At 59.8% G+C, this 57,671-nt stretch carries 56 protein-coding genes and 1 tRNA gene (2 of these 57 only partly in view); 17 read left to right on the forward strand and 40 right to left on the reverse strand.

Features of this window, described 5'->3' with window-relative positions; all coding sequences use genetic code 11:
- Both FY152_19450 and FY152_19455 read left to right on the forward strand, forming a co-directional pair.
- Positions 1-328 carry the 3' end of a PLP-dependent aminotransferase family protein gene (locus tag FY152_19450; protein ID UXS35118.1) on the forward strand. The gene continues 1,052 nt to the left of window position 1, outside the view, so the window shows 328 of its 1,380 coding nt (coding positions 1,053-1,380); its start codon lies beyond the left edge, outside the window; it ends in the stop codon at positions 326-328.
- Between the two features lie 24 nt (positions 329-352).
- Positions 353-961: an amino acid transporter gene (locus FY152_19455; GenBank protein ID UXS34313.1), complete on the forward strand. Its 609-nt coding sequence runs from the start codon at positions 353-355 to the stop codon at positions 959-961.
- Positions 962-975: 14 nt separating this feature from the next.
- On the opposite strand, the gene FY152_19460 is transcribed toward FY152_19455, so the two are convergent.
- The 4 genes from FY152_19460 to FY152_19475 all read right to left on the reverse strand — a co-directional run bounded on the left by FY152_19460 (position 976) and on the right by FY152_19475 (position 4,502).
- Positions 976-1,758, reverse strand: coding sequence for an NAD(P)-binding domain-containing protein (locus FY152_19460; GenBank protein ID UXS34314.1), 783 nt, complete (start codon positions 1,756-1,758; stop codon positions 976-978).
- Positions 1,759-1,872: 114 nt separating this feature from the next.
- A complete protein-coding gene (locus tag FY152_19465) occupies positions 1,873-2,619 on the reverse strand; it encodes a F0F1 ATP synthase subunit A (protein UXS34315.1) in 747 nt (248 codons plus the stop codon).
- Between the two features lie 479 nt (positions 2,620-3,098).
- Positions 3,099-4,259, reverse strand: a complete 1,161-nt coding sequence (locus tag FY152_19470) for a calcium:proton antiporter (GenBank protein UXS34316.1) — start codon at positions 4,257-4,259, stop codon at positions 3,099-3,101.
- Positions 4,260-4,328: 69 nt separating this feature from the next.
- A complete protein-coding gene (locus FY152_19475) occupies positions 4,329-4,502 on the reverse strand; it encodes a hypothetical protein (protein UXS34317.1) in 174 nt (57 codons plus the stop codon).
- Positions 4,503-4,575: 73 nt separating this feature from the next.
- Here FY152_19475 and FY152_19480 point away from each other — a divergent pair, with 73 nt between their 5' ends.
- On the forward strand, positions 4,576-4,857 hold the full coding sequence (locus FY152_19480) for a K+/H+ antiporter subunit F (GenBank protein ID UXS35119.1): 282 nt from the start codon (positions 4,576-4,578) through the stop codon (positions 4,855-4,857).
- A gap of 103 nt (positions 4,858-4,960) precedes the next feature.
- Here FY152_19480 and FY152_19485 read toward each other — a convergent pair whose 3' ends face one another.
- The gene (locus FY152_19485; GenBank protein ID UXS34318.1) at positions 4,961-6,499 is read right to left on the reverse strand and encodes an FAD-dependent oxidoreductase; all 1,539 of its coding nucleotides are present in this window, start codon (positions 6,497-6,499) and stop codon (positions 4,961-4,963) included.
- 239 nt (positions 6,500-6,738) lie between these two features.
- Positions 6,739-7,593, reverse strand: a complete 855-nt coding sequence (locus tag FY152_19490) for a LysR family transcriptional regulator (protein UXS34319.1) — start codon at positions 7,591-7,593, stop codon at positions 6,739-6,741.
- A gap of 167 nt (positions 7,594-7,760) precedes the next feature.
- On the opposite strand from FY152_19490, the gene FY152_19495 reads away from it, so the two are divergent.
- Complete coding sequence (locus tag FY152_19495; protein UXS34320.1) at positions 7,761-9,281, forward strand: MFS transporter; 1,521 nt, start codon at positions 7,761-7,763, stop codon at positions 9,279-9,281.
- Positions 9,282-9,308: 27 nt separating this feature from the next.
- Here FY152_19495 and FY152_19500 read toward each other — a convergent pair whose 3' ends face one another.
- The 21 genes from FY152_19500 to FY152_19600 form a co-directional block, all read right to left on the reverse strand.
- A complete protein-coding gene (locus FY152_19500; protein ID UXS34321.1) occupies positions 9,309-10,490 on the reverse strand; it encodes an acyl-CoA/acyl-ACP dehydrogenase in 1,182 nt (393 codons plus the stop codon).
- A 114-nt stretch (positions 10,491-10,604) separates the two neighbouring features.
- Positions 10,605-11,708 carry an LLM class flavin-dependent oxidoreductase gene (locus FY152_19505; GenBank protein UXS34322.1) on the reverse strand — a complete coding sequence of 368 codons (1,104 nt, stop codon included), beginning with the start codon at positions 11,706-11,708 and terminating at the stop codon, positions 10,605-10,607.
- Positions 11,709-11,884: 176 nt separating this feature from the next.
- Positions 11,885-12,970 carry an LLM class flavin-dependent oxidoreductase gene (locus tag FY152_19510; protein ID UXS34323.1) on the reverse strand — a complete coding sequence of 362 codons (1,086 nt, stop codon included), beginning with the start codon at positions 12,968-12,970 and terminating at the stop codon, positions 11,885-11,887.
- Positions 12,967-14,700 (reverse strand): ABC transporter ATP-binding protein, encoded by a 1,734-nt coding sequence (locus FY152_19515; GenBank protein ID UXS34324.1) that lies wholly within the window; start codon positions 14,698-14,700, stop codon positions 12,967-12,969. Before FY152_19515 ends, FY152_19510 begins: the two co-directional genes overlap by 4 nt.
- Complete coding sequence (locus FY152_19520; protein UXS34325.1) at positions 14,679-15,527, reverse strand: ABC transporter permease; 849 nt, start codon at positions 15,525-15,527, stop codon at positions 14,679-14,681. The genes FY152_19515 and FY152_19520 overlap by 22 nt, the downstream gene beginning before the upstream one ends.
- Positions 15,524-16,528, reverse strand: coding sequence for an ABC transporter permease (locus tag FY152_19525; GenBank protein UXS34326.1), 1,005 nt, complete (start codon positions 16,526-16,528; stop codon positions 15,524-15,526). The genes FY152_19520 and FY152_19525 overlap by 4 nt, the downstream gene beginning before the upstream one ends.
- A gap of 36 nt (positions 16,529-16,564) precedes the next feature.
- A complete protein-coding gene (locus tag FY152_19530; protein UXS34327.1) occupies positions 16,565-18,214 on the reverse strand; it encodes an ABC transporter substrate-binding protein in 1,650 nt (549 codons plus the stop codon).
- Between the two features lie 481 nt (positions 18,215-18,695).
- Positions 18,696-21,005, reverse strand: coding sequence for a molybdopterin-dependent oxidoreductase (locus FY152_19535; protein ID UXS34328.1), 2,310 nt, complete (start codon positions 21,003-21,005; stop codon positions 18,696-18,698).
- Between the two features lie 18 nt (positions 21,006-21,023).
- Positions 21,024-22,415, reverse strand: coding sequence for an FAD-binding protein (locus tag FY152_19540; GenBank protein ID UXS34329.1), 1,392 nt, complete (start codon positions 22,413-22,415; stop codon positions 21,024-21,026).
- Between the two features lie 119 nt (positions 22,416-22,534).
- Positions 22,535-23,137 carry a 2-hydroxychromene-2-carboxylate isomerase gene (locus FY152_19545; GenBank protein UXS34330.1) on the reverse strand — a complete coding sequence of 201 codons (603 nt, stop codon included), beginning with the start codon at positions 23,135-23,137 and terminating at the stop codon, positions 22,535-22,537.
- A gap of 11 nt (positions 23,138-23,148) precedes the next feature.
- On the reverse strand, positions 23,149-23,712 hold the full coding sequence (locus tag FY152_19550) for a TetR/AcrR family transcriptional regulator (GenBank protein ID UXS34331.1): 564 nt from the start codon (positions 23,710-23,712) through the stop codon (positions 23,149-23,151).
- Between the two features lie 49 nt (positions 23,713-23,761).
- Positions 23,762-24,790, reverse strand: coding sequence for a ketopantoate reductase family protein (locus FY152_19555; protein ID UXS34332.1), 1,029 nt, complete (start codon positions 24,788-24,790; stop codon positions 23,762-23,764).
- 392 nt (positions 24,791-25,182) lie between these two features.
- A complete protein-coding gene (locus tag FY152_19560; protein UXS34333.1) occupies positions 25,183-25,467 on the reverse strand; it encodes a hypothetical protein in 285 nt (94 codons plus the stop codon).
- 24 nt (positions 25,468-25,491) lie between these two features.
- Positions 25,492-25,968 (reverse strand): copper oxidase, encoded by a 477-nt coding sequence (locus FY152_19565; GenBank protein UXS34334.1) that lies wholly within the window; start codon positions 25,966-25,968, stop codon positions 25,492-25,494.
- A gap of 40 nt (positions 25,969-26,008) precedes the next feature.
- Positions 26,009-27,358, reverse strand: coding sequence for a copper oxidase (locus tag FY152_19570; GenBank protein UXS34335.1), 1,350 nt, complete (start codon positions 27,356-27,358; stop codon positions 26,009-26,011).
- A 14-nt stretch (positions 27,359-27,372) separates the two neighbouring features.
- Complete coding sequence (locus tag FY152_19575; protein UXS34336.1) at positions 27,373-28,833, reverse strand: TolC family protein; 1,461 nt, start codon at positions 28,831-28,833, stop codon at positions 27,373-27,375.
- Positions 28,830-29,060, reverse strand: a complete 231-nt coding sequence (locus FY152_19580; protein UXS34337.1) for a hypothetical protein — start codon at positions 29,058-29,060, stop codon at positions 28,830-28,832. Before FY152_19580 ends, FY152_19575 begins: the two co-directional genes overlap by 4 nt.
- Positions 29,061-29,147: 87 nt before the next feature.
- On the reverse strand, positions 29,148-29,558 hold the full coding sequence (locus FY152_19585; protein UXS34338.1) for a hypothetical protein: 411 nt from the start codon (positions 29,556-29,558) through the stop codon (positions 29,148-29,150).
- A gap of 89 nt (positions 29,559-29,647) precedes the next feature.
- On the reverse strand, positions 29,648-30,577 hold the full coding sequence (locus FY152_19590; GenBank protein ID UXS34339.1) for a hypothetical protein: 930 nt from the start codon (positions 30,575-30,577) through the stop codon (positions 29,648-29,650).
- A 96-nt stretch (positions 30,578-30,673) separates the two neighbouring features.
- A complete protein-coding gene (locus FY152_19595) occupies positions 30,674-31,573 on the reverse strand; it encodes an AraC family transcriptional regulator (GenBank protein UXS34340.1) in 900 nt (299 codons plus the stop codon).
- Between the two features lie 105 nt (positions 31,574-31,678).
- Positions 31,679-32,125 (reverse strand): acetyltransferase, encoded by a 447-nt coding sequence (locus FY152_19600; GenBank protein ID UXS34341.1) that lies wholly within the window; start codon positions 32,123-32,125, stop codon positions 31,679-31,681.
- Positions 32,126-32,361: 236 nt separating this feature from the next.
- Between FY152_19600 and bioB the strand changes: the two genes are divergently transcribed.
- From bioB to FY152_19630, 6 genes are all read left to right on the forward strand, one after another.
- Complete coding sequence (gene bioB, locus FY152_19605; protein UXS34342.1) at positions 32,362-33,381, forward strand: biotin synthase BioB; 1,020 nt, start codon at positions 32,362-32,364, stop codon at positions 33,379-33,381.
- Positions 33,378-34,520 (forward strand): 8-amino-7-oxononanoate synthase, encoded by a 1,143-nt coding sequence (locus FY152_19610; protein ID UXS34343.1) that lies wholly within the window; start codon positions 33,378-33,380, stop codon positions 34,518-34,520. Before bioB ends, FY152_19610 begins: the two co-directional genes overlap by 4 nt.
- Entirely contained in the window at positions 34,517-35,155 is a 639-nt protein-coding gene (bioD, locus tag FY152_19615; GenBank protein UXS34344.1) for an ATP-dependent dethiobiotin synthetase BioD, read from the forward strand. Before FY152_19610 ends, bioD begins: the two co-directional genes overlap by 4 nt.
- Positions 35,152-36,447, forward strand: a complete 1,296-nt coding sequence (locus tag FY152_19620; GenBank protein ID UXS34345.1) for an adenosylmethionine--8-amino-7-oxononanoate transaminase — start codon at positions 35,152-35,154, stop codon at positions 36,445-36,447. The genes bioD and FY152_19620 overlap by 4 nt, the downstream gene beginning before the upstream one ends.
- Positions 36,448-36,489: 42 nt before the next feature.
- On the forward strand, positions 36,490-37,476 hold the full coding sequence (locus tag FY152_19625) for a beta-ketoacyl-ACP synthase III (GenBank protein UXS34346.1): 987 nt from the start codon (positions 36,490-36,492) through the stop codon (positions 37,474-37,476).
- A gap of 105 nt (positions 37,477-37,581) precedes the next feature.
- Entirely contained in the window at positions 37,582-37,776 is a 195-nt protein-coding gene (locus FY152_19630; protein UXS34347.1) for a hypothetical protein, read from the forward strand.
- Positions 37,777-37,894: 118 nt separating this feature from the next.
- On the opposite strand, the gene FY152_19635 is transcribed toward FY152_19630, so the two are convergent.
- Both FY152_19635 and FY152_19640 read right to left on the reverse strand, forming a co-directional pair.
- Positions 37,895-37,968: transfer RNA gene (locus tag FY152_19635), tRNA-Gln, on the reverse strand.
- A 123-nt stretch (positions 37,969-38,091) separates the two neighbouring features.
- Positions 38,092-38,529, reverse strand: a complete 438-nt coding sequence (locus FY152_19640; GenBank protein ID UXS34348.1) for an Lrp/AsnC family transcriptional regulator — start codon at positions 38,527-38,529, stop codon at positions 38,092-38,094.
- Positions 38,530-38,657: 128 nt separating this feature from the next.
- On the opposite strand from FY152_19640, the gene rocF reads away from it, so the two are divergent.
- Positions 38,658-39,578 (forward strand): arginase, encoded by a 921-nt coding sequence (gene rocF, locus FY152_19645; GenBank protein UXS34349.1) that lies wholly within the window; start codon positions 38,658-38,660, stop codon positions 39,576-39,578.
- Positions 39,579-39,589: 11 nt separating this feature from the next.
- Positions 39,590-40,645: an ornithine cyclodeaminase gene (locus FY152_19650; protein UXS34350.1), complete on the forward strand. Its 1,056-nt coding sequence runs from the start codon at positions 39,590-39,592 to the stop codon at positions 40,643-40,645.
- Between the two features lie 25 nt (positions 40,646-40,670).
- On the opposite strand, the gene FY152_19655 is transcribed toward FY152_19650, so the two are convergent.
- Both FY152_19655 and iolG read right to left on the reverse strand, forming a co-directional pair.
- Positions 40,671-41,555 (reverse strand): DMT family transporter, encoded by an 885-nt coding sequence (locus tag FY152_19655; GenBank protein ID UXS34351.1) that lies wholly within the window; start codon positions 41,553-41,555, stop codon positions 40,671-40,673.
- A gap of 392 nt (positions 41,556-41,947) precedes the next feature.
- Positions 41,948-42,940, reverse strand: coding sequence for an inositol 2-dehydrogenase (iolG, locus tag FY152_19660; protein ID UXS34352.1), 993 nt, complete (start codon positions 42,938-42,940; stop codon positions 41,948-41,950).
- Between iolG and FY152_19665 the strand changes: the two genes are divergently transcribed.
- The gene (locus FY152_19665; protein ID UXS34353.1) at positions 42,890-43,069 is read left to right on the forward strand and encodes a hypothetical protein; all 180 of its coding nucleotides are present in this window, start codon (positions 42,890-42,892) and stop codon (positions 43,067-43,069) included. The two genes, iolG and FY152_19665, sit on opposite strands and share 51 nt — an antisense overlap.
- 105 nt (positions 43,070-43,174) lie before the next feature.
- Here FY152_19665 and FY152_19670 read toward each other — a convergent pair whose 3' ends face one another.
- The 4 genes from FY152_19670 to FY152_19685 form a co-directional block, all read right to left on the reverse strand.
- Entirely contained in the window at positions 43,175-44,425 is a 1,251-nt protein-coding gene (locus tag FY152_19670) for an adenylate/guanylate cyclase domain-containing protein (protein UXS34354.1), read from the reverse strand.
- A gap of 221 nt (positions 44,426-44,646) precedes the next feature.
- Positions 44,647-44,877 (reverse strand): helix-turn-helix transcriptional regulator, encoded by a 231-nt coding sequence (locus FY152_19675; GenBank protein ID UXS34355.1) that lies wholly within the window; start codon positions 44,875-44,877, stop codon positions 44,647-44,649.
- A gap of 255 nt (positions 44,878-45,132) precedes the next feature.
- Positions 45,133-46,248 carry a DUF1612 and helix-turn-helix domain-containing protein gene (locus FY152_19680; protein UXS34356.1) on the reverse strand — a complete coding sequence of 372 codons (1,116 nt, stop codon included), beginning with the start codon at positions 46,246-46,248 and terminating at the stop codon, positions 45,133-45,135.
- On the reverse strand, positions 46,245-46,472 hold the full coding sequence (locus FY152_19685; protein UXS34357.1) for a hypothetical protein: 228 nt from the start codon (positions 46,470-46,472) through the stop codon (positions 46,245-46,247). Before FY152_19685 ends, FY152_19680 begins: the two co-directional genes overlap by 4 nt.
- A gap of 68 nt (positions 46,473-46,540) precedes the next feature.
- Here FY152_19685 and FY152_19690 point away from each other — a divergent pair, with 68 nt between their 5' ends.
- Positions 46,541-47,845 (forward strand): MFS transporter, encoded by a 1,305-nt coding sequence (locus tag FY152_19690; protein ID UXS35120.1) that lies wholly within the window; start codon positions 46,541-46,543, stop codon positions 47,843-47,845.
- A gap of 63 nt (positions 47,846-47,908) precedes the next feature.
- Here the strand turns inward: FY152_19690 and FY152_19695 are convergent, their stop codons facing one another.
- The 5 genes from FY152_19695 to FY152_19715 all read right to left on the reverse strand — a co-directional run bounded on the left by FY152_19695 (position 47,909) and on the right by FY152_19715 (position 53,282).
- Positions 47,909-49,246, reverse strand: a complete 1,338-nt coding sequence (locus FY152_19695; GenBank protein ID UXS34358.1) for a HAMP domain-containing histidine kinase — start codon at positions 49,244-49,246, stop codon at positions 47,909-47,911.
- A gap of 22 nt (positions 49,247-49,268) precedes the next feature.
- A complete protein-coding gene (locus FY152_19700) occupies positions 49,269-49,922 on the reverse strand; it encodes a response regulator transcription factor (GenBank protein ID UXS34359.1) in 654 nt (217 codons plus the stop codon).
- 65 nt (positions 49,923-49,987) lie between these two features.
- On the reverse strand, positions 49,988-51,655 hold the full coding sequence (locus FY152_19705; GenBank protein ID UXS35121.1) for a phosphoethanolamine transferase: 1,668 nt from the start codon (positions 51,653-51,655) through the stop codon (positions 49,988-49,990).
- A 191-nt stretch (positions 51,656-51,846) separates the two neighbouring features.
- Positions 51,847-52,110, reverse strand: a complete 264-nt coding sequence (locus FY152_19710) for a hypothetical protein (GenBank protein ID UXS34360.1) — start codon at positions 52,108-52,110, stop codon at positions 51,847-51,849.
- 260 nt (positions 52,111-52,370) lie between these two features.
- Positions 52,371-53,282: a LysR family transcriptional regulator gene (locus tag FY152_19715; protein ID UXS34361.1), complete on the reverse strand. Its 912-nt coding sequence runs from the start codon at positions 53,280-53,282 to the stop codon at positions 52,371-52,373.
- A 190-nt stretch (positions 53,283-53,472) separates the two neighbouring features.
- Between FY152_19715 and FY152_19720 the strand changes: the two genes are divergently transcribed.
- The 3 genes in view from FY152_19720 to fhuB are tightly spaced (at most 28 nt apart) and all read left to right on the forward strand, a layout consistent with a single transcriptional unit that may run on beyond the window.
- Positions 53,473-55,605, forward strand: a complete 2,133-nt coding sequence (locus FY152_19720) for a TonB-dependent siderophore receptor (GenBank protein UXS34362.1) — start codon at positions 53,473-53,475, stop codon at positions 55,603-55,605.
- A 28-nt stretch (positions 55,606-55,633) separates the two neighbouring features.
- Positions 55,634-56,536, forward strand: coding sequence for an iron-siderophore ABC transporter substrate-binding protein (locus tag FY152_19725; protein ID UXS34363.1), 903 nt, complete (start codon positions 55,634-55,636; stop codon positions 56,534-56,536).
- Positions 56,533-57,671: the 5' portion of a Fe(3+)-hydroxamate ABC transporter permease FhuB gene (fhuB, locus tag FY152_19730; protein UXS34364.1), read on the forward strand. The gene runs 826 nt beyond the window's last position; the window shows 1,139 of its 1,965 coding nt (coding positions 1-1,139); its start codon is at positions 56,533-56,535; the stop codon falls past the right edge of the window. Before FY152_19725 ends, fhuB begins: the two co-directional genes overlap by 4 nt.

Raw genomic sequence — 57,671 nt, forward strand, 5'->3', positions numbered from 1 at the left:
GCGGGATCTGCATCACGAGGCGCGGCGGCGCTCTGCTCTCGCTGTTTCTCTTCTCGGTGTCAGCGAGCTGGTCTCGCATCCAGCTGCATATAATGTCTGGCTTCCGATGGAACGTGACGCCGCCGATCGTTTCGTATCCATCGCATCCGCAAGCGGTATAGGATTGACCGCTCCGAAGTCCATGATGGTGGATCCGCAGGATCAGGCAAGCGGCATTCGGTTTTGCCTCGGCGGCCCGTCATTCGACGACCTGACCGGGGCAATGATGCTTCTGGCGGGACTGCTGAAACGGTGGCCCGACGCAGCCAGTACCAAATCACGACCATGACAATCGCATAAGAGACCCGATAGCATGAATAATCAAAGCCTTGTCCCTGATCAGGATATCTGGGAGCCCTGGAGCCCTGCCGAGCTTTTTCGGCGATTGAGCAACGTATCGCGACCTTGGTGCGTGGTTGGCGGATGGGCTCTCGATCTGGGGCACGGGAAGAAGACACGCGAGCATGAGGATCTGGAATTCACGGTCCTGCGTGAGGATCTGGGCATTTTCCGGCGTGAATTGAACGATATGGAATTTTACACCGTCAATGACGGCTTGCTCGAGCGGTTGGCCGCCGACCGGGAACCGGCGACGGAGATTTTCCAGATATGGTGTTTCGATCGTGCTGCCCTCCGCTGGCGGGTTGATATGATGATCGAGCCGGGAACGGATGACAGCTGGGTCTACAAAAGGGATCCGCAAATTACGCGGCCCCGCACCGAAATGGTTGCGCTGACCACAGACGGTATTCCTTACCTAAACCCCGCCGCCGTTCTGCTGTTCAAGGCAAAGCACCGCCGGCCCAAGGACGAGGAGGATTTCGCACACGCCGCGCCGAAATTGCCGGCGTCCGAGCGTCGGTGGCTGCGGGATTGTCTCGAACACCTCCACCCCGAACACGAGTGGGCAAAGGCGCTATAGGCATCGAATTGCGCCTATTGAGCAATCCGCTCCAGCACGCGGCTCAAAGCCTGCTTCAGCGCATCCGAACCGCCATTGTCGTTGAAATCGTTCAAGACCTGCTCATTGAGCCCGCCTTTGGTGGCGAATTCACGGCTGAGGTCGATGAAGTCGACGTCCCTGCCGGCATGGAGCGTCACCTCGGATAGGCCGGCGAAGAGGGGTGCAAGATAGGCGCGCCCCTTTTCTTCCGGCAGGCCGTTTTCGACAAGCCACTCCGTCGTGTGCTGCAAAATGCCGAAATAGGTGGCCATTAGCGCGCTTGCGGCGGCGAGAAGGTCGTATTCCGCCTTGGTTTCGCATTCCACCGCATTGCCGAGAACGTTGAAGATCGCCGCCGTATCCATATCGGGCGGATATATGGCGGTGACGCCCTTGCGTCGGGCAACGAAGGGCAGGGGGATCGCCTGCGTGAGGCGCACATCCGCACCGATCCAGTCGAGAAGGGCCTGCCGGTCTGTCGCGGCAACGACGCTTATGACCCTCTGCCCATCGCGAAACCGCAAGGCGCGGATGACCTCTTCGGCGATCTGCGGTCGGATCGCCAGCATGACGGTGTCGCAGCCGTCGACGATTGCCTGATTGTCGCCGGACACGATCACCTGCGGAAAATCGGCGGCAAGCCGGGCCGAGATATCCGCGCTGCGCTGGGAGACCATGACATGTGGCACGGCGGCGGGCTTGCCGAGCAGGCCCCTTACCATGGCATCGGTGATCGCTCCGGTTCCGATGAAACCGATCTTCTGGGGAAGGGACATGTTTGCTCCGCGCGGTGAGGGCCGAAAATACGTCGGCCATCTGATTTTCACGCAATGCTAAATTTTCAGCCCGGAATTGTCGACACGCAGGTGGCCGATTTCCAGATCGGTATGCTAGTGGCCCGGATGCAAGGCGTCATTGAGGTACATGCAGGTCAGCATGGTGAAGACATAGGCCTGAATAGCGGCCATCAGGAATTCCAGCGCCGTGATCGCGACCGTCATGAAAAGCGGTGCGATGGCGCCGATCATGCCGAGGGCATTGACGCTGGCCAGCGACACGACAAAACCGGCAAAGACCTTTAAGGTGATGTGACCGGCAAGCATGACGGCAAACAGGCGGACGGAGTGGCTGACCGGTCGCGACATATAGGAGATGATTTCAATCGGCACGATGATGGGTGCGAGAATTGCCGGGATCCCGGCCGGCTTGAACAGCCCGAGAAAACGAATGCCGTGTTTGAAAAGCCCATAAAGCGTGACGGTGCCGAACACCATCATGGCCAGACCGAATGTGACGATGATCTGACTGGTGACGGTGAAAGCGTAAGGAAACATGCCGATCATGTTCGCAAACAGAATGAACATGAAAAGCGAGAAGACGAAGGGGAAGAACCGCATTCCCTGCTCGCCGGCATTGTCACGCAGTGTCTTGGCGACGAACAGGTAAAGCATTTCAGCACTGGATTGCCACCGGCCGGGCACGAGGCGCGCCCTGCTCGTGGCCAGCAGCAGGAACGAACTCGCCAGGGTGACGGTGAGGAACATGTATGCCGAGGCATTGGTGAAGCTCAGATCGATATCACCGATGGTAATTTCAACGAGAGGTTTGACTTCGAATTGCTCGATAGGGCCGGCCATGGAAGGTCCTTCAGTAGATTGCGGCAATGACGGGGACATGCTGATGCGCAAGGTCGCGGCTCTGCCGGACGCAGGAAGGCCGCGCGTTTGATGGAGCATCAGAAATGAGGAGGGTGTTCGCTAGGTCGGTCATCCTGATCCCAAGATTGAGAATCAGGGCCGTCCCCGGAACGCTTCAAGGCGCGGGTCGTCCCGCGCGAGCGCTTTCTAGCCAAATCGCCGGCGGGTGGCAATGGCTTTCGGGCAAATGCATCGGCGCGGGAAAGTCTGACCGCGTGGTTGGCGACAAAAATGAAGATCAAAGCCGATGATATCAGCGTTTTCCAGCTTGCAGTGCGCTCGTGCGCACTCCGCATGGCCGTTTCCGAAATGTCTCGATAAAGCGTCTGCGGCGTTTTCCACATCATGAATCTCACGATTGTGGGGCCGTCCCCGTTTGGTGTTGCAGAGCGCGGGCCGTCCCGCGATGCCGGACGTTTTCAGGCCGTAAACAGCAGCAGCCCAAAGATCGCGAACAGCATCAGGTGCAGAAGACCCTGTACCGCGGAGGTTCGCCTGCCCAGATAGGTGAGGGTCGTCAGTGCGATGGTCAGCGTAAACAGGATGGTTTCCGTGGACGAAATTCCAAAGATCACCGTTTTGCCGGAGAGGAGGCCGACTGTCAGAACTGCCGGCACGGTCAGCCCGACTGTCGAGACGAATGCACCGAGGCACAGGTTGATTGCCCTTTGTGTCTCGTTTTTCAGCGCAGCCTTGACGGCCGTGATCGATTCCGGCGTGAAGACGATGATCGCGATGAGCACGCCGCCAACCGCCACGGGAGCTCCGGCCCGGGCGACGCCATAATCGATGACGACGGCAAGGTCATGCGCGAGCAGCACGATCGGTAACATCAACCCGATCAGCATTGCCGAATGAGCGATGTTTTTTCTGCGGGCCCCGCCCTCCACTGGAGCATGATCATCCGTCATGCCGCGAGCGATTGGTTCCGCCAGCCGGATCGACATCCGGCCCGGTTCGGGCTGCATGAAGTGGCTGCGGTAGCGCCCCATCTGAAGGGCAAGGAACCCGCCGTAGACAATCACGGTCACGAGCGAAACCACAACGGCCTGAAGAGCGGTAAAGGTGCCGTTGCCTGCCGGCAGCGTATTCGGCACCAGCAGCGCGACCCCGGCCAATACGACCGTCATTGCGATGAAGGAGACGGCCCCCGGCGCATTATATTCCTGTTCGCCATACCGTATCGCGCCCGCGAGCAGGCAGATACCCGTCACGAGGTTGAGAATGATCATCATCACCGCGAATATGGAATCTCGTCCGATCGTCGGCGCCTCGTTGGGCCCGAGCATCACGGCGGCAATCAGGATCACCTCGATTGCAACGATCGAGAGGGTGAGAATGAGCGTTCCGTAAGGTTCGCCCAACTGATGGGCCAGTTCGTCAGCCTCTTTCACGACGCCGAAGGCCGCCATCAGGATTGTGATAAAGAGAACGAGAAAGCAGGAGATTGCAATGGCCGGCGTCATATCGGGCGAAAGCCACGACTTACCGGTGAATTGGAAAACCACGACGACCAGCCAGGCCACGATGAGTTTGGGCCAGGGGCCCCGGATGAATGATGGAGATTTTGTATCTGACATTGCAGGCGACCTCATCTGGGGTCGTCCCCGGCAATCTGTCGCATTCGGGTCGTCCCGAACGAAGCTTCGTCAAGCAGCTGGCTTCAGCGATACCATGACCGGGTTCTTGAAGGCAATGGCGCTTAAATAGCTGTCTTGAAGATAGGTGCGACCGATGATAGCACCCATTTGTGCAGGACGACCTGCGCCATCCGGATCGAGAGGGGACGGCCCCGTGTGTAAAGAACACGAGGAGAGAGCCATGATCCCTTCCGATTACCCTGTGCAGATTTGCCTTCTTTCTCCGGCGCGACCTTGTTGAGCGGTGTCGGCGATGTTGAGTTCGGATATCATTTATTGGTCGACCAGTTTTGCCCAGGGAATGCTTCTGCTTTCCATGGCGCTTGCCACATATCGCCTGATCAAGGGGCCACGCGCGCAAGATCGTGTCATGGCTGTCGATACCATCTACAATCTGGGAATATTACAGGCGCTGGTGTTGGCGATTAAAACCGGAAACGCCCTCTACCTTCCCTTCATTCTCATCCTTGCAGTTCTCGGCTTCGTTTCGACGGTCGCGCTGGCGAAGTTTCTCATGCGAGGTGAGGTGATCGAGTAACGGGTTGGCTTCGGTCGTGTCGGTAAAATGCTGGAGCTGGCGGCGGCTTTTGCCGCCGTCAAGCGCATCGTTAAGCAAGGCCGATTCCCTGCTTCAGCTACTGTCAAGCCACGCCGACCCATCGGGCCGCCGCCTGCGCGATTTCCTCGTTGTCGGCAATGGAATCCGCAGCCCAGGCGACGATCCCGTCAGGACGCACCAGCACGGTGCTCAATCCCAATCGATCCGCAGCGTCGACCGCGACATATGCGATCTGTCCATTCCAGCGATCGCTCAGTGATTGAAGGGATGCATCCGCGCCAAAGTTCAAGAGCAGGCCTTTTCCTTCTCGCAAAAGTTCGCCGGTCCTCCTCCCATCCGCCAGTTGGAAGTCCGGGACGCTGTGGCCGACAAGCGGATGGTTGCCGCCAAGATCGTGGCGGATGGAAACGCCCCAGACGCGCTCGGCAAAATATGTCGCGCCATCGCGGGTCTCGATGAGATCGCGGATGATGGCCTCCAGCGCCCGGCTGCTCCGGCTTGGACGCATGAGCGCGACCTGGGCGCGCGACCAGTCGAGAACCCGCGCGCCGATCGGGTGCCGTTCGCTCGTATAGCTGTCCAGCAATCCGTCCGGTGCAGTGCCATGTATCGTCGCTGCAAGTTTCCAGCCAAGATTGATGGCGTCGCCCAGCCCGAGATTGAGCCCCTGTCCGCCAAGCGGAGAGTGGATATGCGCGGCATCACCCGCCAGCAATACCCGGCCCCTGCGGTATGTCGTGGCCTGATAGGCGCGGTCCGTCCAGGTGGTTGCAAGCTGAAGATTGGTGACCGTGACGTCGGTGCCGGAAACATGCCGCAATACCGCTTGCACATGCTCCAGCGCTATCGGGCTGGTGCGGTGAAACCGGCCGCCGTCAAAATCGACCATCGCGATGGTTCCGGGCTTCTGGTAGGTATACATGCCGGTTGGCGTGTAGTGACGACCCGCAGCGAGTTTTTCCGGATCCGCCATTTCGACCTCGACGGAATAGCCGGTAAATTCGGGGTCGGTGCCGATAAAATCGAAACCGCCAGCCTTGCGCACGGTGCTGCGGCCGCCATCGCAGCCAACGAGCCACCGTCCGCGAAATGTCCGGCCGCCGGCGCGAATGGTTACGGCCCCGTCCGACTGCTCGAAGCCATCAATACCGGCACCCCGCCGGATCTCGGCACCCATAATATTGGCACGTGTCTCCAGAACGGATTCGATCTCTTCCATGCTGGAAGCCATGGTAACGGGTGTCGAATCCGGCAGGCGATAGGCCCATTTCGAGGGATCGATATTGTCGTGGAAAAACTGAATGCCGGCGAAGTGGCCGCCTGGACGGCGCTGCTGGTGCATCCAGTGCTGGGCCGACAAATGGCTGTCGTTCGATTGCTCTTTGGTGCGCTGCCGTTCGGCAAGATCATCCAGCAAGCCGCGCCGGTCGAAACTCTCGATGGTCGGCGCGGAAAGGCCACGCATGCCGAAGGGGAGTTTCTTGAGCGGAGAGCAAGGGTCAGGGGCTTGCTCCAGCACCAGGACCGAAAGGTTTGCGAGACGAAGCTCGCAGGCGAGAAACAGGCCGACAGGGCCGGCGCCGGCAATGACAACATCATAAGTGTCTGGATTATTTGACATGAACTGCTCCTTCTGGTCGTTCGACCGGAGCGGCTCGTCGATTTTGAGAACCACACGGACGAACAATTTGACGCCTGAACAGCGTCGTTGTTCGTCGTGGGACTCATGCACGGGGCATGGACAGAGCTTTCGTTTCCGAAAGGACTTGGGCTAGACCACACCAAGTCGTGCCTTTTTCGACGCTTCTCTATAGCGCCGCAGCGACCGCCCGGCAAGCCATATCCGGCCCTTGCCATGGCTCACTGTCCCGGCCGGTGCTCCCGGAAAGCGGCGGCGAGCGTGCGCAGCGCCTCGCGCGATCTGCTGTCGGTGAGGGTGGAGAACATGACGATCTCGGTGGAAGGCAGCGGCGGCAGATCGAAACGCTGGCTGACCTCGACGGTCCCGGGCGGTGCCAGACGGCAGGAGAAGGCCGAAATGGCGAGCCCTGCCGACACGGCTGCGGTTACCATCGACGACGTTCCGCCGAGAAACACTTCCGTCCAGGCGATGGCGGCGGCATCGAGAGTGCGGGTGGCGATATCGCGCACGCCGCAGGCCGGCGAAAGGGCTGCCAGTCGCAGCGGTTCACCCTGTCTATGCTCGAATTGCGGGGTTGCGAACCAGCCGAAATGCTCAGGCCCGAGCACTTCGCCATCCCGTCTGTCATCCTCGCGACGGATGATTGCGGCGTCGATCTCGCCGCGGTCGAAGGCATCCAGCAGCGCGCGGGAATTGTCCATGCGCACTTCAATCGTCAGCCCCGGATCATGTGCATTGAGCCGCGCCAGCAGCGTCGGCACTTCCGGCCCGGCAACATGGGCGGCGATGCCAAGGCCGAAACGGCGGCGCGTGGACGAAAGGCCGGTGATGGCGCGATCATGCGCGGCCAGGAATTCACGGGCAGGAGCGAGAAACACGGCGCCTTGTGCCGACAGCCTCACCGAGCGCGGCGTTCGTTCGAGGAGCCGCTGGCCGAGCCGGTCCTCCAGCCGCTTGAGCTTGACGCTGATGGCGCCCTGTGTGGTTCCTAGCGTTTCGGCGGCACGGGTGAAGCTCTGCAGATCGGCGATGGTGACGAAAGCCTGGACGGCATCCACATCCAGCGTGGTCATGGCAATGATCCAAATTTGTTGTCTCTGAAATATCCAAGCATCCAATTCAGTTATGGTCAAGCCTTCACTAGTTTGCCTTCGGCTCTGCAACATATCCACCGCAGCGAGCGAGCCTCCGTCATGGCCGGATTTCGCCGCTACGGTGTGAACCACGAAAGGCTGAAGAAGTGACCCTTGCCGTTACCGCCCCAACCGCCAGCAGAAGCGCGCTTGCGCTTGCTGCCGTCTGTCTCTCCGCGCTCATGTTCGGGCTGGAAATCTCCAGCGTGCCGGCAATCCTGCCGACACTCGAACAGGTGCTGCATGCGGATTTCCGGCAGCTTCAATGGATCATGAACGCCTATACGATCGGCGTGACGATGGTGCTGATGGCAACCGGCGCGCTGGCCGATCGCTTCGGCCGTAAACGCGTTTTCATCGCAAGCATCATCGCTTTCGCCCTTGCCTCCCTCGCCTGCGGCATGACGGAAAGTGTGGCGGTGCTGATCGGCGCACGTTTTCTTCAGGGCTTGAGCGGCGGGGCGATGCTGGTGTGCCAGATCGCCATCCTCTCACACCAGTTCCGCACGGCCCGCGAGCGCGGCATGGCGTTCGGCTGGTGGGGTATTATCTCAGGTGTTGGGCTGGGTTTCGGGCCGATCATCGGTGGCGCGATTGTCGCCCTCTGGAGTTGGGAATGGGTCTTCCTCGTTCACGTGGCGCTCGGCATCGTCACATTGCTGCTTGCCATGGGCGGTGTCAGGGAATCGCGTGACCCGGAGGCGACGCGCCTTGATCTTGCCGGCATTGCCACGCTGTCGGTTGCGGTGTTTTGCCTTGCCTTTTTCATCACACAGGGGCCTGAACTCGGTTTTGCCAGTGCAAAGGCGCTGTTGATCCTTGGTGTCGCGGCTGCGAGCTTCATCGCCTTCGTCATCGTGGAAAAGCTCACGCCAAGGCCGATGTTCGATTTTTCCGTGTTCCGTATCCGGCCCTTTTCCGGCGCGATCATCGGCTCGGCGGCGATGAATATCAGCTTCTGGCCGTTCATGATCTATCTGCCGATCTGGTTTCAGGCGGGTCTTGGTTATGACAGTGTCACCGCCGGTCTCGGTCTGCTTGCCTACACGCTGCCGGCGCTGGTCGTGCCACCGTTGGCGGAGCGTCTGTCATTGCGTTATCAACCCCGCCTTGTCATCCCGGCCGGGCTATTCACCATCGGTCTGGGCTTCATGCTGATGAAACTTGGCGGTAGTGCTGCAAATGCGAGCTGGCTGACCATGCTGCCCGGCTGCATCCTGTCCGGCATCGGGCTTGGCCTTACCAACACGCCGGTGACCAATACGACCACGGGCGCCGTCCCTGCCGCCCGTTCCGGCATGGCCTCCGGCATCGATATGAGCGCAAGAATGATCTCGCTCGCCATCAATATCCCGATCATGGGCTTCATTCTGGTTGAGGGCGTGTGGTCGTCGCTCAGGGCCAATCTGCCGTCCGGTCCTTATACCGATGACCTGCGTTCCCTCGCGGAGAAGATCGCGGCGGGAACCGCGGGGTCGTCGGCAGAGCGTGTTTCGGGTGCACTCGTCCATCAGGCACTCACAGACGGTTTCGGTCTGGTCATGCTCTATGCCTGCATCAGCGTCTGGCTGCTCGCGGCTCTCAGCTTTGTGGTCTTTGGCCCGGCGCAAAAACCTGTCCACGTTTAGAGAATTGCCTTGCGCGGGGCCGATAGATCAGGCGGTTTTCAGGATCTGCAATGCCGCTGCGGGCTGGGCGACCGCATTCTCGTCGCGGCTCCAGCGGCCAAAGGCGGCGCGGCCCAGAATCGCAATCGACGTGTCTTCCTGCGGCGCATGGACAAGCACGGTCTGAATGTCGCGGAAATGCCGTTCCAGCCCCAATTCGCTTCCAAGACCGGGATTGCCGATGCCGCGCACGGCGATCTCAACGGCATCGCGCAGCTGCCGGCCGGCAAGCAGCCTTGCCCTGATGAAGCCTTCAGCATCGCCATTATTGTTTTCAAGCGTACCGAAAATGATCTGGCGGGCGCCGGAGACCAGAAGGTCGATTTCGCCTGAAAGCGTGATGAAACGTTCGGTGCGGGCGATAGGATGGCCGAGATTGGCCGGCACGCGCTCATGCGCGAAGCGGATGAATTTGGCCTGAGCGGCTTCGGCCACGCCAAGATAGAGCGCTGTCAAGGCCAGTGTAATGGCGGCATGCGCCCGGTTGTCCTGCTGGGCGATCGATGGATCGACGAGGTCGATGACGTTTTCCGCCGGGATTTCGACATTGGCATAGTCGACGTCATGCGATCCGGTGGCGCGCATGCCGAGGCTCTGCCAGTTCTCGATGACCTTGATGCCCGGCAAGCCGTTCGGCACCACGAATGTTCCCACCCGCGCCGGTGTTTCGTCGGTATGCGCCCAGACAAGAAAATGCGTGAGGCCATATGCACCCGTCACGAAACGCTTGCGGCCCGTGATCGACCAGCCGGTTTTTGTCCGGCGGGCAAGTGTCGCGGGCAGACCGCCCCGCGCCGGCGACCCCAGTTCCGGTTCGACGCGCGCGGCATTGAGCAGCAGCGGCTTTTGTTTCGCGTCCGCCAGAAGCCGCCTGTAGAGATCTTCCGGCCAGTGGTTTTTCGCGGCCTGACCGAGATGGGTAAAGATCGTCATGGCGCTGATGAGAGCCACGGAAGGATCGCCCCGGCCAAGCGCCGCCAGAATGTGAGCGGTATCGGCAAGCGTGGCGCCCTGACCGCCGTAGCGTGTCGCAACCGTGCTTTCGAGGAGGCCGCTTTCATGAACGGCGCGGATACCCGTCCAGGGGAACTGGCCGGTCTGGTCCGCATCCGGTGCGGCCTGCTCAAGGACGCGCACGGTTGCGTCGAGGACGGTTGTGTCATGGGACATGCGTTGTCGAGGCTCTCTGGCTATGGAGGAAAGCGCCATGTCCCCGACAGGGACGGCTTGCTCCGTCTGCACTTGAAAAAATGCCCGGCCAGATGACCGGGCCGGATTACGGCATCAGGCTGCGGTCTTTTTCTTCGCCTCTTCCCGTTCGCGAATGCCTTCACGGACAAGCGGCAGGATGTAGCGGCCATAATCCACCGCATCATTGTAATTGTCGTAACCCCGGATCGAGATCAGGTCGGCACCGAGGTCGATATAATCGAGTATGGAATCCGCGATGGTGCGTGGCGAGCCGACCAGCGCCGTGGTGGCGCCGCTGGCATTGGTGGCCGTTACTGTCGGATACCACAGGGCGCGGTCATGCACGTCACCGCGTGCGGCGATCTCCAGAAGCCGTTGCGAACCGACATTTGCCGGACGCGGCGCATTGAGCGGTGCGCGCGTGACGCCTTTCTGGCGGTTCTCGTTCAATCGATCGAGAGTTCTGTGGGCCTTTTCCCAGGCAAGCTCATCCGTCTCGGCGACGATCGGCCGGAATGTGACCCAGATACGGGGGCGATCCGTGCGGCCCGCCTTTGCGGCTTCGGCATAGACCCGCTCGATCTGCTGCTTGGTTTCAGCAAGCGGCTCACCCCAGAGCCCGAAGATATCGCAGAGCGAACCGCCGATGCGATAGGCGGCATCCGACGAGCCGCCGAGCGAAATCGGAATAAGTCCGTTGGTCGGGCGCACGGCGCTGCGGAACTGCTTGAACTGGTAATATTTTCCATCGAAGTCGAAGGGCTCCTTGGAGGTCCAGGCCAGACGCAGGATTCGGATATATTCCTCCTGACGCTCGTAACGTTCTTCCTTGTTGAGGAAGTCGCCTTCACGCGCCTGCTCTTCGTCGCTGCCGCCGGCAATGAAGTGCACCACGACACGTCCGCCGCTCAACTGGTCGAGCGTTGCGAGCGATTTGGCGGCGACCGTGGGATAAACCGTATTCGGCCGCAGCGCGACGATGATCTTGATGTTTTTCGTGTGGGCGAGCACCGTGGCGCCAAGCGTGAACGGATCGAAGGACGAGGAGGAGTAGGGGATCAGCGTATAGTTGAAACCGTAATCATCGAGCGCACGCGCGTAGCGCTCCAGAAAAACGGGATCCACGGGCGCATCGGGCAGAGGGTTCAGGTCGTTCGACGCATTGGGAAAACTAACGCTAATAAATTCCGCGGCCATGGGGGCTCCTTCAGGTTCAATGCGGGCATGTTAGGATGCGGCGGATTAACGAGGAAGACAGGTCTTTCTTTTTCTATGGAATATGTAGAAAATATTCCCTGAGACGGCCTTCGATATAGGACCGGTGACCGCCGTGGTCTGCTGTCTTAACCCCTGGCGCCGATCGGCTCGTTATCTCAGGAAGAGGAGATGGGCGACCAGCCGAGGCTCGGCGCCACCGTGCTTGCGAGATCGCTCAGCAGCTGGATGTTTTCGGCAAGACCAAAGGCTGGTGGCAAAAACAGCACGACCTCATCGGCTGCCGCAAGGCCCGGATCGTTGAACACCGCTTCCAGCACCTGATCGGGCGTGCCCTGAAAGACCGGCGAAATCTGGTAGCCCGCCGGCTGGGCTGCCTGTTCGAGGGCGCCTTTGGGGCGAGAGGCGGCGATACCCTTGGTGCGCCGCTCCAGATCATAGGCAGCGTATTTTTCCCGAAGTTCGGTCGTGGTGCCGACCAGAATGGAGGCGGCGACGGCAACCGGCGGCGGTTCCGTTTTCCATGTCTTGCGCCATGTGGACCGGAAAGCCTCGATGATCCGCGCCTGATACTGTCCGAAACTCTCGCCTTCGGCCTGATCGTGCTGGACGGTTCCCGAGATGAGGCCGATGCCGAGTTCTGCCGCCTGCACCGCCGAGCCGATGCTTGCCGCGCCCTGGCGAATACGCGTGCGAAGCGTCGGGCTGTGCGGCGTTACACGCAGTTCGGTGCCCTCCGGGTTGGACTGCCCCCCTTCGACACGGTGCAGGACATCGCCCGCGATTGCCGAAAGAAAGCGTGTCTGGCGGTGCCTGGCCTCCGTGCGGGCATCGGTGTCGACCGTGCCGAACACCGCATCGAAAGTGGCGTTTGCACCGGTCGAGATGGCAAGTTCCAGCCGCCCGTCAATCAGGAGGTCAGTGGTGCCGGCTGCTTCGGCGAGCAGGATCGGATCCTGATAACGCATCGGGATGACCGCTGAACCCAGCGTGATATGATGGGTGTGCTGGCCGGCTGCGGCAAAGAACGGCAGCGGCGAGGATAGATAGTGATCGAAATGCCGCTGATAGGCCCAGCCAGACTGATAGCCCAGTTGTTCGGCGGCCTTGAAGAGTTCGATGCCTTCACGCAGCCCCTGCGCCGGTCCGGCATCGTCGTTAAAGGAGACCCGGGTGTTGAATCCGAGCCGTCGTTTGGGGCGGAAGGGCGCAGGCAGAGTATCGGCGGGTGCGGCGATGGTCATGCGATCTTTTCCTTGTCGAGAACCCGCCGGGGCAGAGCCTGTGGCGCACGGGCCATGGCGGCGGCGCCGGACGGGATCGATTCCAGCAGTGACGCGGTATAGGGATGCTGCGGATTGTCGAAGATATCGAGAACCGTTCCGTGCTCGACGATACGCCCGCGCTGCATCACCGAAACGGTATGGGCGAGCTGGCGCACCAGTGCGAGGTCATGGGAGACGAAAACATAGGTCAGACCGAGCTTTGCCTGCAACGACAACAGCACGTCGACAATGTCGGCCTGAACGCTGACATCAAGCGCGGAGGTTGGCTCGTCGAGCACGATTACATCCGGCTTGAGAACCAGCGCCCGGGCAATGGCAACGCGCTGGCGCTGCCCGCCCGAAAGCGCCGCCGGTTTGCGGGTGAGCAGGTGTTCGCCCAACCCCACATTGGAAAGAGCCTCGCGGACATTCTCCAGCCGTTCCGCACGGGTTCCGATCTTGAAACGGTCGAGCGGTTCGCGCACCAGCTGCTCCACGGTCCATGTGGGATCGAGAGAGGTGAAAGGGTTCTGGTAAACGAACTGGAGATGCCGCCATGTTGCACGCAGCGATGCGTGGGAGCGGCCGGCCAACTCTTCGCCGGCTACTGATATCGTGCCGGTATCGGGCTCTTCGAGGCCGAGCAGCAGCCGGATGGTCGTCGTCTTGCCCGAGCCGGACTCGCCGACCAAGGCATGGGTGGTGCCGGCGGGCACGTTGAAAGATACGTTGTTGACCGCCGTCAGTACCCGGTCGCCGACCCGGAAATTCTTGGTGACGGCTTTGAGCTCGATCTTCCGCTCCGTGGCGGCTTCGGCCTTTAGCAGCCGGAAACCTGGGTCACGCAGGCGGGCATAACGGTCCGGATTGAGGGCCGGGACATCGGCATGCAGTTTCCTTGCATAGGCGGAAGCGGGCGCGGAAAAGACCGAGGCGGTGCTTCCGGCCTCCTGGATGGTGCCGCCCTTCAGGACCACCAGCGAATCTGCTCGCTCGGCGGCAATCGCCAGATCGTGGGTGATGAGGAGCAGGCTGATATCCAGCTCATGCTGCAACCGTGAAAGCAGGTCGAGGATACGTTTCTGGATCGTGACATCCAGTGCCGAGGTAGGTTCATCGGCGACCAGCAGAGATGGGCGGGGCAGCACCGCAAGCCCGATGAGTACACGCTGCAGCATGCCGCCGGATAATTGATGCGGGTAGGAATCGTAGACAACATTCGGGTTGTCGAGCCCCACCTGCGCGAAGGTCTCGAGAATGAGGGCCTTGCGGATCGCCTTGTCAGGTTCATCGAGGAGGGCTGCCGCCTCCATCGCCTGCGCACCGATTGTCCTGACAGGATTGAGCGAATTGCCGGGATCCTGCGGGACGAAGCCGATTGCGCGTCCCCGCAGCGGCCTGAAGCTGCGCTCCGGCAAAGCCAATATTTCCTGACCGCCGAAGGTGACGCGACCCGTGGCGTATCCTCCGCTCGGCAAAAGCCGAAGCACCGCGCGGGCTATCGTCGATTTGCCGGAACCGGACTCGCCGATGAGGGCAAGGCTCTTGCCACGGCCGAGTTCGAAACCGACATTGCTGACGACTTCCTGCCGCCCATAGGCAACCGAGAGGTCGTCGACGCGCAGGAGCGGGGCGGGAGCCTGCTGCGGTCTGCCCGCAAAGGCGATGGAGCGGTCGATCGTTGTGGTCAGTCTGTCTTGCGTAGCCATCGGCTGATCCTGTTTACAGAGAGGACGGTCGCGATTGTGACGAAGGCGGGGGCGTATACCAGCCACGGCCATTTGAGGTAGTCCTTGCCGATCGAGATCAGCAGGCCCCAGTCGGAGGCGGGCGGCGGGTCGCCGTATCCGAGAAAGGCAAGGCTGGCGATCACGAGGATCGACTCGCCGAATTGCAGCACGGCAAGCGGCAGCACCGAGCGTGATGCGTTGGGCAGGACGTGGCGCAGAAGAATGAACCAGCGCGAGCCGCCGAGCAGGAAGGAGGCCTCCACGAATGTCGCCTGTCGCGTCTTGATGACCTCTGCACGCGTAACGCGGGCGAAGACGGCGACGGCCGAGACACCGGTGGCGATTGCGGCATTGATTGTCTCGAAGCCGATGGCGGTAACAACGATGACGGCCAGCAGGAATTTTGGAATTGCCAGCAACACATCGACCAGCCGGGCGAGGACGACATCGACCCAACCGCCGAGAAAGCCCGCCAGAAGCCCGATGAGACCGCCGGCGAACACGCCGATGACCACTGCGACGAGGGCGCTCGAGACGGAGGAGGCGGTGCCATAAACGACGCGGGCATAGAGATCGCGGCCGAGGTGGTCGGTGCCGAACCAGTGCTCGAGACTTGGACCAAGCAGCTTGTCCGTGGGAACCCCGTTGATCGGGCTATGGCTGGTAAAGAGGCCGGGCGCGAGCGACCAGGCAATCACAAGCGTGATGACGGCGAAGGACAGCGCCACGGTTACCGGTATCCGAAAGCCCGCCAGCCGGTCGGCGAGGCTCGTGCCCGGCGGGTAAGGGTTTGAAGAAAAGGTCATGGGGTCACCGCCTTGGTGGTGGATGTTTCATCGGCGATGGCCGGGCGACGTTTTTGCCCATCGACGATTTTCACGCGCGGATCGAGCAATGGGTAAAGCAGATCGGCAATCAGATTGACGAGAACGAAGACCACGGCACCAAGCGAAACGATCGCCTGCAGGACAGGCAGGTCCTGCGTGCTCACCGAGCGCTGCACCAGGCTGCCGAGACCGGTACGTCCGAAGACCGTTTCGGTGATCAGCGAATTGCCGATCAGTTCGCCGACGGTAATGGCGATAACGGTGACGACGGGTAGGGAGGCCGGCTTGAGCAGATGCTGTGCAAACAGCCGCGCCTGTCCGATGCCGCGGCTGCGGGCGACGGCCGCATATTCCTGTTCCGCCTCCTTGTCGAGATTTGCGATGAGCACCTCGGCGATCTGTGCGGAAAAGGGAATTCCGATCGTGATTGCCGCAAACAGCGTTGCCCAGAAGCTGTCAGGCTCGATGACGCGGAAAAGGCGCAGCTGGAAGCCAAAGAGATGTATGAGTATCAGGCCGATCACGAAATTCGGTGTTGATAGAAACAGCGAAGGAAAACCCCGGAGCAATCCCTGGCCATAGCGTTTCGGAATGACCTGGGTTCCATAGGCAACCGCCATCGCCAGAAACAGGGCGACGGCAAGTCCCGTGGATGCCAGCACCAGGGTGGAAGGCAGCACCTCGGCGATCAAGGTCGCAACGGGCCGGTTGGAGCGCATCGAGATGCCCAGATCGCCGGTCAGAAAGCCTGACAGTGACGACCAGAGTTGCACGATTACTGGCCTGTCGAGGCCCTGCGCGGCGATGATTTCCGCGATTTCCTGTTCGGTAAACCCGTTCTGCGGGTTGCGCAGCACACTGGTTATCGGGTCGCCAGGCAGGATGCTGACGACCACGAAGGTGAAGACATAAGCCAGCAGTATGACGACGACCGCCTGGCCAAGCCGTTTTGCGGCGTAGGTTAGGTAGGCATTGCTCATGCCGGTGCTCTCCTTCACGTTGCTCGATGATGCGGATCAGTCGCTGAGGGAAGCGGTGTAGTAGCTGGCGTAAGCGACGCCGTTATAGACCTCGCCCTTGAGCTTCGGCGACTGCACGTAAATCCGCTGCACGATCTGGGTTCTCGGAATGAAATAGCCCTGCTCGAGCACGTATTTCTGCAGCTGGTCGAGAAGCGGGCTGCGCTCGTCGAAGGAGCCTGCGCCGGCGATCTTGTCGCGCAATCCGTTGAGTGTCGCGTCGCGGTCGTCGAGCGCAAACCAGTTCTCACCATTATTGGCGTTGGTGAGAATGCTGGCGACCGTTCCCGCGTCTATGAAGCTGCGCGTCACCTCATAGGTCGGAACGGCGGCGCCACCGAACTTGACCTTTTCGCCGTAGGTCACGACGTCGTAAGAGCGGATGGTGACTTTCCAGCCAAGTTTGCCGAGCTGCTGGGCAATGAGCTCATCGACAGACTTCGATGTGGCAAGATAGGGATTGGAATGGATCGTCAGCGCGAGCGGTTTGCCGTCCTTTGTGCGGATGCTGTCGGCGCCCTTGACCCAGCCGGCCTCGTCGAGCAGCTTTTCGGCCTTGGCCGGATCATAGGCAAGGAGATCGCTGTGATCGGTCGCTCCCGGCACATTGCTCTGGATGAAGGATGCGGCGAGTTTCCAGTCGGGCGTATAGACGGTGTCGATGATTTCCTGACGATTGACGCCGGCCTGAAGCGCCTGGCGAACCTTCACATCATCATAGGGAGGAAGCTTGGTGTTGACGGCCCAGCCGTTAACGAAGCCGAGGTAGCGTGGCGTTGCGACCGTGAAGCCTTCCTCGTGCAGGGATTTCAACTCCTGGGGAGAGGCATTGTAGGCGACATCGGCCTGACCGGACTGGACCGAGGCGACACGCAGTGAAGGTTCCGTCACAAGTTTATAGGTAATGGAATCAAGATAGGCCGGGCCCGTGTGGCCGACGGCTGCCGGACCCCAATTGTAATCCTTGCGCTTAACCAGCTTGACGTAGTCACCTTCCTTCCAGGATTCGACGACATAGGGGCCGCTGCCGGAGGTTTTGCTGAGGTCCGCCTGCTGGGTGGCGGGCTGTGCGATTGTCTTCGGGGAGATCAGGATGGAGCCGTGATAGCCGAGTGTGGGAATAAAGCCGAGTGTCGGCTTCTTGAAGAAGACCTTCACCGTCGTTGCATCCACCGCTTCGGCACGGTCATAGGTCTTGGGGAAGAGACCGATCGGGTTGATGCCTTCGGCCTTGCGGCCGGCATACCAGATGTCGAGATTGGCAACGACTGCTGCCGCATCAAGGGGCGTACCGTCGGAGAAGGTTACGCCGCTCTTGAGATGAAGCGTGAATTCGGTGGCGTTGTCGTTCTGCTCCCAGCGTTCGGCAAGCCAGGGGCTGACTTTTCCGTCTGCGTCGACATAAAGCAGCTTGTCGGCCACATGGCCCCAGATATGGCCCTGAAAGCTGGAGATGGCGCTGTTGTTCGGAATCCAGGTATCGCCGAGCGAGTCGATGAGGAAGGTGATGTCGCCGCCGTTACGCGGGGTGTCGGCTGCCTCGACCGGAGCAGGCCCCGTCGCCGCCAGAAGCGCGATTGCACCTGCAAGAGTGGTCGTCAGCAGGCCCCGGCGGGAGAAGGAAAAAAGGGAAGAACGTATCGTCATTAAAAAATCCTGATTGGTAGAGTTGTGTCTTGTCTTGCTGGTTTCATGGGCCGCCGCCGCTTCACGCCCGCCAATTGCGCGCATGGGAAGGCGTTCACGCGGGCAGTCTGCCGCGAGGTTCAAAGGCCCGGAAATCGGGAAAATGTGCCTGCCTTATCCCGTTGGACAGTCAGGCCGATGCTGCGGTGTCGCCGTTACCGTTCAGCGATGGACGGCTCATTCGATCGCAGGCCGTGCTTGCTGATACATCGTGCGGTCATGACGCGGTCCCTTTGTTTGAAATTCGGATCTTGATGCATAAAGTAGCAGGGTAGCCAGAAGGAGAAAGACCAGTTGTTCTTTTTCTATCGAATTAATGGATTATTTTGCCGCGGTTTACGAAGGTGGTAGGATCAGCTTTTCCGGGGCTGATGACACCCTCGCGCTGGGCTTTTTGGCTGTGCCGAAACATCAAGGCCGTGGGCATGGCGGATGGCGGCGATCATCCCTCCGTCACGCCATTCGCAAATGCCATCTTTTCGAAAATCCGCACCGGAGGCGCTTCCCCGAGGAAACGCTCGACCTCCACTCTGGTGATCTGGCCGGTGGAACCCTGCGCCAGTTTCGAGGTGCCGATATCGCGGGTCAGGATGTTCGGATTGCCATGAATGCACATGGCATGTTCTGCCTGCGGGTCATGCGCTTCGAACCACGCACCCGTGGCCAGCTGCATCACGCCGTGGCGAACATCCGTGCTCAGAACGGCTGCGGCAAGGCAACTGCCGCGACTGTTGAACAACCGGACGATATCGCCATCGGCAATGCCACGACGGGCGGCATCTTCGGGGTTGATACGCACGGGTTCGCGGCTCCTGATCTTTGTGGAGCGGCTGAAAGCGCCATAGTCGAGCTGGCTGTGCAGCCGCTGATGCGGCTGGTTGCAGATGAGATGCAGCGGATAAAGGGCCGCATCTTCCGATGTCGTTCTGCCGGAATACCATTGCGGATGGCCGCCGCAATCATCATAACCGAAACCTTCTATCGTCTCGGAGAAGATTTCGATTTTTCCGGATGGCGTCTTCAGCGGGAAGGTGGACGGATCGTCCCGGAAGGCCCGTGCAGGCCCTCCATCATCCGGCTTTAGCGGCAGGCCAATCTCTCCACGCTCCCAGAATGTCTCGAAATCGGGCGCTTCGTGCCCGCCGGCGGCGAGCGCCCCACGCGTCGTTTCGTAGAGGAAGGCAAGCCATTCCCGGCTGCTGCGGCCTTCGGTGAAGGCTTCGAATTTGCCGAGGCGGCGTGCGATCCCGGAGAAGATTTCATAGTCATCCTTCGCCTCGCCAACCGGCTCGATCAGCTTTTTCATCGCAATCATCAGGGGATCGCGGTCGGCCGCGCCAATATCGTCGCGCTCCAGCGTTGTTGTCGCCGGCAGCACGATATCGGCGTGACGTGCGGACGATGTCCATGCGGTCTCATGGACAATGATGGTCTCCGGCCTTCTGAAAGCCGCCCGCAGCCTGTTGATGTCCTGATGGTGGTGAAACGGGTTGCCGCCCGCCCAGTAAACCAGGCGGATATCGGGATAGCGCAATCTCTGGCCGTTATAATCATAGTCGTCACCCGGATTGAGCAGCATATCGGCGATGCGTGCGACGGGAATAAAATCCGCAACCGGGTTTTTGAACTGATTGAGTGTCGGCAGGGGAACGGCCAGCAGGCTCTTGCCGACATTGCCCAAAGCGCCAAGGGAATAGGAATAACCGCCGCCGTCGAGGCCCATCTGGCCCAGCATGGCGGCCAGGACAATGCCCAGCCAGACGGGTTGCTCGCCATAATCGGCGCGCTGAAGAGAATGGCTGACGGTGATCAATGTCCTCGCGTTCGCCATGGCGCGGGACAGTTCCTTTATCGTGTCGGCGCCGATGCCGCAGATGCCGGATGCCCATTCGGGGCTTTTCGCGACGCCATCGGTCCGGCCCAGCAGGTAGTCCTCGAAACGCTGATAGCCGACAGTATAGCGGTCGATGAATTCGCGATCATGCAGGCCCTCGGCGACGAGAACATGGGCGAGGCCGAGCATCAGCGCAACATCGGTGCCGGGTGTGACCGGCAGCCATTCAGCATTCAGCTCCTTCGGAAAATCGTCCTTCAGCGGGCTGATAAGCACGAAGCGCGCGCCGCGCGCAGATGCGCCTTTCAACTTCTGCGGCACGATATGCACGCTGTTGCCGCCGCCATGCACATCCGTGTTTCTGAGCGCCATACCGCCGAAAGCGACGATCAATTCGCTGCTGCGCTCTATCGCATCCCAGGTCACGCTCTTGCGGTCGAAATGGTCATAGGGTCCGAGAACATGCGGAATGATGACCATCGCCGCGCCGGAACTATAGGTGTTGACGGAACACACATAGCCGCCAAGGACATTCAGAAAGCGGTGAACCTGGCTTTGCGCGTGATGGAAGCGGCCGGCGCTGGACCATCCGTAGGACCCGCCGAATACGGCCTGCGGGCCGAAATCCGCGTAAACACGCTGAAGCTCTTTTGCAACGATATCCGTCGCCTGCTGCCAGCTGACTTCCACATAATCATCCGCACCGCGCATTCTGGCGTTATCGGGTTTTCCCTCCAGCCAGCCACGCCGGATCGCCGGGCGCCGGATGCGCGCGCTGCTGTCAGCGATTGCAGGGAGATTACCGAGCAAAGGCGAAGGGTGTGGATCACCCGGATGCGGACGGATATCGAGCTTGCCATTGCGGTAGCTGCCCGAAAACGCACCCCAGTGGGAGCTGTGGGTCCTGTAATTATCCATCTGCGAAATCCCGCGTGGTCAGAGCGTTTCTTGGCGGCCGGGCAAAATCTTGCCCGGGTTCATGATGCCAGTCGGATCGATGGCGTTTTTGATGACGGCCATGAGATCAACCGCATCACCGTGTTCCTGCCGAAGATAAGCGATCTTGCCGGTGCCGACCCCGTGCTCGCCGGTGGAGGTACCACCGACCGAGATGGCGTGCTGCACCATCTTCTTGTTGATTGCCGCCACCTCATCGAGTTCCGTCTGGTTGGCAGGGTCGACGGCGAAGACCACGTGATAATTGCCGTCGCCCACATGGCCGAGAATGGCGGCGGGTACGCTGCAATCGCGCAGCAATTCACGGGTCTTTACGATGCAGCCGCTTAATTCAGAGACGGGCACGCAGACATCGGAGGACCAGCCCCTGGCGTTCGGGCGCTGTGAGACCACGGCATAAAACGCATTGTGACGGGCTTTCCACAGGCGGTTTCTGTCCTCCGGCGCATTCGCCCATTCAAAATCCCTGCCGCCATTGTCTTCCACGATCGCGGCGACCATCTCCACCTGTTCCTGAACGCCGGCCGGCGAGCCGTGGAACTCGAAGGCGAGCGTGTCCTCGACCTTGAGGGAAAGATTGGAATAGGCGTTGACGGCTTCGATCAGGCCACGGTCCATCAGTTCCATTCTGGCGACGGGAATGCCGAGCTGCACCACCGTGATGGCTGCGGCAACCGCCTTTTCGACGTCTTCGAAAGAGCAGAGCGCGGCCGAGATGGTTTCCGGAATGCCGTAAAGGCGCAACGTCACTTCTGTAATGATGCCGAGCGTTCCTTCCGAGCCGACAAAAAGCCGCGTCAGATCATAGCCGGCTGACGATTTGCGTGCTCGCCCGCCGGTGCGGATCACCTGGCCATTGGGCAGGACGACCGTGAGTGACAGCACATTCTCCCGCATGGTGCCGTAACGCACGGCATTGGTGCCCGACGCGCGCGTCGCGGCCATGCCGCCGATCGAGGCATTGGCGCCCGGGTCGATCGGGAAAAACAGGCCCATATCGCGCAGATATGTATTCAGCTGTTCGCGCGTGACGCCTGCCTCCACCGTGCAGTCGAGGTCCTCTGCGCTGATGCGGACGATTTTCGACATGCGCGACAGGTCAACCGAGACGCCGCCGCGCACCGCCGTCAGATGGCCTTCGAGCGAGGTGCCGGTGCCGAAGGCGATGACGGGAATACCTTCAATGGCGCAAAGCCGGACGGTTTCCGCAACATCATCCGTGCTCTCGGCAAAAACGACGGCATCGGGGATCGCCGGCGTATGGTGGGATTCACCACGGCCATGCTGTTCCCGCGAGGCCTGAGCGGTGGAAAAGCGCTCGCCGAAACGGTTGCGCAAAGCGTCCGAAAGAGCGGAAGGCAGTGCGCTCATCGCGCCACTCCGCGCGAGGACGAGGGGAAAAGAGACATGGAGAACTCCAAAAGAACGGTCTGAAGAAAGCCGCAGACCGGGCGCAGCCAAGTGGCAACAAGCACCCGGTCACGACAGGATCAGGCGACCAGTTTTTCGCCCTTGAGATGACGTTCAAGGAAGGGAAGGCTGTCCTGCCCCCAATAAAGTTCGCCCTCGTAACGGAATGTGGGAAGCCCGAACACGCCGGCTGTCTTTGCGGTTTCGTAATTGGCTTTCCAGATGGCGGCGATGGCGTCGCTTCCGCCGCGCTCATCCAGCGCCTTGCCGTCGAAGCCGGCTTTGTCCGCGATTGCACGGCGAATCTCGGCCTTGCCGATGTCTTCGCCGCCTTCCCAGAAGTCTCCCTGAAGTGCCTTGGTCAGCTTCAGCCAGTCCTCGCCCGCCTCGATGGCGGCAATGACCATGAAGCCTGCGGGGGTGGGATCGGAAAGGGCGGCACGGTTTTCGAAGCTCAGCGACTTGCCGCGCAACGCGGCCCAGCGCTTTAAATCCTTCGTCCAATAGGCACGGCGCGCCTCCGGACGGTTGCGGGAATAGATCGCGCCATTATCCTCGATCAGCGGAATGATGTGGGGCCGGATCGTGGCGTTCTGTTCACCGGCAAGGGCGGCGAAAGGCTCTAGGCCGAGGAAGGCCCAGGGGGAGCCGATGCCGAAGAAATAGTCGATGGTCTTTGTCATATCTGGTTTCCTCAGGATGCCTGGCCGGCTGCAAGATCGAACACCGAGAGCGCACAGTCCCGGGCGATGAGAACGGCATGCGGATCGCGCCCGACGGCGACGGTCGCGAGCGCGCCTTCGTAAAGAAGCGAAAGGTGAGATGCGGCCTGATCCGGCCGGCCCCCTGCCTTGGACATGACCGTCTCAAAGATGTCCCGTACCATTCGTTTATGGGTTCTCGCCACGGTGACGACCCGATCGGAATCGCCGTGTTCGGCAACCGCAAGTGCAAAGGCGCAGCCTCTGAATTCGGGGCTGTCGGCTTTCTCGTAAAGCCGCTCGAAAATCACCCGGATCTGGTCCCTCGGATTGTTCGTTGCAGTCAGAACATCCTGCAGCGAGCGAATGACACGGTCGTGGCGATCCTGAAGATAGGCAGCAACGAGGTGATCCTTGGATGGAAAATGTCGATAGAGTGTCGCCTTTGCGACCTTCGCTTCTTCAATAATGCGATCGATCCCGACTGCCCTGATACCCTCGTTGTAAAACAGCGCACCGGCGGCGGTGAGGATCTGATCTGGAATGGCTTCTCTCATTTTATCGCTTCAGTTTGGTGGTTTTCATGTGAAGAATGGATCGAACGCGTCATTGCGCGGCGGCGAGACCGTTTTTGTCGCGATCCTGCAATTGCAGGACAAGAGACCGGATTGCATCGACCGGCTCTGCCTTCGAGAAACGGCCCTGATGCGCCAGCCTGCCGGCAAGGGACTGGATAGCCTCGTTGTAAGGCGTCGCAATGTTGTGCAGACGCCCGAGCAGCACGATTTCTCCGTTGAGATAATCGACCTCGCTGGATGCGCCCCGGGCAAAACTCTGCCAGGTTGATTGCTGGCCAGGCTCGATGCCGCTGTTTTCTGCGATGCTCCAGCTCGAAATATCGATGGTCCGCTCGGAAGCAGAGGCGAGATTGTAACCTGCGGCTTCAAGCGCCTGACGGGCCTCATGGACCAGTGCCTCGGCGATGGAGGCCCGCAGGCCGGCTTCTCCTGCAAACAGATCCAGCGCATTGCGGACATTGTGAAGGAGTTTTGCCGATTTCCAGCGGCGGATATCGTTGCTGGTTTCCGCGAGATAATTGGCGCGAGTAAGGTCTGCGACAATTTCCGTCGCCGTATCGTCGGAACCGGCAGGGAAACGCCCTATGGTGACGACGCCGACCTGCGGATTGCCGGCTGCGGCCACTGCGCCCGTTTGCGTAAACCGGGCAGGGGTCAGAATGCTGGCCCCATAGACATTGGCGAAGGTTCTGAGCGCCAGGGCTTCCGTCGCCAGACCGTTCTGAAAGGTAACCAGCGGCAACTGCGCGGCCGTGGCGCCTTCCGCGCCCCGCACCTGACGCCATGACCAGTCCGCCAGCGTGGCTGCCACATCCTGCGTCTTGACGGTTAGCAGCAGAATATCATCGAGTGCCAGTTCGGGCGGTTCGGATACATCAAAGGCGTTCAGCCTTATCTGCTGCGTGCCGGATGGCCTCTGATAGCTCAGGCCCTGTTTGATAATGGAAGCAATCTGTGCGCCGCGCCCGACCAGAGCATATTTGATGCCGGAAAGCTCGAACTGCGCGGCAAGACTCGCGCCGACCGCACCTGCGCCGATAATAACGTATCGTGTCACCTTTTTCCCCAATTCAACCGGACCGATATTGCGCCAGCATCAATTGCAGCGGTTGAGATTGCGGCATTGATACAGGATTTCGTTCAACATCGTCCCTCCCTGAAGGCGGCCAATGATGACAGCTAGCCTAGGGATCAGAACCGCGTCAAGAAAGACAGGTCGTTCTTTTTCTATTTATTTTGTAGAAAATCATTTGGCATATGGAGGCTTTGCGGCCACCTCATTCCCGACCGTCAGGCAAGGCGGAACTCCCTGCTGCAAATCGGCCTGTTTTGAGCATGGGTGCCGGCGATTCGAAGGCTATGCTTCGGCGCGGATATTTGACATGGCGCACACGCCCGTGCCGGTGCCGCATTTCGGTCCGTCACGGGCGTATACTGGCTTTGGGGGCCTTATTTCACCTGGGCGACGACCAGCTTGCCGTCTGCGCGCTCGGCGACGAATTCGATGTTCGCGCCTTCCTTGAGCTTGGCGAGCAGGGCGTCGTCCTTGACGCGGAACACCATCGTCATGGCCGGCATGTCGAGGTTCTTCAGTTCCTCATGGATGATGGTGACTTTCTTGGCCGTGGCATCGACCTTCTTCACCGTGCCCTTGGTGAATTCCTGGGCGAATGCGCCGAAGGGAGCGGCAAGCAGGAGCGCTGCTGCAACGGAGATTTTAATGATTGTCTTCATGGTCAGGTTCCTTTGGTGAATGGGTTACTTTGCCGAGACTTTGAGATCGCCGCGCATGCCGGCCTCATAATGACCGGGTTTCAGGCAGGCGAATTCGAACATCCCGTCATTGGTGAATTTCCAGATGATTTCGCCGCTTTCGCCCGGCGCAAGGCTGATCGCATTGGGATTGTCATGTTCCATCTCCGGGGCCTTCTCCATGGCGGCCTTGTGCTCCAGATTGGCTTTCTGCTCGTCGAGGATGAATTCGTGGTCCAGCTCGCCGACATTCTTCACGGCAAAACGCACGGTCTTGCCCTTCTTGAATTCAAACTTGGCGGGGGTGAACAGCATCTTGCCGTCAGGCGTCTCCTTCATCGTCACCTGGATGGTTTGCGTCACCTTGGATTTGTCGCCGGGTTCACCGATCGCCATCGCATCATGGCCACCGCCGTGGGTGCCCGAGGCGAAGGCGGGTGTGGCAAGAGCGGTGAGAAGCAGTGCAAGTTTCAGTCTGGTCATTGCATGTTCCTTGGTTCTGTGGGGGTTGTGGTCTGCACGATCAGCCGTGTTTCATGGGTTTCGGCGTGATCTGTGTTTTGGGATCATTGGTCTTTTCGGTCGCCGGCACGTCGCCGGTCCATTCCCAGGCCTGGGTTCCGGGCGGGTTTTCGTACCAGCCGGGATCTGAGTAATCGCCGGCGGAAATGCCTTCGCGGACCTTCACCACGGAGAACATGCCGCCCATCTCGATCGGGCCGTGCGGCCCCCAGCCGGTCATCATGGGAACGGTATTCTCAGGGATTTCCATTTCCATGGCGCCCATATCGGCCATGCCGGCGGTGCCCATCGGCATATATTCCGGCCGGACCTTGCGGATTTTTTCGGTGACGGTTTTCTTGTCGACGCCGATGAAGGTCGGGACATCATGCCCCATCGCGTTCATCGTATGGTGCGACTTGTGGCAATGGATCGCCCAGTCGCCGACATATTTGGCGTCGAATTCGTAAGCCCGCATCGCACCGACAGGGATGTCGATGCTGACTTCGGGCCACCGAGCCTCGGGCCGCACCCAGCCGCCATCCGTACAGGTCACCTCGAAATCGTAGCCATGCATGTGGATCGGATGGTTTGTCATGGTCAGGTTGCCGACGCGCACGCGCACCCGGTCATCCTTGGAAACCACCAGCGGATCGATGCCCGGAAACACCCGGCTGTTCCATGACCACAGATTGAAATCCGTCATCGTCATGATTTTCGGCACGTAGGAGCCGGGGTTGATGTCGAAGGCGTTGATCAGGAAGACGAAGTCGCGATCAACAGGCATGAATGCCGGATCCTTCGGATGGATCACGAAGAAGCCCATCATGCCCATCGCCATCTGGACCATTTCGTCCGAATGCGGGTGGTACATGAAGGTACCCGATTTCACGAGATCGAACTCGTAAACGAAGGTCTTGCCGACGGGGATATGCGGCTGTGACAGGCCGCCGACGCCGTCCATGCCCGACGGCAGGATCATGCCGTGCCAGTGGATGGTCGTATGTTCCGGCAGCTTGTTGGTGACGAAAATACGCACCCGGTCGCCTTCGACGGCCTCGATGGTCGGGCCGGGCGACTGGCCGTTATAGCCCCAGAGGCGGGCGGTCATGCCCTCCGCCATCTCGCGCTCCACCGGCTCGGCGACAAGGTGGAATTCCTTGACGCCATTGTTCATCCGGAATGGCAGGGTCCAGCCGTTCAGGGTGACGACCGGATTGTAATCGGGACCGGTGGTGGGCTTGACCGGCGCCTGGGTTGCCGCCGTTTCCATCACGGCCGCTTCCGGCAGGCTGCTATTCGATGTCTTTGCCCAGGCCGCCGTGGAGACCATCGCGGCGCCGACACCCAGAAAGTTTCTTCTATTGAACATGGCCGTTTCCTTTCTCAATGTCCGCCACCGCCGCCACCAGCGGTGGCAACTTCTGTTTCTGCCCCTGCCGTAGCCGCGCCACCGCCATAGATGGCGGGAGCGAGGCCGGCTTCCGCGAGCCAGAAGTCGCGTTTGGCATTGATGGCGAGCAGGTTCGAATTGACTTTTTCGCGGCTGTCGGCGAGCAATTCGAAGGTATTGGTGAGCATGCCATTATAGGTGAGCAGCGACTCTTCCTCGATCTTCGTTCGCAGCGGCACCACGCTGTTGCGATAATGCCGGGCGATATCGTAGTTCGAGTGATAGGCCTGATAGGCGGAGCGGGCTTCGGAGCGGACATTGACCGCCTTTTCCGCCAGCAGATTTGCCGCCCGCATATAGGCAAGTTCGGATTCCCGCATTCTCGCCCGGCCGGAATCGAAGATCGGAATGACGAATTCCAGTTCTGCATTGCCCGTCGTCTGTTTGTTTATGGCGTCCTCGTCACGCTCGCGTTCGGTCTCGAAACCGGAGCGAAGTTCGAGATCGGTGACGTATCGGGTGGCCTCGGTGAGCTTGAACGACCGGGCGGTCGATTCCAGATCGAGTTTGGCGATCTGCAAATCCACGCGGCGCTGCAGCGCCTCGGCCTCGATCATGTCGCGTTTGGCAATATCCTTGGGAAGCTGCGGCAGGCGATTGGGAATGCTGTATTCGATGTCTCCTCCCCACAGTCCCATCAGCCTTGTCAGCTCTTCCTTCGCAAGACGTGCCTCAAGCCTCGCCTTGGCGATCTGGCCTGTCAGCTCGGCATAGAAGACCTGTTCGCGGGCCTGGCCCTCCTTGTTCAGCGAGCCTGCCTCCCCAAGCTTTTTGGCAAGTTCCGAGGCGGCATCCGCAGCCGTCTGCGCCTGAGCGAGCTGGCCGACATTTTCCCAGGCCGCGACAGCCGTGATCCACGCCCGGCGGGTATCCGCCGCCAGTTGCAACGTCTTCAGCGCGGCTGCGAGCTGCGCCTTGCGGAAGCCGGTATCGGCAATCTCGACATTCTGTTTAAGAGTGGCCAGCGCCAGAATATTGGTAACGATCACACCCTCGATCGCCTTGTAGGCCCTGAGCCCCGGCGTGCCGATGCCCGTCAGCCCGATACCGACCCTCGGATTGACCAGCATGGTCGATTGCCAGGCGGTTGCGGCAGACTCGCCAAGATCCGTATAAGCAGCCTGAAGGCCCTTGTTGTTGAGCAGTGCGACCTGAACCGCCGTTTCGACATCGATGGTTTTGGCGGCCATCAGCGACTTGACGCGGGCCGAAGTCGCCTGCGCCTCTGCCCTGTTCTGTATCCAGACCGTCTGCTTTCCGGTCGCTTCGGATGTTTTGGCCGATACGGTGGTGAAGCCCGCATTTTTCGAGGTGTAGTCGGCGGCCGTGACGCAGCCGCCGAGGACGACGGGGAAGGAAAGGGCGGCCGCGAGTTTGAATATACGTATCGTCATGATGCGTCTCCTTTCGGAGCCTGCGCATCGTTCTGGTTACGCCAGGGCTTCGGGTCAGCCGGGGCGCGGTGCGTATAACCCGTAACCGGCGTTTGATAGCGGATGGGTGCGGCGCCGAGCGACGGGTTCGCCGCGTCTTCAAACGAGGTAACCTCGTTCATCAAGGATGTGGCCGTGCAGCCGCCCAGAAGCAGGGGCGCTGCCACCACGATGTAAATAGGATTCATGGTAATGTCCGAACAGGAGATGTAACGGCGCGACGGCGCTAAAGCCGCTCACGCACGGTCATTGCCCAGCAGGCGGGCTTTGCCTGTTCAGATATTCGGTGGACGGTGAAGGAGCGGGGTCTCGCCCACGGCCTTGCTATCGTCGAGGAAGGAACGAATGGAATTGTCGACGGGTTTGCCCAGCGCGTCATGAGCGATCAGCACGGCCATGCCGAGACAGAAATCGCCGCAGCATTCCGGCTTGACCGGCTTTTTAACGCCGCTGTCATGCTCTGCCGCATCCATCTTGTGATGATCGTCGGACGCCATGGCCGAACCACCGTGGCTCTTCATCGCGCCATGATCCATCATGACCGATTGGTCGTGCGGCATTCCCGCAGCGTCTGGACCATGCATTGCGGCATTGACGGTGGAAACGCTGTAGCCCGCCAGTGACAGTATCATCACCAGTCTAAACAGCAGTGCCGTCAATTTCGATGTTTGCAACATCTTACGCATGGACAGTAGAAGAGCCGTAGTTCTCGAATTTTGTCAATGAGTATCACTCATAACCATCGACAAATGCCGTGCCTTCCGGTTCCGCAACCTCACGTCGTCTCCATGAAGGCATCGTCGAGAATGAGGAGCTTGCGCGCCTGCATGCGGGCATATTCCTCGTAAAAGCCCTGCGATATCCAGAGCGCCGAGCGACCCCGCCTTCCGCTCCAGCCGATGCCGCCGATCAGTTCGGCCGCCGCAAGCTTGCGGGCAACATGGGGGCGGGTAAGGGAGAGCGATTTTGCCAGTTCCGACACCGTCTTCACATCTGTCAGGTGCCTGCCCTGTTCCGTCGGCTTTTCCCAGTCTATCCCGGCGATCAGGCGATCCATCAAAAGCCCGCCGGCGTCGAACCAGTTGAAGATGATGGAAAGTGGTCCGGGGCAGCGAACCTCGGGATTGGAGAGCAGCGCTTCCGTCACGCGGGGATGGATGTGTGCGAGCATGGTTTTGGACTGTTTGATGAATCTGGAGGCCCTGAAACCTTCATCGATCAGGTCGAGTGCTTGAAAATGCACGTCGTACCAATGGGCAAGCATCGCCAGGGTCAGCTGCGAAGGCGCCACCCCGTCGGTTTTCTGTTCTCCGGATTTCACCTCTGTCGTCAGCCCGCGTTTCAGCGCCTCTTGAAAAAAGGCGTAAGCGACATCGTGGCTGGCGAGGCCATGGCGGAGCGCGAGACGGCCGAAATCTTCCCGCGTCAGGGCGGGCTCGCCCGCTCCGGTCTCGCAGATGTCACATTTCTGAAAATACAGCGCCAGCAGCGCATGGCAAAGGAGCCTGCTCTGGCGCGTCGCAAAAAGCGCGGTCATGCCGGGCGAACCTTCATAAAGGGCGATGAAACTTCCGGAAAGCAGACGCAGTGCTGCCGTGAAGGAACTCGTCTGGAGCAACCGGTCGATTTCACAGGGCGGCGGGCTGCGGCGAAATGCGGTGGCGTCGGGCAGCCCGGAAATCGCGAAATCGAAAAAATTGGTCATGGGAGCGCTCCTCAGATTGCCGGACGGGACTGCACGATCCATCGGCTTTACAGAGGTGGGGATGAGGCGTCTTCTCATTGCGCGCAGAGGTGAAATTTAAGCGGTCGGCAGGCTCATCGCGCGTGCCTCGCCAGGTGTCATGCCAAAGGTGTTGCTGAACACCCGGTAGAAGGTGGCAAGGCTGTCAAAGCCGCAACCATAGGCGACCTGCGTTATTGGCAAAGCGGGAAATTCCAGCAGCAGGCGTCGCGCTTCCTCGATACGCATGGAGGAAAGCGTCCGGGAAAACGACAGTTCCGAGCCCTCGAAAACGACATGCAATTGCCGCAGCGAAATGCCCAGTTCCTTCGCCACCGAGGCGGGTGTCAGGTTTTGCCGGGATTTTTTGTGCATCATGATGTCCTGGGCGGCATAACAAAGCCCGGTCCTCAGCGCGGCGCGCACTTCCGGCATGGAGGGCGAAAGCCGCCCACGCACCGTCATGGCAAGCCGGGCGACATGCGCCACATCGCGTTCGGGGTCGATGAGCCTGCCGTTGTCGGCGTTCAGTGCATTGAAAAGCGCTCGGAAGGGCCGGGAGAAGGCGGTATTGTCGCTATAACGCGTCGCAAACAGGTCATCGGCCGGTTGGCCAAGCATGACCTCGTAGTCGACGGGAATCTTGAGCATCCTGTAGTGAAAAGCCGCCTCGCCGCCCGGTAACGCGTCATAGGGTAAATCCGAGTAATTGATGGTGATATCGCCACCGCTGACGGCATGGACACGGTCTCTGCCGGTATGCAGCAGCCCCGAGCCCGTCACCTGCAGGCCGATGCAGAGGCTGTTGCCAGCAATGCGGGCTATATCCGCTTCCGTGCGGTTGACCCGGTAGGAGGAGGCGCGCATCTCGCTTACGACGGCGCCGGCAATGGCGCGCGCCTGAAACGACCCTCTGAAAGTGTGGCGACGATCCGGAGCAAGTTCGATCGTCACGCCGAACAGGCTTTTGCCGCGCACCTCGCGCCATTGGTCGAAGCGGTGCTCGGGCTGAAAGTCATCGGTTGCGAAACGGATGATGGTGTTCGTGACTTGCTCCTCCCCGAAAATTCCTGTCCCGTTGGCTTATTTTTCCGCCGCGCGAAATTGAAGATGAACGAGCGGATAGGGCCGTTGTTGCCCATCGAGGTCGGAACGTCCCGTCGGCTCGAAACCGAGCCGACGATAAAAGCCCATCGCCTGTGCGTTCTGCTCATTCACATCGGTGGTCAGCGCCGGAGATGCAGCGAGCGCCGCCTGTACGAGCGCCCTTCCAATCCCTTTGCCATGCTGGTCCGGATCGATGAAAAGCGCCTCCATGTGGCCTTCATGCAGAAACATGAAACCAAGGGGCTGATCGGATGCATCGACCGCGAGCGTCAAGGGGACCTGCGGCAGAAAAGCCGTCACTTCCTCCTCGATCGCGATGCGATCTGCCGGAAGAAGGAAGTCATGAGTGGCGTCGACGGCCCTGCGCCATATTTCAAGGATGCGGGCCATGTCGCGAGTGTCGGAAGAGCGAAGTGTAATCATGTCTTAACCCTTAGCAATTGCCAGCTTTTTGCGCCATGGGGGCGATTCTGATCTTTCTTAAAAAGTGGTTTCTCATCCTTTCGGTCGTTCTTAAGAAGCCCGGAGATCTGGCCGCGCCTGTCCCCCTCGATTCCTGCGGTCGACGATTTTTCAGAAAAAAGCGCTTGCAAAAGTCGCGTTAAAAAAAATAGATAAAAAGAAGTTCTATCTATTTATTTTAACCGGAGGGCCGTCAAATGGATCAGATTGTTACGAAAATGGAGCCAAACACGGCACCGCCTCCGATGAATGGAGCAGATTCGTCGCTAGCAGAAGCTAAAATTATCTATAATTTACCGTTTAATGATCTCCTCTTCCAAGCGCAGCAGGTGCATCGCCGACATTTCGATGCCAACGCCATCCAGATGAGCCGGCTTTTATCCATCAAGACAGGCGGCTGCCCGGAGGATTGCAGCTATTGCAGCCAGTCCGCCCGCAATCCGACCGGGCTGAAGGCCTCCAAGCTGATGGAGGTGGAACGGGTGCTGGCCGAGGCGCGCAAGGCGAAGGAAGGCGGCGCGACGCGGTATTGCATGGGCGCGGCATGGCGCAACCCCAAGGAGCGTGACATGGAGGCGGTCGTGGCCATGGTCGAAGGCGTGAAGGCGCTTGGCATGGAAACCTGCATGACGCTCGGCATGCTGACGCCGGAGCAATCCGAACGGCTCGCCGATGCCGGGCTCGATTATTACAATCACAACGTCGACACATCGGAACGGTTCTATTCGCAGATCATCACCACCCGCACTTTCGAGGACCGGCTGGAAACGCTCGCAAATGTCCGCGATGCCGGCATAAAGGTCTGCGCCGGCGGCATTCTCGGCATGGGGGAGACGGTCGATGACCGTATTTCGATGCTGGTGACTCTCGCCAATCTGCCGGTTCCGCCGGAAAGCGTGCCGATCAACATGCTGATCCCAATCCCCGGCTCGAAGCTCGCCAATGCTGACCCGGTCGATCCGATCGATTTTGTCCGCACCATTGCGCTTGCGCGCATCCTCATGCCAACGTCGCATGTGCGGCTTTCCGCCGGGCGCACGGAAATGAGCGATGAGACACAGGCGCTCTGTTTTCTGGCCGGGGCGAATTCCATCTTCATCGGCGAGACGTTGCTGACGGCGGATAATCCGGGCGAAGATCACGATACGGCGCTGTTCCGGCGGCTGGGTCTGAAGCCGATGGAGCTGCAGCCTGCGGAGGCAGGAGGGTGCCGGTGACCGTTTCGGCGCTCTCTCCTTATGAAGCGAAGCTTGCCGGCCTGCATCGCAAATCGCGGCTGCGCGCGCTCGCCCCTCTGGAGGGGGTCGACTTCACCTCGAACGATTATCTCGGGCTTGCCGATGCGCCCCGGCTGAAGGCGGCGATTGCCGCCGCCATCGAAAGAGGCGTGCCTGTTGGTGCCGGTGGCTCGCGGCTGCTGCGCGGCAACCACCCGGAACATCAGGCGCTGGAAGCGGAGGCGGCGATGTTCTTCGGTTCCGAAAGAATGATCTATTTCGGCAGTGGATTTGCCGCCAATGTCGCGCTTTTCTCTGCCTTGCCGCTTCGGGACGATCTCGTGCTTCACGATGAACTGATCCATGCCAGCGTGCATGATGGTATTGCGGCGGGCAAGGCGAAGGCTGTCGCCGTGTCGCATAATCAGGTCGAGGCATTTGAGCGGGAAATAAACCGCTGGCGTCAGGCGGGCGGCAGGGGCCGCCCATGGATCGCGGTGGAAAGCCTCTACTCGATGGATGGAGACCGTGCGCCGGTTGGGGCCCTTGCCAATCTTGCCGAGCGGCACGGCGGCTTCCTCGTCGTTGATGAAGCGCATGCCACCGGCATTTTCGGATCCGGCGGGCGTGGCTTTGCTGCCGAACTGGAAGGTCGGGGCAATGTCGTGGCGCTGCATACCTGCGGCAAGGCGCTTGGCCTTTCCGGCGCGCTTCTGAGCCTGCCTGCGGTTCTTGCCGATTACCTCACCAACCGCGCCCGCGGTTTCATCTACTCGACAGCGCCGTCCCCGCTGATGGCCGCAGCCGTGCGTGAGGCGTTGCATATCGTTGCCGACGAGACCTGGCGGCGGACACGGCTGGAGGAATTGGTAAACTTCGCCGGTGAAGAATTGCACGTCCGACTTGGTATGGCACCCAGCGGCTCGCAGATATTGCCTGTCTTGATCGGTGACAATGCCCGTGCGCTGAGGATCGCTGCGCGTCTGCGTAATGGCGGTTTCGATGTACGTGCGATCCGCCCGCCGACTGTACCGGAAGGCACGGCGCGCCTGCGCATATCGATCACGCTCAATGTGGATGAAAGTCAGATCGCGGACATGATCGGGCTGCTCGCCGCTATTACGGAGGAGGAGCGATGAGCCCTCGTTTCGTCGTTTCCGGCACCGATACAGGTATCGGCAAGACGGTCTTTTCGGCAGCGCTTGCCCACGCCCTGCAAGCGTATTACTGGAAGCCCGTGCAATCCGGGCTGGAGGAAGAAACCGACAGTGAGGTTGTGGAACGGCTGGGCGGCGTGCCCCGCGCGCGCATCCTGCCGGAAAGCTATCGTCTGAAAATGCCTGCCTCCCCGCATCTTTCGGCCCGCCTTGAAAATGTGACGATCGATCCCGAACGTCTGTTTCCGCCGCGGACGGACGGACCGCTGGTGATCGAAGGGGCGGGCGGCCTGCTGGTGCCGCTCACCGACACATTATTGTTTGCCGATATCTTCGCCCGCTGGCAAACTCCGCTGATCCTGTGCACCAGGACGTCACTTGGCACCATCAACCACACGCTGCTGTCGCTTGAGGCGCTGCGGCAACGCGCTATTCCGGTACACGGCGTGGTGTTCATCGGTGACGAGAACCGGGAAAATCAGCGCATCATCGCCGATATCGGCAGGGTTCGTTCGCTTGGCCGGTTGCCTCATCTGTCGGCGATGAGTGCGGACGCGCTCCACCAAACATTCGCTCAACAATTTGATCTCGCTGATTTTCTGGAGGTGCCGGCATGAGCCGTTCCCCTGTCTGGCACCCCTTTACCCAGCATGGGCTGGAACCGCCGATGAAACGCATCGTCTCGGCGGAGGGCGCCTATCTGGTCGATGAGAACGGCAAGCGGCTGTTCGATGCCATTTCATCCTGGTGGGTCATCACCCACGGCCACCGGCACCCCGCGATCATGGCAGCCATTCGCGCGGCGACCGAGGCCTTCGACCAGATCATCTTCGCCGAATTTTCCCACGAACCGGCAGAAACGCTGGCCAAAGGGCTGATCGAACTTGCCCCCGCCGGGTTGGAACATGTGTTTTATTCCGATAGCGGCTCGACCTCGGTGGAAGTCGCGCTGAAAATGGCGCTCGGTTATTTTCATAACCGCGGTGAAAAGCGCGACCGCATCGTGGTCATGGAGCACGGCTACCATGGCGATACGATCGGCACCATGTCGACGGGCGAGCGCGGCGTTTTTAATGCCGCTTATGAACCGCTGCTTTTCGGCGTCGACAGGCTCGTTTTTCCGGAGGTAGGGCGCGAGCAGGAGACGCTCGACATGTTCGAGAGCTTCTGCCGTTCGGGCCGTATCGCCGCTTTGTTGATCGAGCCGCTGGTTCTCGGCGCCGGTGGCATGAAGATTTATGGTGCGGATGTTCTGGCCGGGTTGAAACAGATCGCTGAGCGCCACGGCTGCCTGCTCATCGCCGATGAGGTGATGACGGGCTGGGGCCGAACCGGAAGCATGTTCGCCTGCGAGCAGGCCAGGATTTCGCCGGATATTCTGTGCACCTCCAAGGGGCTTACGGGCGGTTCTCTGCCGCTTGCGGCAACGCTGTGCAGCGGCGACATCTTCGATGCGCATTTTTCAACCGACCGCCGCAAGACTTTTTTCCATTCCAGTTCCTATACCGCCAATCCGATCGCCTGTGCTGCTGCCGTCGCTAATCTGCAGGTCTGGTGCAATGAGCCGGTGGCGCAGCGCATCGGGCAATTGCAGGAAACCTTACATACTGAACTCGGACGATTTGAAGGGGACGGGCGTTTCGGCAACATCCGCCAGGCGGGAACCATAGCGGCTCTTGACCTCAACGTGCCTGCTGGCGGTTATCTCGCCGAAGCTGGTCCTCGCATGCGGCAATTGTTCCGCGAGCGCGGGCTGATCATCCGCCCGCTCGGAAACGTCATCTATCTGATGCCGCCCTATTGCACGACGGCTGACGACCTGACCTACGCCTTTGACGCCATCGATGAAGTGGCCTCGATCGTGACTGACGCCGCTCCGGCCAAATCGCGCGCCACTGGGACCGCGTGAACCAGACATCCGCATTTTCCAAGAGCTCGGAAAGGCCTGACAATGCAGACACGTTCTTCCCGCATGGCCGGTTTCGGACATGCCGTCCCCGCGCGATGCGTCGGCAATGCCGAAATAGAAGCGCGTCTTGGGCTGGACGCCGGCTGGATCGAGCGGCGGACGGGTATCCGCACGCGTTATTGGGCCGGAGAGGGCGATACGTTAAGCGGGCTTGCGGAAAGAGCCGGCCGTTTGGCGCTGGAAGACGCCAAGATCGGCTCTGACGATATTGCGCTGACATTGCTGGCAACCTCGACACCGGACCATCTTCTCCCGCCTTCCGCACCGCTGCTTGCCCATCGCCTCGGCCTGACACGCTCCGGCGCTATCGATCTTGCCGGGGCCTGTTCCGGTTTTCTTTATGCGCTCACCCTCGCGGATGGTTTTGTCCGCACCCATGGCCGTGCGGTACTCGTCGTCGCCGCCAATATTTTGAGCCGCCGCATCAATCCGGCGGAAAGGGCGAGTGCCGTTCTATTCGCCGATGCCGCCGGGGCCGTTGTGGTTGCCCCGTGCCGGGACGCTGAGCGTGGCCTCCTCTCCGCCGGTCTCGTTTCCGATGGCAGCGGCTACGACCTTATCCAGATAGGGGCCGGCGGCAGCAGCCAGCCTTTCTCCCTTGATATGCCGATTGAAGAGACGCTGATGACGATGCGGGATGGGCGCGAAGTCTTTTCCCGCGCCGTCGCGTTGATGACGCAGACCTCACAGCAGGTGCTGCAACAGGCCGGTATAAAAACTGCCAATATCGACCGCTTTGTTCCACATCAGGCCAATGCCCGTATGTTCGACGCCGTCTGCGGCAATCTCGGCATTGACCGGCAAAAGACGGTGCGCACGGTCGAGACTTTCGGTAATTCGTCTGCCGCCACCATTCCGCTTTCGCTTTCGGTTGCCAATGCTGAAAGACGCTTCGTTGAGGGAGAGACGCTGTTATTGACTGCGGCAGGGGCGGGCCTGACCGGAGGTGCAGTGATTTATCGAGTTTAAGCCAACTCACAAAACGGCAGGCCTCATCGCGTGAACGGGCCTGCGCATGTCATTGCGGCCCCGCCGCTTTTCGTCATAGTCTCAAAGCAAACCGGGAGGCTGCCATTGAACCTCGATGAAAAAGAAAATGATGCAACACAGCCAAGACGCTCGATCTGGCCTTGGCTGCTGCTGGCGGTTCTGACGCTTTTGGCCATTTACGCCTATTCAGAAGTGACATCGATGATCGATGATACCGTCAGGCTCTGGAACGACCTTGTGCAACTATTCTGGTGGATTGTCCCGGACCAGTCGTCTTGATGCGAGACCGAAGCGCCGTATGGCGGCTGACAATAGGAGCAATGCAGCGCAATCTGAAAAGCCGGACATGTCGGCATTTCGTTCCGCATAATCATTTGATTTTATATGAGAAGATGGTTGGCTGGGGAACCTGGATTCGAACCAAGATCGACGGAGTCAGAGTCCGCTGTTCTACCATTGAACTATTCCCCAAAAGCCTGAAGCGCTTCGGCGCGTTCGCTTTGGTGGGTCGTCATATAGATGATTTATTCAGGGGCGCAAGTCGAAAAAATCGAAAAATGCGTTTTCACTGTTCTTTTGCGTTTCGTCTGCGGGTCAGAGCCGCGCGCGGGTCGAGCGCGGGGTGGAGAGCAGAATGCTTGTCTCGCTGCCCGTGATGCCGGGTACGAGACGGATGCGGCGCAGCACGGCGTCGAAATCGCTGAGCGTTGCGGCATTGAGTTCCAGGATAAGGTCCCAGCGCCCGTTTGTGGTGTGGATTTCGGATATTTCCGGGAAACCGCCAAGCGTGCGGATGACGCGGTCCGTCACATGGCCTTCAATTTCGATCATCATGATGCCGCGGATCGCGGCTTCCACCGCATCGGCACGCAGGATGACGGTGTAGCCGATGATGGTGCCGTCATTTTCCATTTTTTCGATATGTGACCGCACCGTCGCGCGCGAGGTTTCCGTTTCGATGGCCAGATCGGAAATGCTGCGCCGGCCGTTGTGCCGCAAAAGGGTTACGAGCCGCTCGTCGAGGATATCCATTAATAGTCACTCTGATAAATAGATTTTACCAAACTGGTAGCCTATTTCAATAATATTGCCAATATTTGATGTTCATTCCGCCATGTCTCTGTGATCTAGTAGGGTTCTGTTGAAAAGCGAGGGTTCAAATGGATATCAGGCTGATTGGTGCGCCGTTGCAGATAGGTGCCGGGCAATTGGGATGTGAGATGGGGCCGAGTGCCTATCGCATTGCCGGTCTTACGCGCGCCCTTGAGGATCTGGGCCATCGGGTGGTCGATACCGGCAATGTGACGCCGGCGCCCCTCAAGGAATTTTCCCACCCCAATCCGGCGGTGCATCACCTCTCCGAGACGGTGGCCTGGACGGAGGCGCTGACGGAGGCGGCCTACCGCGAAAGCGATGGCGCATTGCCGATCTTTCTCGGTGGCGACCACGCGATTTCGGCGGGAACCGTTGCCGGCATGGCGCGCCGCGTCGCGGAAAATGGGCGTCCGTTTTTCGTGCTCTGGCTCGATGCCCATACCGACTATCACACGCTGGAGACAACGCGCAGCGGTAACCTGCATGGCACACCGGTCGCCTACTTCAGCGGGCGTGACGGGTTCGCGGGCTATTTTCCGCCCCTTTCCCATGCGGTTCCCGAAGAGAATATTGGCATGATCGGTATTCGCAGCGTTGATCCGGCCGAGAGGGCCGCTCTGGAAGAGAGTGGCATTACTGTTCACGATATGCGCTCGATAGACGAACACGGCGTCGCCGTCCTGCTGCGGGCATTCCTGGCGCGGGTTCAAGAGGCAAACGGCCTCCTGCATGTCAGTCTCGATGTCGATTTCCTCGAACCGTCGATCGCGCCTGCGGTCGGCACCACGGTTCCGGGCGGGGCGACGTTCCGGGAGGCGCATCTGGTGATGGAAATGCTGCATGATAGCGGGCTGGTCTGCAGCCTCGATCTGGTGGAGCTTAATCCTTTCCTCGATGAGCGCGGCAGAACCGCGACCCTGATGGTCGATCTTGCCGCCAGCCTGTTGGGCAAGCGGGTCATGGATCGCCCGACACGGGCTGGCTGAGGGAGGGACCGATGACGGCAATACCGAACCTCAATATCGTACCTTTCGTCAGCGTCGATCACATGATGAAACTTGTGCTCAGGGTGGGGATCGATACCTTTCTGCGCGAGCTTGCCGATGCAGTGGAGGAAGATTTCCGCCGCTGGGAAAGCTTCGACAAGACCCCGCGCATTGCGTCGCACTCCAGGGAGGGCGTCATCGAGTTGATGCCGACCAGCGACGGCACGCTTTACGGCTTCAAATATGTCAATGGTCATCCGAAAAACATGAGGGAGGGCCGCCAGACCGTGACGGCATTCGGCGTGCTTTCCGATGTCGGCAACGGCTACCCGCTGCTTCTGACCGAGATGACGATCCTGACGGCGCTGCGCACCGCCGCCACCTCGGCGGTCGCTGCAAAACATCTCGTCCGTAAAAATGCCCGCTCGATGGCCATCATCGGCAATGGCGCGCAGAGTGAGTTTCAGGCGCGCGCCTTCAAGGCCATTCTCGGCATCGATACGCTGCGGCTTTTTGATATAGACCGCTCGGCCAGCGAAAAATGCGCCCGCAATCTTGCCGGCCAAGGCCTTGCGATCAAGATTTGCGATAGTGCGCAGGAGGCGGTCGAAGGCGCGGATATCATCACCACCGTCACTGCCGACAAGCAATATGCGACGATCCTGACCGACAACATGGTCGGTCCCGGCATTCACATCAACGCCGTCGGCGGCGATTGTCCCGGCAAGACGGAACTGCACCGGGATATTCTGCTGCGCTCGGATATTTTCGTCGAATATCCGCCGCAGACGCGCATCGAAGGCGAAATCCAGCAGCTACCGGCGGATTACCCCGTCATCGAACTTTGGCAGGTCATTGCCGGTGAAAAGCAGGGGCGGGTAAGCGACCGACAGATCACGCTGTTTGACAGCGTCGGCTTCGCGACGGAAGATTTTTCGGCGCTGCGTTACGTGCGCTCGAAACTGGCAGCGACCGGGCTTTATACCGAGCTGGATCTGCTGGCCGATCCGGATGAGCCGCGCGATCTGTTCGGAATGCTGTTGCGCTGCGAGGCAGCCCTCGTCTGAGAGGGACGGTCGTTCGGCAAGTGCTTTAGTCCGCCTGCCGGCGTTCCTTCCGGCCGGCCACATGTTCGCGCCAGATGGTGAAGAGACCGGCGGCAATCACGATCGCTGCGCCCAGAACCATATTGGACGTGACGACCTCGCCATAGACGGTGACGCCGATGATGGAGACGAGCACCAGCTGGTAATAGGAAAAGGGCTGTACCGAGGCCGCATCCGCCAGTTCGAATGCCTTGATCAGGCAATAATGGCCGCTCATGCCGGTAATGCACAGCGCCAGCATCCATCCCCAGTCCTGCGGTGCTATACTTACCCAATAGAACGGACCGACCAGCGTCAGCGCCGCCGCACCGGCCACGCCGGTATAAAAAAAGCTGGTCATTGCTGAATCGCTTTTGCTGCCGAGTCGGGTCAGGACGCTGTAAAGCGCCAGCATGAAGACGGCCACAAAGGTGATCAGCAGGCTGTTATCGAAACCTTCGCCATCGGGTTTCAAGATGACGAGAACGCCGATGAAACCGACAAAAATGGCGCACCAGCGCCGCCAGCCGACATGTTCTCCAAGCAATGGCACGGAAAGAGCCGCAACAATCAGCGGCGCGGAGGCGAGGATGGAATGGCTGTGCGCCAGCCCGACAACGGCAAAGGAGAAGATGGAGAAAACGATCTGCACGGCAAGCAGGACGCCGCGGCCAATCTGCAACCAGGGACGGTTGGCCATGACGGCACCACGGATGCCACCGGGTGAAGCAGCGGCCATCAGGAAAACAAAAACGGCGAAGGCCCAGTATCGCAACATCGCGACGAAGACCGGCGGATAGAAGGTGCCCAGGTGTTTCGATATGCCATCCTGCGCCGCAAAGATCGTGAAGGCGACAAGCGCATAAAGATAACCGGTCTTGTGTGATGGCATAAAAAAACCGCTGTCCGGCTGTTGCCGGCAAAAGAGGATTCGGCGTGAATGAGGTGGGTAACAGCCATATGTGACGGTCTTACCTTGTCAGACAACCTTATTTTCCGAATAGCTGCTATGCAAGTCCGGAAACTGCTCTTTCAATAGGCAGATTGCCGGCTGCGCTAAGAGGGCGTTACCGCCGCAACCTCTCTTCGGTCACTCACCGGCTCAACCCGGGAATTCACGGGTTGAAATCATGGACCTTCGGGTCAAGCCTTGGGGTTACGCAGAGTTTCGTGAGCGGTTTTCGCTTATCATCCAAGACGACTTGGTAAAAGGCCCTGTCCGCCGTCAACAATTGTGCGGCGGACAGGGTTCAGCGATGACGTTTGCAGTTTTTGGTGCAGCGATCAGCCGATCGTCACGACCGCTTTCGAAGCCACGGATTTGAGCGCGGCGTCGGCCAGTTTCAATGCGATCAGCCCGTCCTTGATGGAAGGGGTCGGTGCGACATTGTTTTCGATACTATCGATGAAAGCGGTAATTTCTGCCGCATAGGCTGCCGTATAACGCGTCATGAAGAAATCATGCAGCGGCGGGCGGGTATAGCCTTCGGCATTGGCGATTTCGATGGAGACAGGCCGCTGGTTTTCGGCCGCTGCCGAACCAAGCGAACCATGCACTTCGATACGCTGGTCGTAACCATAGGTCGCGCGCCGGGAGTTCGAGATGATCGCCTGCCTGCCGCTCTTGGTCGTCAGGATGATGCTGGCGCTGTCGAAATCGCCAAGCGCGCCGATTTCCGGATTGACCAGAACGGAGCCTGTCGCAAACACGCTTTCCACTTCCTCGCCGAGCAGGAAACGGGCCATGTCGAAATCATGGATGGTCATGTCGCGGAAAATACCGCCAGAAACCTTGATATATTCCGCCGGTGGCGGACCGGGATCGCGGCTGGTGATGGTCACCATTTCCACCTTGCCGATGCGGCCATCTTCAATGGCCTTGTGGACAGCCTGAAAGTGCGGATCGAAACGGCGGTTGAAGCCGAGCATCACCTTTGCGCCGGTTTCTTCAACCACCTTGGCGCAGGCCTCCGCCCGGCTCACATCCAGATCAACGGGCTTTTCGCAGAATATGGCCTTGCCGGCGCGGGCGAAACGCTCGATCAGGTCGGCATGGGTGTTGGTCGGCGTGCAGATGATGACGGCGTCGATCGTGTTGTCGGCCAGAACCTCATCGATCGTGCTCACCTTGCACTGCGCTTCGCGGGCGATTGCTTCCGCAGCGCCGGCCATGGCATCCACGACGGCAACCAGCTTCGCGCGGCTGTCGGTGGTGATTGCCTTGGCGTGGACCTTGCCGATCCGTCCAGCGCCCAGCAGTGCCAATTTCGTAACCATCTTTCCTCCGGTTCCTCACATCTGTCCCTCACTCCCGGAAAGACAGAATATGAACGCAAACAATGTTTCGATATGGAATATATGTTCTATTTTGCTAGTGCGACATCCGGGGCGTGTCAAGCGTTTTGACGATGGTTATGACAGCCGAAATTATTCCCCCTGCAAGGCATATGTTGCGGATGGCCGCCGCGGCGAAAAAGCAACTCGGGACGGGTTGAAAGCCGGTGCCGGCGATCAGTCGATGGAAGATGCAAGGACGGCATTCTGCGGAAAGGCATAAACCTCGACCGGGGTTTCAAGCCCGCGCAGCAGCCACGGCCCCAGATTTTCCAGCTTGTCCCCGTACCCGGCCATACGGACGAATTCTTCGGAAAACAACACGCTGCGGCCGGTTTCCTTGGTCAGCGTTTCAAGCCGAGAAGCAATGTTCACGGCAGGGCCGATAACGGTGAAATCGAGGCGGGTTTTGGAACCGATATTGCCATACATGACATCACCGACATGGACCCCGATGCCGTAACCCAGCGGGTCGTGGCCCTTCTGGCAATTGATGTCATTGAGGGCAACGAGGCTTTTCTGTGCGCTGGCAATGGCTTTCAGCAGGTTTTCACAGGCCTGTGGGTCGCTGAGCGGGAAAACAGCCAGCAGCCCGTCGCCCATGAATTTCAGGATTTCCCCGCCAAACTCTTCGATCGGATCGCACATGGCGTCGAAATAACCGTTCAGCAGCTCGATGACGTCGTCGCGTGGCCAGAGGTCGGAAATATGGGTGAAATTACGCAGGTCGCAGATCAGGATCGCCGCGCCCACCGTCATGCCGCTGCCGCGCGTCGTCGCCCCATTGAGGATTTTTTCACCCGCATGCGGGCCGACATAGGTCTCCAGCAGGGTGCGCGTCATGCGGTTTTTCAGGCGTATCTCGCTTACCAGCGCGAGCGCCGGCAACAGGTTTTTCAAGGCGAGGACTTCCGCTTCGGTAAAGCCTCCCGCACGGTCGCTGGAAAATGTCGCGACATGGCGTTTGCCGAAAGTGTGTTCGATGGGCCAGGCCAGATAATCCGTCAGCCCGTCAGCCCGCAGTTCCTCATAGATGGTGTAGCCGGGCTCATCGGCCTCGTCATCATTCAGGCGGAGACGAACTTCGGTGGCGCCCTGATGGATGTCGTTGATGGGGCTGTTCAGATATTCGGGCGTATTTTCCGATCCGTAGCCGTAGGTGGCGATCTCGGCGGATGACATGCCGGCTTTCCACAAAATCCGCGCACCAAGCCATTGCGGATGACGAATGCGGAAAGCGAGCACGCCACGGGCGACGGAAATGCCGCTAGCCCGCAATCTGCTGCAAAGCTCGACGAATATTTCGTCGATAAAGCGCTCATCCTTCGTGCCGGTGATGAGCCAGTCGAGGATTTCCGTTTTCTCCGCCGGCCACAATTCATCCAAAGCTGAAGAAACCCGTTCTTCGGTGTTGAGACTAAGTGTCATGACAGGATTCCGGAGGTTGTTGCTGCTCTCGTGCGGGCGGGCCAGATGCCGAACATGGTCCGTGCGGACAACATGTGGTGCCGGGTAACGGAAATGTTAAGAGAGAGGTACGGAAAATGTTCCGGAAAGATTGGCCGTGTTCAATTGCAAGCGCCGCCCGGATGTTCTCGCGAACATCGTCCCCGGCGGCGCTCAGATGTTATCCGGATCGCTGTAGACGATCAGATAACGGTTTCTACGGGAATATGCAGGGCGGCGGCAACGCGCCTGATGCGGAGCGGATCGCTGTCCGTGCCGTCTTCAAGGGCGCGAATTTCGCTGGTCGTGAGGCCGCAGGTTATTGCAAGCTGCTCGACGGTATAACCGGCGAGATTGCGAGCGGTCAGAACCTTTCTGGCAAAAGGAGCATCTGTTTCTTGATCGGAATCGGGTTGTGAGACTGAAATTGTCATTTGCATCTCCCTCATGATGGACACTTTAATGCGGGCGGCAGAAAAAAGTTGCCGGGCCGAATGCGACCGCGTTGCCGGAGAAGAAATCGGTGCTGCAACGCAGCGAGGAACATAGACGCTTCGTCCACCTACGCAATAGTTAAATTTTGTTAAGATTCGTGATCGCCGCATTCCTGCGGCATTTTTCCGTGGCGAAAATGGGCAGATGAAACGTAATTTTCCGGTCACCGCCGTGCCGTGTCAGAGCAATGAGTGCTACAGCATTCCCCAGGCGCGGAACCGGCCACGGCCCGTTACCTCGCGCAATTCCAGCTGATTGGCGAGCCCGATAGCACCCTGTGGTGTGGTTCCGAGTTCCCTGACAATCATCGCCGCCGAGACCACCGGCCGGGAGACCACGAGCTCCACCAGCTCAGGCAGGCGGGAGGAGGAGCGCCGGCCGGCCAGCTTGCGCAGCATGCGCTCCCTTGCGTGGGTCAGCCTGTCATGTTCCTTCATGCTGGCGAGTGCTGCTTCATGAAAGCTGTCCAGAAGGGCGAGGAGGCGTTGCGTCTGGTTTCTGGCATGCCGGCGCTCGCGTGGAACGGCGCGAAGGCCGGTGCTGAGCGCCGGCAGATGATCGGGAGCGACAGCCCCGTCGCGCAGAAATGCAGCGGCCAGAAGCCTGCCGAGCCACGGGCTGCGCTGCAGGACCTCTATCATGTTCCAGGCATCCAGCATGATTGCGGTCCGCAGGATCGCGGGCAGCTCCTCCGTCTGGCCATGAACCTGCCGCCATTCCGCCAGCCGTTCCTCCTCGTCCCAGTCGGGATCGTTGACCATCGGATTGGTCTCCTCCCGATGTTGAAGGGGCGCGAGCGTCGTGCCGGCGGTAATGGCGCTCAGTGTTGCGGCGCTTCGAGCCAGAAGCGCGTCCAGCTCGGAAAAAGCCCCGTCCAGCGGTGTTTCACCATCTGTTTCCGTCTCCTCGTTGCTGGAATGACCCGTGGGCCCAGGGGTAAATACTGCCTCATCGGCTGCAATTGCCGTCTTGCCACGCAGGCGGGAAAGGCCCTGCGCCGTGAAGGCCCAGCCCGGCGCATTGGAAAAAATCAATCGCCTTGACCGCAATATCCGGTGCGCCGCCGTCATCTCGTGCGTCGGCACCCGCACGTCCATATGGGCATCATGCAAAACCAGATCTTCCATATGCACGAGTTCGCCATCCACCCACATGGATGAGATCGCATCGGCAAAATCTTGCCTTTCGATAAAGCCATGTTTCATTGGCGACCGGCTGATCCGCTCGTCCAGCCGCGCCAGCGCTTCGCCCGCGCGGGCAGCGGGTATGAGAAGCTTTTCAATCTGGACGTCGGACATATCGTAAATCATTGATATTTTTTAGTTTGAGCACGCACGGGTGACAAGGCGGATTGCGACGATGGATTTTTGCTTCTCGCGGCTTCGGTGCCGGGATCATGCCGGCTGTCGCGGCGCAGGGAAGCCAAAATCACCGTCATTGAGGCCTTCACCGCCGCTTTATCAATTATATTGCGATGCGGCATAAGCTTGCGCATTGCAACATGAGGGGTATATACCCCCACCAAGAGCGACAAATTATCACACCTTCCGTTCGCCCTTCCATCTCCAGACGAAGATGAATTGGAGTCAACCCGTGAATATTATGGCAAATGGTCCTGCCACCGCGCCGGATCAGAAAACCCGTTTGAAATCCATTATCGGCGGATCGGCGGGCAATCTCGTTGAGTGGTACGACTGGTACGTCTATTCGGCCTTCACCCTTTATTTCGCGCCGGTGTTTTTCCCTTCCGGAAACCAGACCGCAGAATTGTTGAGCGCAGCTGCCGTTTTTGCCGTCGGATTTCTGATGCGGCCCATCGGGGCATGGTTCATGGGAACCTATGCTGACCGCAAGGGCCGCAAGGCGGGCCTGACCCTGTCCGTCACACTGATGTGTCTCGGCTCGCTGCTGATCGCGATCACGCCCGGCCATGAAACGATCGGCATTGCCGCACCGGCCATTCTGGTTTTCGCCCGCCTTCTGCAGGGCATCAGCGTCGGTGGTGAATATGGCGCCAGCGCAACCTATCTCAGCGAAATGGCCGGCAAGAACCGCCGCGGCTTCTTCTCCAGCTTCCAGTATGTGACGCTGATCTCCGGCCAGCTTCTGGCGCTGGCGGTGCTTCTGGTGCTGCAGCGAGTTCTGACGCCGGAACAGCTGGGTTCCTGGGGCTGGCGTATTCCTTTCTTCATCGGCGGCCTTCTTGCGATTGCCGTGTTTTATATCCGTCGTGGCCTTGTCGAGACGCAGTCTTTCGAAAATGCCAAGGCGGGTGAGGCGGACAAGCCGAAATCCAGCGGATGGGCGCTGTTCAAGCACTATCCGAGGGAGGCGCTGATGGTCATGGCGCTGACGTCGGGCGGCACGCTCGCCTTTTACGCCTACACGACCTATCTGCAGAAATTCCTCGTCAACACGTCCGGCTTCAGCAAGGAAAGTGCGACCGAAATCACGACGGCGGCGCTCTTTGTCTTCATGTTGTGCCAGCCGATTGCCGGTGCGCTGTCGGATAAGATCGGCCGCAAGCCGCTGATGGTGGGTTTTGGCATTCTCGGCACGCTGTTTACCTATGTCATCTTCAGCACGCTGGCGACGACCACCGATCCGATCATGGCTTTCGCCCTCGTTCTGGTCGGCCTGTTGATCGTTACCGGCTACACTTCCATCAATGCGGTGGTAAAGGCGGAGATGTTCCCCGCCCATATCCGCGCACTCGGTGTGGCTCTGCCATATGCGCTGGCAAACACCATATTCGGCGGAACGGCAGAATTCGTGGCCCTGAAATTCAAGCAGATCGGCCATGAAAACTGGTTCTTCTGGTATGTGACGATCATGATCGCGCTGTCGCTGGTGGTTTATGTGAAGATGCGCGATACGCGCGATCACAGCCATATCCACGAGGATTGAGCCCTCCAATCCAGACGAAACAAAGCCCCGCCACCCTGGCGGGGCTTTTTGTTTTCAGCGCATTCAGGCGGCTTCGACCGGAAGAACGATGCGGGCTTCGAACCCGTCCTGTCTGCCCGGTGCCGGAGAGGAGAGCACCAGCTCTCCGCCCGTTTGCTCCACCAGGCTCTTGACGATGGCAAGGCCAAGCCCGGTGCCATCCGCTTTGGTCGGACCTCGGGCAAAACGTGTCGTCAGTTTCGGCAGGAGCGCCCTGTCGATTGCCGGTCCGGAATTGATGACGCGGATTGTCCCGTTCTCTTCGGCGAATATCTGTACCGGGCTTCCCGCCGGGCTGTGGATCAGGGCGTTTTCCAGAAGGTTGCGGATGATGATGCCGAAGCCATCCGCGCCGATCTTGCAATTCATGCCGCCTTCGCAGCGATTGGTGAAGCGGATGCGGGATGTGCCGATCGCCGTCCTGCTCATGTCGTCGATGACGAGTTCGAGCACGGGGATAAGATCGCTCGTGGTATCGGTCACGCCGATCCTTGCTTCGGCACGTGACATCTGAAGCAGTTTTTCAGCAAGATGGCCGAGGTGCTGCAGGGATTTTTCGATATTTTCCACGCGCGGGGCAAGTTCCGGTGGAATATCGGCACGCAGCCGCTGCGCCTGCGCCAGCGCTCCGGCAATGGGCGTGCGCAATTCATGGGCGCTGTTGGCGGTAAACTCCCGTTCCGCCTCGATTGCCGATCGCAGCCGTCCGAGCAGCAGATTGACGGAGCGGGCGATGGGATGGAGTTCGGCCGGAAAAGGCTGGGTTTGCAGCGGTGCAAGATTGCCGCCGTCCTTTCTGCCGATCTCGTCGCGAAGGGTCTGTATCGGCTGCAGGGTTCTGCGCACGACGACGATGACGGCGAAGATGCTGGCGGGGATGAGGATGAGGACGGGCAGCAAAAGCGCGCTGCCGGCTTCTTCTATCGCCTCGCGCCGGTTGGCAAAGGCATCGGCGACCTGAAGGAAATATTCCCCGTCCGGCGTTGCCACCGTATAGATGCGCTGCGTGGCCGTTTCGGAAAAGCCGGGTTCGAGCGAGACCTCGAAAGGCTCCGTCGAACTATCATGCGAATGCAGCACGACCTGTCCTTCCCGGTCGCGCACCTGATAGGTGAGATATTCGGCACCTTCCGCCGAGGGGTTGAGCTTTCGCGAGGCGGGGGCCGTGTTGTTTTCCCTGAGGTCGTCGGCCAGAAGCGGCAGCAGCCTTTCGGCTGTCTCCTGCACGCCGGCATCGAAAATCTCGGCGAACTCGTCCTGCATCACCATGACGCCCAGCCCGCAGGCAAGAAGCCAGGATATGGCAACTACGCTGGTCAGCGCCGTCACGAGCTTGCGGGTCATGCTGGTCGGTCTGGCCATGTCTGCCTGCTTGTAATTCTGACTATCTGATGGTGTAGCCGACGCCGCGTACGGTCTCGACGCGGTCATGGCCGATTTTCTTGCGCAGCCGGCTGATATAGACCTCGACCGTGTTGCTTTCTATTTCCGCGCCGAATTCGTAGAGCGTGTCGTGCAGTTGCGCTTTCGAGACGACGGCGCCGGGATACTCGACCAGTTTTTCGAGAACGGCCCATTCCCGGGCGCTGAGCGTCTGCGCCGTTCCGTCGACGGTGATATTGCGCGCCACCTGGTTGATTTCGATGCCGGGCAGGCGGATGACCGGGGCCGAGCGACCTTCATAACGGCGCGAGACCGCCAGCATGCGCGCCGAAAGTTCGTTGAGGTCGAAGGGCTTGACCAGATAGTCGTCGGCGCCGGCGTTCAGTCCGGCAATCCGGTCGGAAACCTGGTCGTGGGCCGTCAGAATGATCACCGGTGTCGCATCGTCGCGGTTGCGCAGGCCTTGCAACAGGGTGATGCCCTCGCCGTCGGGTAGGCGCATGTCGAGCAGGATCAGGCCATAGGCCATGGTCCGCGTCGCCGCCATGGCGTCGCCCAGCGTCTTGAACCAGTCCACGGCGTGGCCCGCCGCCGCAACGTGGTCTCTCAGCGCTTCTCCCAGAACATGATCGTCTTCAACAAGCAGAACCCGCAAGACAGCTCCTTTATCGCGTCGTCCTGCGTATCGCTTTCACGGGATAGGCGTCAAGCACTGTGTGTTCAGCTGTTCTGGCGCTGCGTGCAGCCACCGAACACGTCCAGCGAGGGATCGTAAACGGAGGTGGAGACGTTCATCATGCCGAGGATGCTGTGGAAATAATTGTCGTGGGAGCGTCCGCCCTTGGCCGCGCTTTTCGCCAGGCAGGCTTTGTCCAGCCCCATGGATTTGGCGAAATCGTCGTCGAACCAGACCAGGAAAGGCACATGGGTCTGCTGGTCAGGCGCCAGGAGATAGGGCGCGCCGTGCAGATAGACGCCGTTTTCACCGAGCGACTCGCCGTGGTCGGACGCATAGATCATGCCGGTTGCGAGCTTGTCGGAGCGTGCCTTCAGCTTGTCGATCACAGTCGACAGGAAATGGTCCGTATAGAGAAGCGTGTTGTCGTAGGAGTTGACGATTTCGGCGTCGGTGCAGTTGCCAAGTTCCGCCGTCCGGCAGTCGGGGGTGAATTTCCGGAATTCGTCGGTGTAGCGAAGATAATAGGTCGGCCCGTGGCTGCCCATCTGGTGCAGCACGATGACGCTGTCCTTCGTGACATTGTTGAGCCAGGCATCGAGCTTGTCGAAGAAGATGTCGTCGCGGCATTCTCCGCCGGTGCAGAAGCGGCTGTCATTGGTGGAGGGCAGGTCGAAATAGGGAATGCGGTCAGCGACATTCTTGCTGCCGGTATTGTTGTCCAACCATGTCGCACCGATGCCGGCATGGACGAGAACATCCATGACGTTTTCATTGGCGAGCGCCTTGTTGTGGCTGTACTCCGAACGCGGGAACTTCGAGAACATGCAGGGAATGGAAATAGCCGTTGCGGTGCCGCAGCTGGTAGTGCTCGGGAAATAGATCACATTGCGTTTGGCGAGTTCCGGATTGGTGTCCCGCCCATAACCGTTGAGCGAAAAATTCGAGGCGCGGGCGGTCTCACCGGCCACGATGACGGTGATGCGCGGCTTATGGACGCCGCCAATTGCGGGAAGAACCTTCGCATCCTTGCCGATGGCGCTGACCTGTATGTCGGCTTCCTTTCCGGCCTGCGTGAAATAGTGGACGGTGGACATGATCGGCGACAATGGGTTGACGCTTTTGACGATGTCCTTGTGCTGGCGGATGGCGGTGGTGAACGTCTTGGAATTTGCAAAGCTGATGATGCCGGCGACGCCGAGGCAGATGAGAATGCTGATGGTGTTCCACAGGAGCTTGTCGAGGATCGGACGATGCCTGACGCGGACAAATACGATGACGAGCGATGGCACCAGCCCGAAGATGGCGAGATGCCAGAACAGGCCGGGGGTCATCAGATTGCCGGCTTCCGCCGGTGTCGTTTCCACGGCGTTGCGGATCATGTCGCTGTCAATGACGATGCCGTAACGGTCAATGAACCAGGAGGCCGCCGCCGCTGCGAAGACGAGGAAGATCAGGAACGGCTTGATGAGGTATTTGGCGGAAAAAATCGTGATGAGGGCGCCGAAAAGTGCGGCCATCGCAACATAAAGCGAGACGATCGCGACCGGATAGGCGGAAAGATAGGTATGGACCTTCGACCAGAATGTCTGGTTGGTGAAAAACAGCAGATAGACCCCCGTCAGCAGGCTGAGCGGCACGCTGCCGATTTCCGGACGATATGTTTCAGTTCCTGTCGCTTTCGCCGTAAAAAGAGCCACTGTCAGTTCCACCAGATCCATATATGCCGGCGGCAGCAAGGAACGTGTGGAAGCACCCGTCTTCAGGCTGCCGCATGGGCCGATTGATGGCGGATGCGTCATTTAGCTGACATCAACCTGAAAGCTTTGTCATGAAAGTGTCACATAATGCCGTGGCACCCGGTGCTATTCAAACCGATGCTCAGACGACGGCATGATACCACCTAATTCAGTCCGATGATGCCCGTTGCGGTGGTGCGCGTTGAAAATACGCGTGTGGCCCGAACCGGCAGCAGGCTGCCTGCGGGCAGGTTCTGGAAGGTCACGGTCGCCCCGGAAAGCAGAGTGAGGCAGAGCTGCCCGCCATTGCCGACATAAATCGCGCGTGTGGGAGAGGGAAGCGGGTTGGCATCGTCCGGAACGATGTCGAAACCGTTGGACGCCGGCGATTCCAGGCCGGCGGCATAGTGTGTGTAAATTTCAGCCATTGCTGTCTCCCGTAAAACAAACCTGCCGTGAATATACGGCCTTGCGGGCGGGAGGGGACAAACGGGGACGTTGGATGTCGCACCGGATGCGAAGACTGCGCCGTCTTGTCCGGGGAAGCGGATATTGTTTGTGTGTTCACATGCGTTTGGCTGCAATGGCCCTATGGTCACCAAATCCGCCAGATGGCCTGTGACGGATTTTTCGTCCACGGAATCGTTCCAAATGGCTCGGCGTTCCCATCCGGGCGGAGGCCCCCGCCTCAGTTCCGGGCATGGAGAATAAAGGCCCTGACGGCCGGAGAGGCTTCCGTTTTCCGGTGAGCGATTGCGAGGTCAGAGGTTGCAGAACTTGCCGCAAGCGGTACGTAACGCACCCCCGGAAGCCGAAGGCAATCGAGCGAGCGCGGCACCAGCGCGACGCCGAGGCCGATAGCCACCATGCTGGCTATGGTGGTGTAGTCCCGGCCTTCCGGGCTGATGGAAGGCTGGAATCCGGCTTCGTTGCAGGCTTCTATCGTATTGTAGTGAAAGCCGACATCCGGCGGCTGTCGCGGGGTGATGAAGTTTTCTGCGGCGAGGTTCTTGAGATCGATCTGGAGCGCAAAGGCCAGCGGATGATTTTCCGGCAGGGCGGCCATCAACGGCTCACGCAGGACCACATGGGCGGCAACACCTTCCGGGATGGGCGCCGGTGGACGGATGAAGGCGAAATCGAGATTGCCGTCGGCGATCTTGGCCAGTTGCAGTCGCATCTCCATTTCGATGAGCTGCAGCTCCACATCGGGATGAGAGGCGCGGAAACTGGAGATCGACCGGATGAGCAGGCCGGAATAAGCGGCCGAGGCAACATAACCGATGGAGATGCGGCCGGTTTCACCACGGTCGACACGCTTCAGCGCCGCAAGCGTCGCTTCGGCATTGGCAAGAATTTTCCGGGCGTCTTCGTAGAGAAGCTGGCCGGGCGTGGTCAGCTTCACCGAGCGGCGCGTCCGGTCCAAGAGCGGCATGCCGACAATGTCCTCAAGCGCCATGATCTGCTGGCTAAGTCCCGGCTGGGCAATGCCGAGGCGGGCGGCGGCCCGCTCGAAATTGCGCTCATCCACCAGCACGGTGAAATAGCGCAGGTGTCGCAATTCGAATGTTTCAGCCCGGCTTGCCGGTTTCCTGCCCATGGCATGGCCTTTTTAGCAGATTTGAATAATTCCAAGCTATTATCTGTCGGTATTTTCATAATCAATACTTCTGAAAAAAACCGCCTGCGCTTATTGGATCACAATCTGCACCTTGCGTAATAAGATGAGTTAAATTCTCCAGAAAAATATCCGCCTTGATGGCGGCGCGGGTTGATAAAGGGTTTTGGCGGTGCAGGGAAAGACCAAACACATTTCCATTCTGGCGGGCGGTTGCGCCGCCATAGCCTATGTGGCGTTTTTGTCCTCCGGTGCTGCCTTCGCGCAGGAAGCCGGCACGACGGTGCTGCAGAGGATCACCGTGGAGGGCGTTGGAAAACAGGACCCCAAAGCCCCCGTAAAGGGCTATGTGGCGAAAACCAGCGCCAGTGCCACCAAGACGGGACGGTCCCTGATCGAGACGCCGCAGTCAGTTTCCGTCATTACCAAAGACCAGATGGATGCACAGAACGTCCGCAATCTCAGCGAGGCGCTGAATTATGTTCCCGGCGTCGTCGCGCAGCCTTCGGGTTCCGATCCGCGTTTCGATGCGCCGCGCATTCGCGGATTTGCGGGAAACCAGCTGCAGTTTCTCAATGGCCTTCGACTGATGCGCACGGCAGGGGCGCCGTCCTATGAGGTCTATGGTCTGGAACGTGTGGAGGTTATTCGCGGGCCGGCTTCGGTGCTTTATGGCCAGGGCAACCCCGGCGGCCTCATCAATCTTATCAGCAAGCGGCCGACCTTCGAGCGTTTCGGCGAAGTGGGCGCGCAGATCGGCAGCTTCGATTATTACCAGTCAATGTTCGATATTGGCGGGCCGGTTGCGGATAGCGACAGCCTTGCCTATCGCCTGACCGGGGTTGCCCGCAATGCCCATGCGCAGACGGACAATCTGCAGAACGACCGTTATTTCATCGCGCCGGCGCTCACATGGCAGCCTGATGAGGATACGAAGCTGACGGTCCTTGCTTCCTATCAGCACGACAATCCGAGCTCGCCGTCCGGCCTTCCGCCAGCACTCACCTTTTCCCGGCCGGGCAATATGCTGGACCGCAGCTTTTATGTCGGTGATCCGTCTTTCGATACGTCAAACCGCAAGTTCACCAATATAGGTTACGAATTCGAGCATCGTTTCGACGAGACCTTCACCTTCCGGCAGAATGCGCGTTATTCCAATTTCGACTGGTCCTACCGCGCGCTTGGCATGTCATCGACCAATAGCGGCATGATCGGCAATCTCATCCGCCGCAATGCGACCTTCCAGGACGAATTGCTGAACACTTTCAATATCGACAACAGCCTCCAGGCCGATTTCTCGACAGGCCCGGTTGATCATACTCTGCTTGTCGGACTGGATTATCGCTATTTCGACAATAACGTAAAAACCGAATTCTGGGCTGCGACGCCGCTTGATCCCGTCAATCCGGTCTATGGCGGCCCGATCAGCCTGACCTCGCGCACGCTTTATGCCGATGTGAAAACCGACATTTCCCAGATCGGCCTTTATGCGCAGGATGAGATTTCCTACGAAAACTGGCGGGTCACTGCCGGCCTGCGGCAGGATTGGGCAAGCACCAGCGGCACCACCTTCAACGGAACGACCTATCGATCGCTGGACAAGGACGACCACAAGCTGACCGGCCGCGTCGGCGTCAGCTATCTCTTTGAGGGCGGCATCGCGCCCTATGTCAGCTACGCGACTTCGTTCGAGCCGGTGCCGCAGCCGGCTGTCGGCGATGCGCCGAAGCCGACCACCGGCGAACAATGGGAAGCCGGCGTCAAATATCAGCCTGATGGATTCGACGGTTTCTTCTCGGCCGCAATTTATGATCTGAAGCAGAAGAACGTGACAACGACTGTCGGCGGCGTGACGCAGCAGATGGATGAGGCGCATGTGAAAGGCCTCGAACTGGAAGGCGTCGCAAGCCTGACCGACAGGCTCGATCTGCGGGCAGCCTATACCTACATGGACAGTGAAGTCGCAGGACGAGTCAATAATGGCAAAGAACTCGACAATGCCCCCCGGCACGCCGCAAGCCTCTGGCTCGATTACACCTTCGCGGAGGATACGGCGCTTGAGGGCTTCGGCATTGGCGGCGGCGTCCGTTATGTCGGAAAGCGCTATGGCGATGCGGCCAATGCCTTCGAGATGAAGGGGCTGGCCCTGCTCGATCTCGGCGTGCACTACGAGAAGAACGGCTACCGTGCCTCGCTTCTCGTGCAAAACTTGACTGATAAAGAATATATTTCTAGTTGCTCCACTTTCGGATGCTATTACGGTGACGGCAGAACCGTTATGGGCAAGCTGACCTATCGTTGGTGACGCCATATCAAAGTGAAGCAGCAGGGGCATGACGCGTAAGGATCGATGGATGTCCCCCCTTTGGGGGAGGCGGGAGTTTTTGGTGCTGCTCGCCGCTTCGGCTCTTGCCGGCAAGGCGCGGGCGGCGGCGACGCCACGCATCGCCGCCATCGACTGGGCCATGTTGGAAACATCCGTTGCGCTCGGCGTCATGCCGGTGGCTGCGACCGAGCTCATCCAGTTCCGCGTCGGCGCGGTCGAGCCGGAGATTCCCGACGCCGTTGCCGATCTCGGCCTGCGCGGTGCGCCGAATTTCGAGTTGCTGCAACTGACCCGGCCGGACCTCATTCTCATCTCGCCTTTCTACACGCGTTACACCGGCAGGCTGGAAGCCATAGCGCCGGTGTTTTCGCTGCCCTTTTACGTGAAGGGCGAGCCGCCATTCGCAAAGGCGCTTGCCGCAGTCTCGTCCCTTGGCGAAAAGCTCGGCAGGACTGAGGAAGCGCGAAAGGTTCTGGACGAGACAAACCAGGCGCTGCAAGCCATGCGCGTGCGCCTCGAAGCCTTCGCTACGCGGCCGACCTATGTGATCAACATTGGCGACGCCCGGCATTTTCGTGCCTTCGGTAAAGACAGCATGTTCGGTGATATTCTTGGCAGGCTGGGTCTCACCAATGCCTGGGCGGATCGTTCGCAATTCACCTTCGCCGCCCCTGTCCCGCTCGAAAATCTCGCGGGCTCGCCCGATGCGCGCATCGTCATCGTTTCCGATATTCCGGTCGAGGCCCGCGAGAGCCTGCGCAACAGCGCCATCTGGCGCGCGCTGCCTGCCGTGCGGGAAAATCGCGTGGTCACGCTCGGCAATGTCAGCCCCTATGGCGGCATCACCGCCGGCATGCGTTTCGCACGGCTTCTGACCGAGGCTCTGACGATACGGGGGGAAGCATTGTGACGGCGCGGCCTCTCCAGTTTCTTTTCGGGCTGGTCTTTGTTCTGGCCCTGGGGCTTTCCCTGCATGCCGGGTTGCTGCGGCTGCCTCTTGGCGCATGGCCGGCTTTGCCGTTTGACGCCACGTCCATGTCGATGGATCAGGTGATTTTCGCCTTCAGCCTGATGCCGCGTGTGGCCGTCGCCATTCTGGCGGGGGCGATGCTGGGGTTGTCGGGTGCGCTTTTCCAGCAATTGCTGCGCAATCCGATCGCCGATCCCTCCACCCTCGGCATCTCTGCCGGCGCTCAACTGGCAATCGTCACCGCAACCCTGTTTTTTCCTTCGGTGCTGGATGGTAACCGTGCTTTGGTGGCCCTGACAGGCGCTGCCGTCGCGGCGGGTGTGGTATTTCTTCTCGGTTGGCGGCGATCCTTCGAGCCGGTGACCATGGTGGTGTCCGGGTTGCTGGTCGGCATCACCGCTGCCTCAGCCTCTGCAGCCCTGACGCTTGCGCAGGGTGAATATCTGATGTCGCTGGTCGTCTGGAACGGCGGTTCGCTCAGCCAGCAGGACTGGTCGAACGCCTTTCTGCTTGCCGTCCAACTTTTCCTGGGCCTGGTTCTCACCGGATTGCTGATAAGGCCGCTCACGGTTCTTGGCCTTGGCGATTCCGGTGCGCGATCGCTTGGTGTGTCGCTGTTTTCGATCCGGCTGGCGGTCGCGGCCGTCGCAGTCATGCTGGCTGCTTTCGTTGCCGCGGCGGTTGGCCTTGTCAGCTTCATCGGCCTTGCCGCGCCGGCGCTCACCCGGGCGCTTGGCGTGCGGCGAGCATCTTCCGTGCTGTTTGTTTCGCCGCTTCTGGGCGGTCTGCTGCTCTGGTTCTGCGACGGTCTCGTGCAGCTTCTGGCGAGCACGACGGCCGAGGTTTTCCCGACTGGTGCGGTGACGGCCCTGATCGGCGGGCCGCTGCTTCTGTGGCTGCTTCCCAAAATCCGGCCGACCGATGTGCATCGCGGCGAAGGTGTCGAGCTTGCGATAAGACGCCGGCTCGCGGCGCTGCTGCCAATGCTTGTCGTCATGGCGGGGCTGGTTTTTGCGGCGATTGCCATTGGCAAGGGGCCTGATGGCTGGACGGTGCTGAAGGCCGGTGATCTGCA

This window comes from Agrobacterium tumefaciens, from assembly GCA_025560025.1.
GTDB lineage: Bacteria > Pseudomonadota > Alphaproteobacteria > Rhizobiales > Rhizobiaceae > Agrobacterium.

Coding starts and splice junctions, on each gene's coding strand:
- FY152_19455 (UXS34313.1), top strand. CDS start 353: ATGAATAATCAAAGCCTTGTCCCTGATCAGGATATCTGGGAGCCCTGG.
- FY152_19460 (UXS34314.1), bottom strand. CDS start 1,758: ATGTCCCTTCCCCAGAAGATCGGTTTCATCGGAACCGGAGCGATCACC.
- FY152_19465 (UXS34315.1), bottom strand. CDS start 2,619: ATGGCCGGCCCTATCGAGCAATTCGAAGTCAAACCTCTCGTTGAAATT.
- FY152_19470 (UXS34316.1), bottom strand. CDS start 4,259: ATGTCAGATACAAAATCTCCATCATTCATCCGGGGCCCCTGGCCCAAA.
- FY152_19475 (UXS34317.1), bottom strand. CDS start 4,502: ATGGCTCTCTCCTCGTGTTCTTTACACACGGGGCCGTCCCCTCTCGAT.
- FY152_19485 (UXS34318.1), bottom strand. CDS start 6,499: ATGTCAAATAATCCAGACACTTATGATGTTGTCATTGCCGGCGCCGGC.
- FY152_19490 (UXS34319.1), bottom strand. CDS start 7,593: ATGACCACGCTGGATGTGGATGCCGTCCAGGCTTTCGTCACCATCGCC.
- FY152_19500 (UXS34321.1), bottom strand. CDS start 10,490: ATGTCCCATGACACAACCGTCCTCGACGCAACCGTGCGCGTCCTTGAG.
- FY152_19505 (UXS34322.1), bottom strand. CDS start 11,708: ATGGCCGCGGAATTTATTAGCGTTAGTTTTCCCAATGCGTCGAACGAC.
- FY152_19510 (UXS34323.1), bottom strand. CDS start 12,970: ATGACCATCGCCGCACCCGCCGATACTCTGCCTGCGCCCTTCCGCCCC.
- FY152_19515 (UXS34324.1), bottom strand. CDS start 14,700: ATGGCTACGCAAGACAGACTGACCACAACGATCGACCGCTCCATCGCC.
- FY152_19520 (UXS34325.1), bottom strand. CDS start 15,527: ATGACCTTTTCTTCAAACCCTTACCCGCCGGGCACGAGCCTCGCCGAC.
- FY152_19525 (UXS34326.1), bottom strand. CDS start 16,528: ATGAGCAATGCCTACCTAACCTACGCCGCAAAACGGCTTGGCCAGGCG.
- FY152_19530 (UXS34327.1), bottom strand. CDS start 18,214: ATGACGATACGTTCTTCCCTTTTTTCCTTCTCCCGCCGGGGCCTGCTG.
- FY152_19535 (UXS34328.1), bottom strand. CDS start 21,005: ATGGATAATTACAGGACCCACAGCTCCCACTGGGGTGCGTTTTCGGGC.
- FY152_19540 (UXS34329.1), bottom strand. CDS start 22,415: ATGAGCGCACTGCCTTCCGCTCTTTCGGACGCTTTGCGCAACCGTTTC.
- FY152_19545 (UXS34330.1), bottom strand. CDS start 23,137: ATGACAAAGACCATCGACTATTTCTTCGGCATCGGCTCCCCCTGGGCC.
- FY152_19550 (UXS34331.1), bottom strand. CDS start 23,712: ATGAGAGAAGCCATTCCAGATCAGATCCTCACCGCCGCCGGTGCGCTG.
- FY152_19560 (UXS34333.1), bottom strand. CDS start 25,467: ATGAAGACAATCATTAAAATCTCCGTTGCAGCAGCGCTCCTGCTTGCC.
- FY152_19565 (UXS34334.1), bottom strand. CDS start 25,968: ATGACCAGACTGAAACTTGCACTGCTTCTCACCGCTCTTGCCACACCC.
- FY152_19570 (UXS34335.1), bottom strand. CDS start 27,358: ATGTTCAATAGAAGAAACTTTCTGGGTGTCGGCGCCGCGATGGTCTCC.
- FY152_19575 (UXS34336.1), bottom strand. CDS start 28,833: ATGACGATACGTATATTCAAACTCGCGGCCGCCCTTTCCTTCCCCGTC.
- FY152_19580 (UXS34337.1), bottom strand. CDS start 29,060: ATGAATCCTATTTACATCGTGGTGGCAGCGCCCCTGCTTCTGGGCGGC.
- FY152_19585 (UXS34338.1), bottom strand. CDS start 29,558: ATGCGTAAGATGTTGCAAACATCGAAATTGACGGCACTGCTGTTTAGA.
- FY152_19590 (UXS34339.1), bottom strand. CDS start 30,577: ATGACCAATTTTTTCGATTTCGCGATTTCCGGGCTGCCCGACGCCACC.
- FY152_19600 (UXS34341.1), bottom strand. CDS start 32,125: ATGATTACACTTCGCTCTTCCGACACTCGCGACATGGCCCGCATCCTT.
- bioB (UXS34342.1), top strand. CDS start 32,362: ATGGATCAGATTGTTACGAAAATGGAGCCAAACACGGCACCGCCTCCG.
- bioD (UXS34344.1), top strand. CDS start 34,517: ATGAGCCCTCGTTTCGTCGTTTCCGGCACCGATACAGGTATCGGCAAG.
- FY152_19620 (UXS34345.1), top strand. CDS start 35,152: ATGAGCCGTTCCCCTGTCTGGCACCCCTTTACCCAGCATGGGCTGGAA.
- FY152_19625 (UXS34346.1), top strand. CDS start 36,490: ATGCAGACACGTTCTTCCCGCATGGCCGGTTTCGGACATGCCGTCCCC.
- FY152_19640 (UXS34348.1), bottom strand. CDS start 38,529: ATGGATATCCTCGACGAGCGGCTCGTAACCCTTTTGCGGCACAACGGC.
- rocF (UXS34349.1), top strand. CDS start 38,658: ATGGATATCAGGCTGATTGGTGCGCCGTTGCAGATAGGTGCCGGGCAA.
- FY152_19650 (UXS34350.1), top strand. CDS start 39,590: ATGACGGCAATACCGAACCTCAATATCGTACCTTTCGTCAGCGTCGAT.
- FY152_19655 (UXS34351.1), bottom strand. CDS start 41,555: ATGCCATCACACAAGACCGGTTATCTTTATGCGCTTGTCGCCTTCACG.
- iolG (UXS34352.1), bottom strand. CDS start 42,940: ATGGTTACGAAATTGGCACTGCTGGGCGCTGGACGGATCGGCAAGGTC.
- FY152_19670 (UXS34354.1), bottom strand. CDS start 44,425: ATGACACTTAGTCTCAACACCGAAGAACGGGTTTCTTCAGCTTTGGAT.
- FY152_19675 (UXS34355.1), bottom strand. CDS start 44,877: ATGACAATTTCAGTCTCACAACCCGATTCCGATCAAGAAACAGATGCT.
- FY152_19680 (UXS34356.1), bottom strand. CDS start 46,248: ATGATTTACGATATGTCCGACGTCCAGATTGAAAAGCTTCTCATACCC.
- FY152_19690 (UXS35120.1), top strand. CDS start 46,541: ATGGCAAATGGTCCTGCCACCGCGCCGGATCAGAAAACCCGTTTGAAA.
- FY152_19695 (UXS34358.1), bottom strand. CDS start 49,246: ATGGCCAGACCGACCAGCATGACCCGCAAGCTCGTGACGGCGCTGACC.
- FY152_19710 (UXS34360.1), bottom strand. CDS start 52,110: ATGGCTGAAATTTACACACACTATGCCGCCGGCCTGGAATCGCCGGCG.
- FY152_19715 (UXS34361.1), bottom strand. CDS start 53,282: ATGGGCAGGAAACCGGCAAGCCGGGCTGAAACATTCGAATTGCGACAC.
- FY152_19725 (UXS34363.1), top strand. CDS start 55,634: ATGACGCGTAAGGATCGATGGATGTCCCCCCTTTGGGGGAGGCGGGAG.